General features: G+C 50.7%; 49 protein-coding genes (3 of these 49 running past the window's edge). 12 read left to right on the top strand and 37 right to left on the bottom strand.

Translation table 11 applies throughout. The features are described from left to right. Together CGC65_RS04100 and CGC65_RS04095 are read right to left on the bottom strand one after the other, a co-directional pair. Positions 1 to 468: the 5' end (the start) of a sugar ABC transporter ATP-binding protein gene (locus CGC65_RS04100; RefSeq protein ID WP_002568193.1), read on the bottom strand. Its footprint begins 1,026 nt before the window's first position; the window shows 468 of its 1,494 coding nt (coding positions 1–468); it begins with the start codon at positions 466 to 468; its stop codon lies off the left edge, out of view. A 35-nt stretch (positions 469 to 503) separates the two neighbouring features. Beyond that, the gene (locus CGC65_RS04095; RefSeq protein WP_002568194.1) at positions 504 to 1,595 is read right to left on the bottom strand and encodes a substrate-binding domain-containing protein; all 1,092 of its coding nucleotides are present in this window, start codon (positions 1,593 to 1,595) and stop codon (positions 504 to 506) included. A 181-nt stretch (positions 1,596 to 1,776) separates the two neighbouring features. On the opposite strand from CGC65_RS04095, the gene CGC65_RS04090 reads away from it, so the two are divergent. Then, on the top strand, positions 1,777 to 2,649 hold the full coding sequence (locus CGC65_RS04090) for a helix-turn-helix transcriptional regulator (RefSeq protein ID WP_002568195.1): 873 nt from the start codon (positions 1,777 to 1,779) through the stop codon (positions 2,647 to 2,649). 90 nt (positions 2,650 to 2,739) lie between these two features. On the opposite strand, the gene CGC65_RS04085 is transcribed toward CGC65_RS04090, so the two are convergent. From CGC65_RS04085 to CGC65_RS04000, 18 genes are all read right to left on the bottom strand, one after another. Beyond that, positions 2,740 to 4,152 carry an oxaloacetate decarboxylase subunit alpha gene (locus tag CGC65_RS04085; RefSeq protein WP_002568196.1) on the bottom strand — a complete coding sequence of 471 codons (1,413 nt, stop codon included), beginning with the start codon at positions 4,150 to 4,152 and terminating at the stop codon, positions 2,740 to 2,742. Between the two features lie 130 nt (positions 4,153 to 4,282). After that, positions 4,283 to 5,428 (bottom strand): sodium ion-translocating decarboxylase subunit beta, encoded by a 1,146-nt coding sequence (locus CGC65_RS04080; RefSeq protein WP_002568197.1) that lies wholly within the window; start codon positions 5,426 to 5,428, stop codon positions 4,283 to 4,285. A gap of 50 nt (positions 5,429 to 5,478) precedes the next feature. Beyond that, positions 5,479 to 5,871, bottom strand: coding sequence for a biotin/lipoyl-containing protein (locus CGC65_RS04075; RefSeq protein ID WP_002568198.1), 393 nt, complete (start codon positions 5,869 to 5,871; stop codon positions 5,479 to 5,481). Positions 5,872 to 5,921: 50 nt separating this feature from the next. Continuing rightward, positions 5,922 to 6,725 (bottom strand): OadG family protein, encoded by an 804-nt coding sequence (locus tag CGC65_RS04070; protein ID WP_002568199.1) that lies wholly within the window; start codon positions 6,723 to 6,725, stop codon positions 5,922 to 5,924. Positions 6,726 to 6,742: 17 nt separating this feature from the next. Next, a complete protein-coding gene (locus CGC65_RS04065) occupies positions 6,743 to 8,194 on the bottom strand; it encodes an acyl-CoA carboxylase subunit beta (protein WP_002568200.1) in 1,452 nt (483 codons plus the stop codon). Positions 8,195 to 8,449: 255 nt separating this feature from the next. Further along, positions 8,450 to 9,664: an aspartate kinase gene (locus CGC65_RS04060; protein ID WP_002568201.1), complete on the bottom strand. Its 1,215-nt coding sequence runs from the start codon at positions 9,662 to 9,664 to the stop codon at positions 8,450 to 8,452. 132 nt (positions 9,665 to 9,796) lie between these two features. Continuing rightward, positions 9,797 to 11,527, bottom strand: a complete 1,731-nt coding sequence (locus CGC65_RS04055) for a DUF5722 domain-containing protein (RefSeq protein ID WP_002568202.1) — start codon at positions 11,525 to 11,527, stop codon at positions 9,797 to 9,799. A 236-nt stretch (positions 11,528 to 11,763) separates the two neighbouring features. Beyond that, on the bottom strand, positions 11,764 to 13,197 hold the full coding sequence (locus CGC65_RS04050; protein ID WP_007036633.1) for an ATP-binding cassette domain-containing protein: 1,434 nt from the start codon (positions 13,195 to 13,197) through the stop codon (positions 11,764 to 11,766). Continuing rightward, positions 13,194 to 14,207 carry a sensor histidine kinase gene (locus CGC65_RS04045; RefSeq protein ID WP_002568204.1) on the bottom strand — a complete coding sequence of 338 codons (1,014 nt, stop codon included), beginning with the start codon at positions 14,205 to 14,207 and terminating at the stop codon, positions 13,194 to 13,196. The genes CGC65_RS04050 and CGC65_RS04045 overlap by 4 nt, the downstream gene beginning before the upstream one ends. Positions 14,208 to 14,219: 12 nt before the next feature. Beyond that, positions 14,220 to 15,818: a response regulator transcription factor gene (locus CGC65_RS04040; protein ID WP_002568205.1), complete on the bottom strand. Its 1,599-nt coding sequence runs from the start codon at positions 15,816 to 15,818 to the stop codon at positions 14,220 to 14,222. A 23-nt stretch (positions 15,819 to 15,841) separates the two neighbouring features. Next, positions 15,842 to 16,804: an ABC transporter permease gene (locus CGC65_RS04035; RefSeq protein WP_002568206.1), complete on the bottom strand. Its 963-nt coding sequence runs from the start codon at positions 16,802 to 16,804 to the stop codon at positions 15,842 to 15,844. 44 nt (positions 16,805 to 16,848) lie between these two features. Next, the gene (locus CGC65_RS04030) at positions 16,849 to 18,351 is read right to left on the bottom strand and encodes a sugar ABC transporter ATP-binding protein (RefSeq protein ID WP_002568207.1); all 1,503 of its coding nucleotides are present in this window, start codon (positions 18,349 to 18,351) and stop codon (positions 16,849 to 16,851) included. A gap of 18 nt (positions 18,352 to 18,369) precedes the next feature. Beyond that, positions 18,370 to 19,191, bottom strand: a complete 822-nt coding sequence (locus tag CGC65_RS04025) for an N-acyl homoserine lactonase family protein (protein WP_002568208.1) — start codon at positions 19,189 to 19,191, stop codon at positions 18,370 to 18,372. 63 nt (positions 19,192 to 19,254) lie between these two features. After that, positions 19,255 to 20,364, bottom strand: a complete 1,110-nt coding sequence (locus CGC65_RS04020; protein ID WP_002568209.1) for a sugar ABC transporter substrate-binding protein — start codon at positions 20,362 to 20,364, stop codon at positions 19,255 to 19,257. 548 nt (positions 20,365 to 20,912) lie between these two features. Next, positions 20,913 to 21,599, bottom strand: coding sequence for an MBL fold metallo-hydrolase (locus CGC65_RS04015; protein ID WP_002568210.1), 687 nt, complete (start codon positions 21,597 to 21,599; stop codon positions 20,913 to 20,915). A gap of 37 nt (positions 21,600 to 21,636) precedes the next feature. Beyond that, complete coding sequence (locus tag CGC65_RS04010) at positions 21,637 to 22,452, bottom strand: carbohydrate ABC transporter permease (protein WP_002568211.1); 816 nt, start codon at positions 22,450 to 22,452, stop codon at positions 21,637 to 21,639. A 14-nt stretch (positions 22,453 to 22,466) separates the two neighbouring features. Continuing rightward, the gene (locus CGC65_RS04005) at positions 22,467 to 23,480 is read right to left on the bottom strand and encodes a carbohydrate ABC transporter permease (RefSeq protein ID WP_002568212.1); all 1,014 of its coding nucleotides are present in this window, start codon (positions 23,478 to 23,480) and stop codon (positions 22,467 to 22,469) included. A 61-nt stretch (positions 23,481 to 23,541) separates the two neighbouring features. Then, the gene (locus tag CGC65_RS04000) at positions 23,542 to 24,939 is read right to left on the bottom strand and encodes an ABC transporter substrate-binding protein (protein ID WP_002568213.1); all 1,398 of its coding nucleotides are present in this window, start codon (positions 24,937 to 24,939) and stop codon (positions 23,542 to 23,544) included. A 331-nt stretch (positions 24,940 to 25,270) separates the two neighbouring features. Here CGC65_RS04000 and CGC65_RS03995 point away from each other — a divergent pair, with 331 nt between their 5' ends. Then, positions 25,271 to 27,556 (top strand): extracellular solute-binding protein, encoded by a 2,286-nt coding sequence (locus CGC65_RS03995; protein ID WP_002568214.1) that lies wholly within the window; start codon positions 25,271 to 25,273, stop codon positions 27,554 to 27,556. Positions 27,557 to 27,671: 115 nt separating this feature from the next. Here the strand turns inward: CGC65_RS03995 and CGC65_RS03990 are convergent, their stop codons facing one another. Next, the gene (locus CGC65_RS03990) at positions 27,672 to 28,526 is read right to left on the bottom strand and encodes a MurR/RpiR family transcriptional regulator (protein ID WP_002568215.1); all 855 of its coding nucleotides are present in this window, start codon (positions 28,524 to 28,526) and stop codon (positions 27,672 to 27,674) included. Positions 28,527 to 28,660: 134 nt separating this feature from the next. Here CGC65_RS03990 and CGC65_RS03985 point away from each other — a divergent pair, with 134 nt between their 5' ends. After that, positions 28,661 to 29,209, top strand: coding sequence for a CDP-alcohol phosphatidyltransferase family protein (locus tag CGC65_RS03985; RefSeq protein WP_002568216.1), 549 nt, complete (start codon positions 28,661 to 28,663; stop codon positions 29,207 to 29,209). A gap of 50 nt (positions 29,210 to 29,259) precedes the next feature. Here the strand turns inward: CGC65_RS03985 and CGC65_RS03980 are convergent, their stop codons facing one another. Continuing rightward, positions 29,260 to 30,141: a YitT family protein gene (locus tag CGC65_RS03980; RefSeq protein ID WP_002568217.1), complete on the bottom strand. Its 882-nt coding sequence runs from the start codon at positions 30,139 to 30,141 to the stop codon at positions 29,260 to 29,262. Between the two features lie 302 nt (positions 30,142 to 30,443). Here CGC65_RS03980 and CGC65_RS03970 point away from each other — a divergent pair, with 302 nt between their 5' ends. Further along, complete coding sequence (locus CGC65_RS03970; protein ID WP_002568218.1) at positions 30,444 to 30,674, top strand: hypothetical protein; 231 nt, start codon at positions 30,444 to 30,446, stop codon at positions 30,672 to 30,674. On the opposite strand, the gene CGC65_RS03965 is transcribed toward CGC65_RS03970, so the two are convergent. Further along, a complete protein-coding gene (locus tag CGC65_RS03965; RefSeq protein WP_002568219.1) occupies positions 30,646 to 32,025 on the bottom strand; it encodes an MATE family efflux transporter in 1,380 nt (459 codons plus the stop codon). The two genes, CGC65_RS03970 and CGC65_RS03965, sit on opposite strands and share 29 nt — an antisense overlap. Before the next feature lie 216 nt (positions 32,026 to 32,241). Here CGC65_RS03965 and CGC65_RS03960 point away from each other — a divergent pair, with 216 nt between their 5' ends. The 4 genes from CGC65_RS03960 to CGC65_RS03945 all read left to right on the top strand — a co-directional run bounded on the left by CGC65_RS03960 (position 32,242) and on the right by CGC65_RS03945 (position 36,335). Beyond that, the gene (locus CGC65_RS03960) at positions 32,242 to 32,649 is read left to right on the top strand and encodes an RrF2 family transcriptional regulator (RefSeq protein WP_002568220.1); all 408 of its coding nucleotides are present in this window, start codon (positions 32,242 to 32,244) and stop codon (positions 32,647 to 32,649) included. Positions 32,650 to 32,747: 98 nt separating this feature from the next. Next, the gene (gene cooS / locus CGC65_RS03955; RefSeq protein WP_002568221.1) at positions 32,748 to 34,631 is read left to right on the top strand and encodes an anaerobic carbon-monoxide dehydrogenase catalytic subunit; all 1,884 of its coding nucleotides are present in this window, start codon (positions 32,748 to 32,750) and stop codon (positions 34,629 to 34,631) included. A 10-nt stretch (positions 34,632 to 34,641) separates the two neighbouring features. Beyond that, the gene (locus CGC65_RS03950) at positions 34,642 to 35,094 is read left to right on the top strand and encodes a 4Fe-4S dicluster domain-containing protein (RefSeq protein WP_002568222.1); all 453 of its coding nucleotides are present in this window, start codon (positions 34,642 to 34,644) and stop codon (positions 35,092 to 35,094) included. Continuing rightward, on the top strand, positions 35,091 to 36,335 hold the full coding sequence (locus tag CGC65_RS03945; protein WP_002568223.1) for an NAD(P)/FAD-dependent oxidoreductase: 1,245 nt from the start codon (positions 35,091 to 35,093) through the stop codon (positions 36,333 to 36,335). The genes CGC65_RS03950 and CGC65_RS03945 overlap by 4 nt, the downstream gene beginning before the upstream one ends. A 121-nt stretch (positions 36,336 to 36,456) precedes the next feature. Here CGC65_RS03945 and tuf read toward each other — a convergent pair whose 3' ends face one another. The 5 genes from tuf to CGC65_RS03920 all read right to left on the bottom strand — a co-directional run bounded on the left by tuf (position 36,457) and on the right by CGC65_RS03920 (position 42,494). Next, entirely contained in the window at positions 36,457 to 37,650 is a 1,194-nt protein-coding gene (tuf, locus tag CGC65_RS03940) for an elongation factor Tu (RefSeq protein ID WP_002568224.1), read from the bottom strand. Positions 37,651 to 37,768: 118 nt separating this feature from the next. Next, entirely contained in the window at positions 37,769 to 39,886 is a 2,118-nt protein-coding gene (fusA, locus tag CGC65_RS03935; RefSeq protein WP_002568225.1) for an elongation factor G, read from the bottom strand. Between the two features lie 48 nt (positions 39,887 to 39,934). Further along, positions 39,935 to 40,405, bottom strand: coding sequence for a 30S ribosomal protein S7 (gene rpsG, locus CGC65_RS03930; RefSeq protein WP_002568226.1), 471 nt, complete (start codon positions 40,403 to 40,405; stop codon positions 39,935 to 39,937). 303 nt (positions 40,406 to 40,708) lie between these two features. Further along, positions 40,709 to 41,128, bottom strand: a complete 420-nt coding sequence (gene rpsL / locus CGC65_RS03925) for a 30S ribosomal protein S12 (protein WP_002570241.1) — start codon at positions 41,126 to 41,128, stop codon at positions 40,709 to 40,711. A gap of 157 nt (positions 41,129 to 41,285) precedes the next feature. Then, on the bottom strand, positions 41,286 to 42,494 hold the full coding sequence (locus tag CGC65_RS03920) for a DUF401 family protein (RefSeq protein WP_002568229.1): 1,209 nt from the start codon (positions 42,492 to 42,494) through the stop codon (positions 41,286 to 41,288). A gap of 188 nt (positions 42,495 to 42,682) precedes the next feature. Between CGC65_RS03920 and CGC65_RS03915 the strand changes: the two genes are divergently transcribed. Beyond that, positions 42,683 to 43,036 (top strand): helix-turn-helix domain-containing protein, encoded by a 354-nt coding sequence (locus tag CGC65_RS03915; protein WP_002568230.1) that lies wholly within the window; start codon positions 42,683 to 42,685, stop codon positions 43,034 to 43,036. Between the two features lie 303 nt (positions 43,037 to 43,339). On the opposite strand, the gene rpoC is transcribed toward CGC65_RS03915, so the two are convergent. Then, positions 43,340 to 47,053 (bottom strand): DNA-directed RNA polymerase subunit beta', encoded by a 3,714-nt coding sequence (gene rpoC / locus CGC65_RS03910; RefSeq protein WP_002568231.1) that lies wholly within the window; start codon positions 47,051 to 47,053, stop codon positions 43,340 to 43,342. A gap of 10 nt (positions 47,054 to 47,063) precedes the next feature. Continuing rightward, on the bottom strand, positions 47,064 to 50,948 hold the full coding sequence (gene rpoB, locus CGC65_RS03905) for a DNA-directed RNA polymerase subunit beta (protein WP_038282248.1): 3,885 nt from the start codon (positions 50,946 to 50,948) through the stop codon (positions 47,064 to 47,066). 325 nt (positions 50,949 to 51,273) lie between these two features. Between rpoB and CGC65_RS03900 the strand changes: the two genes are divergently transcribed. Next, complete coding sequence (locus CGC65_RS03900; protein ID WP_002568233.1) at positions 51,274 to 51,735, top strand: hypothetical protein; 462 nt, start codon at positions 51,274 to 51,276, stop codon at positions 51,733 to 51,735. 78 nt (positions 51,736 to 51,813) lie between these two features. On the opposite strand, the gene CGC65_RS03895 is transcribed toward CGC65_RS03900, so the two are convergent. Next, positions 51,814 to 52,239 carry a YwiB family protein gene (locus CGC65_RS03895; RefSeq protein WP_002568234.1) on the bottom strand — a complete coding sequence of 142 codons (426 nt, stop codon included), beginning with the start codon at positions 52,237 to 52,239 and terminating at the stop codon, positions 51,814 to 51,816. A 17-nt stretch (positions 52,240 to 52,256) separates the two neighbouring features. Beyond that, positions 52,257 to 53,318, bottom strand: a complete 1,062-nt coding sequence (locus tag CGC65_RS03890) for a D-alanine--D-alanine ligase family protein (protein ID WP_002568235.1) — start codon at positions 53,316 to 53,318, stop codon at positions 52,257 to 52,259. A gap of 120 nt (positions 53,319 to 53,438) precedes the next feature. On the opposite strand from CGC65_RS03890, the gene spoIIR reads away from it, so the two are divergent. Next, on the top strand, positions 53,439 to 54,092 hold the full coding sequence (gene spoIIR, locus CGC65_RS03885) for a stage II sporulation protein R (protein ID WP_002568236.1): 654 nt from the start codon (positions 53,439 to 53,441) through the stop codon (positions 54,090 to 54,092). A 4-nt stretch (positions 54,093 to 54,096) separates the two neighbouring features. On the opposite strand, the gene CGC65_RS03880 is transcribed toward spoIIR, so the two are convergent. The 4 genes from CGC65_RS03880 to CGC65_RS03865 all read right to left on the bottom strand — a co-directional run bounded on the left by CGC65_RS03880 (position 54,097) and on the right by CGC65_RS03865 (position 56,828). After that, positions 54,097 to 54,300: a hypothetical protein gene (locus CGC65_RS03880; RefSeq protein WP_002568237.1), complete on the bottom strand. Its 204-nt coding sequence runs from the start codon at positions 54,298 to 54,300 to the stop codon at positions 54,097 to 54,099. After that, the gene (locus CGC65_RS03875) at positions 54,300 to 55,007 is read right to left on the bottom strand and encodes a GntR family transcriptional regulator (protein ID WP_002568238.1); all 708 of its coding nucleotides are present in this window, start codon (positions 55,005 to 55,007) and stop codon (positions 54,300 to 54,302) included. The genes CGC65_RS03880 and CGC65_RS03875 overlap by 1 nt, the downstream gene beginning before the upstream one ends. Before the next feature lie 22 nt (positions 55,008 to 55,029). Beyond that, positions 55,030 to 55,938, bottom strand: a complete 909-nt coding sequence (ispE, locus tag CGC65_RS03870) for a 4-(cytidine 5'-diphospho)-2-C-methyl-D-erythritol kinase (protein WP_002568239.1) — start codon at positions 55,936 to 55,938, stop codon at positions 55,030 to 55,032. 158 nt (positions 55,939 to 56,096) lie between these two features. Next, positions 56,097 to 56,828 carry a YesL family protein gene (locus CGC65_RS03865; protein WP_002568240.1) on the bottom strand — a complete coding sequence of 244 codons (732 nt, stop codon included), beginning with the start codon at positions 56,826 to 56,828 and terminating at the stop codon, positions 56,097 to 56,099. 184 nt (positions 56,829 to 57,012) lie between these two features. On the opposite strand from CGC65_RS03865, the gene CGC65_RS03860 reads away from it, so the two are divergent. After that, on the top strand, positions 57,013 to 57,671 hold the 5' portion of the coding sequence (locus CGC65_RS03860) for a hypothetical protein (RefSeq protein WP_002568241.1). Its footprint extends 13 nt past the window's final position; only the first 659 of its 672 coding nucleotides appear in the window; its start codon is at positions 57,013 to 57,015; the stop codon falls past the right edge of the window. Then, on the bottom strand, positions 57,623 to 57,671 hold the 3' end of the coding sequence (locus CGC65_RS03855; RefSeq protein ID WP_002568242.1) for a GNAT family N-acetyltransferase. It continues 701 nt past the right edge of the window; 49 of the gene's 750 nt are visible here — the last part of the coding sequence; its start codon lies beyond the right edge, outside the window; it ends in the stop codon at positions 57,623 to 57,625. The two genes, CGC65_RS03860 and CGC65_RS03855, sit on opposite strands and share 62 nt — an antisense overlap.

Below are 57,671 nucleotides of genomic sequence, written 5' to 3'. Positions count from 1 at the left end.
AAAGCTCATGGCCTTGGTGATTTCCACCACCTGGCACTGCCACATACTGAGCCTGAACACCTTTTCATGGGGGTCAATATCTACGCCCATTGCATGCAGCAGCTCTCCTGCCATCTGATATGTCCTCTTCCAGTCTACCAGACGTCCCTTCTTTGGAAGACGTCCCAAAAAAATATTTTCCGCCACTGAGAGATGGGGAACCAGACTCAGCTCCTGATATACAGTGGCGATTCCCTTGTTCAGTGCTTCCACCGGTGTACTGAAATGCAATTCCTCTTCATCCAGATAAAAATGTCCGCTTGTGGGCTGAATGGCGCCTGCAAATACTTTAACCAGGGTTGATTTTCCCGACCCGTTCTTTCCGATAAAGGCATGGACTTTTCCGCTGTCAAAGGATACGGTGACATCATCCAATGCTCTTGTTCCCGGATAATCCTTTATAATCCCTTCCGTTCTCAAAATGCTCATGGCATACTCCTTATTCTTACCGGTAACGAACTCAGCTACATTTTGGATTTAAGGTCTGACATAAAATCATCCAGCTGCTTTGTATCGCCGCGTCTTAACGGTATACCTTCCACAATTACTGTCTTTCCCTGGTCCGCCACATCCTTTCCTTCAATGGACTGGACCAGAGTCTCAACCGTCTTATATCCAATCTGAAACGGATCCTGTCCTGTGACGGCCTGAAGAATATCATTATCTGCTTTCAGCAAATCCACAATCTGCTCAGACGCGTCAGTACCGAATACAAAGGTCTTGCCTGCCTGTCCTGCATTTTCCACTGCCATAACAGCACCGATGGTTCCGCCGTCGTTGGCAGCAAACATGATATCAATATCCGGGTTGGCGGCCAGCATGTCTCCTGCTTTTGCAATGGCTGTATCCTGGAGCCATGCATCCTGGTTGGAAACAATCTCATAGTTTACCCCGCCCTCATCCAGGGCAGCAAGGAAGCCGTTGACCCTCTCTGCTGAGGTTTCTGGAATTTGTGTCTTAAACTGAAGGATTCCCAGCTCGATTTTCTCATCCCCGTATTTTTCCTTAATAAAGTCTACTGCAATCTCGCCAGTCTGTTTACAAAAGGCATAATTATCCGAGGTATAGGCTGCTATGGAAAAAGGGTATGAGTCCATGGCCGTATTGGCCACACAGATTTTGACCCCTTTATCGCTTGAAACCTTAAGTGCCTCCGGAGAAATGGTTGCGGACAGAGGGGAGATGGCGATGCCGGCAACTCCTTGTGCTGTATATGTATTTACCAGCTCAGTTTCCTTCATCTGATCATTTGTGACATTGGAAAGCTGGATTTCATACCCCAGATCCTTTGCAGCCGCCTCATATCCAGCCGACATCAGCTTAAAAAACTGATCTTCCTGGAACACAATACCTGCAATTGACTTCCCTGCACCAGACGTATCTGTCTGCTCTTCCCCTTCTCCGGCCTTCTCTTTCTGACCTTTCTCTTCCTGGCTTGTCCCCTGGGCCACGGTTGTTCCTCCTGTTGTCTTGGATGCTCCGTCTCCATCCATGCTGCATGCACCCAATACACCGGCCATTCCTAATATCATTGCTGCTAACGCTATCTTCTTCATAAAGCTTGCCTCCTAATATCATTACATAGTTTTTGTTTTCATTTAAATGAGCTCATTCATTTATGTTCTTACTATATCTTATTTTATTCCCCAAATCTTCTTTACTTTTGATATTTATTGTTTTATATTGATATTTAGACAAAAACAACTGGATATTCAGGCAGGGAGAGGAACTATTCTTATGCAAATTTCAGCTAAAAATGTAAATACTCCATCTGTATTCCCCATTGATTGCGAGGTCTATTACTCAATCCGTACACTGATTGATGCAAATGAATACCCGCAGGTCCATGATTTTTATGAAATCATACTAGTGACTGAGAATTCACTGGATATTTTGTTAAATAATGACCGAATCAAACTTGGGCATGGAAATCTGCTTCTTATCCGTCCCGGTGATATCCACACCAAAATACAGACCGGGGACTCTGTACATATTAATCTGGCCTTTCCGGCTTATACGGTAAATTCTCTTTTTGGTTATCTTTATAACTCTCAGGCCCCGCGCAAAGAACTGTTTGCTGGTTCCCACTCCCCGATTGTCCGGTTAAGCACCATTGACACGCTGATGATCCAAAATCGTTTGTCCTTTCTTAACCAGCTGTCATCTTCTGATATGGAGGAAAAAAACACCCATCTCAGAGCAATCCTTATTGACATTATGTATTCCTATATCATTCCTGAATTGGAAAAACAAAAAAGGTCCTCGGATGCCTCCAATCTGCCGGCCTGGCTTGTTCCTGCCCTGGAGGGATTATCCAATCCCAAAAACCTGACCATGGGGATGGATTATCTTGTCCGCCAGACACAGCGTTCCCCGGAACACATCTGCAGAATGTTCCGTAAGCATCTGGGAATCACCCCCTCTGCCTACATCAACGGAAAACGGCTTAACTATGCTGCTAATCTTCTGATACACACAGATATGGAGATTGTAGACGTAATATATGAAAGCGGCTTTCAGAGCATCAATTATTTTTATCATCTGTTTAAAAAAGAGTACGGCATCTCCCCTGTAAAGTACAAAAAGATCCATCTGGTCCAGAAACTTTAGAACCTGTTCCCGCCGGGCACGCAAAAAGGCAGCCTCCACATCTGCAACTGATATGGAGACTGCCTTCTTTTATTTCATCTATAACTGCAATTAGACCGGATAAGCCTTGCTGTCCTTGTCGGCAGCACTGCTGTCCACCTTGGTCTGCTGGGCAGCCCTGTACTCGAAGAAATCCTTGGCCACTGCCGGGAACAGCGCATAGCTGAGAACATCCTCATCCTGCTGCTTCCACTGCGCGCATTCCTTCTCAAACTGAGGAAGCTGTGGAGCAATCAGGTCGGCAGGACGGCAGGTAATGGGTGTCTCGTCGCCGATAATCTTTTTCTGCACTTCCGGATTAAAGGGCTTAACTGTCTGGCCGAATTCACCAAGCATGATTTTCTTGGATTCCTTCGGAACCATCTTATAGCGCTCGCCCATGATAACGTTCATAACAGCCTGTGTACCCACAATCTGGGATGACGGTGTAACTAACGGAGGCTCGCCGAAGTCCTTACGCACTCTCGGAATCTCCTCCAGAACCTGGCGGTACTTGTCTTCCTGTCCGGCCTCTTTTAACTGGCTTACCAGGTTGGACAGCATTCCGCCCGGCACCTGATACTGAAGGGTCTTGATATTAACTCCCAGAACCTTCGGGTTCAGAAGGCCGCTCTTAAGGGCCTGCTCACGTATGGGCTGGAAATGGTCTGCAATCTCAGCCAGCAGTGTCTGGTCATAGCCGGTGTCATATGGGGTGCCGCGGAAGGTCTCCACCATAACCTCAGTGGCCGGCTGGCTGGTTCCCAGAGCCAGAGGCGACATGGCGCAGTCGATGATTTCACATCCTGCCTCTACTGCCTTTAAATAAGTCATGGAAGCAACGCCTGATGTGTAGTGGGTATGCAGGTCGATAGGAAGGCTTGTTCCTTCCTTCAGAGCCTGTACCAGCTCTGCTGCCGCGTATGGTGTCAGCAGACCTGCCATATCCTTGATACACAGGGAGTCAGCGCCCATGTCCTCAATTCTCTTTGCAATATCCTTCCAGTAATCCAGTGTATAGGCATCGCCCAGAGTATAGCACAGCGCAATCTGAGCATGTCCTTTTTCTCTGTTGGTGGCTTTTACAGCTGTCTCCAGGTTGCGGATATCGTTCAGACAGTCAAAGATACGGATGATGTCAATACCGTTGGAAATGGACTTCTGTACAAAGTACTCCACTACATCATCTGCATAGTGGTTATATCCCAGGATATTCTGTCCGCGGAACAGCATCTGCAGCTTGGTGTTCTTAAATCCGTCTCTCAGTTTCCTCAGTCTCTCCCATGGATCTTCCTTCAGGAAACGGAGGCAGGAATCAAAGGTAGCGCCGCCCCAGCACTCAACCGCATGGTAGCCTACCTTGTCCATCTTATCAATAATGGGCAGCATCTGCTCTGTGGACATTCTGGTTGCGAGCAAAGACTGGTGGGCGTCACGAAGGACGGTTTCCACAATCTTCACTGGCCTCTTTTCTATCTCTGCCATAGTTATAATCCTCCTCGTTATGAGCATTTGGCGCCGTCTTTAAGGCGCTTGTGCGATACATGCCGCCCGCGCCCGTCCGGTGCTTTCACAGGCCAGGCGAAACGGCTGTCATTGTCAATATATTATGCCATTATACCCCAAATATTGCCATGAAGGTACCGGCCGCAACTGCGGTGCCGATAACGCCTGCAACGTTTGGTCCCATTGCGTGCATCAGCAGGAAATTGGTCGGGTCTGCTTCTGCTCCCACCTTCTGGGATACACGGGCCGCCATAGGAACTGCGGACACGCCGGCAGAACCAATAAGCGGATTGATTTTTCCTCCTGTAATCTTGCAGAGGAGCTTGCCTAAAAGCACACCGCCGATGGTGCCGAAGATAAATGCGGTCAGGCCCAGGGCAACAATCTTGATGGTGGTTACATTTAAGAATGCATCTGCGCTGGTGGTGGCGCCTACGGAAGTCCCCAGCAGGATAACCACAATATACATCAGGGCATTGCTTGCCGTATCAGCCAGCTGCTTCACAACGCCGCTCTCACGGAACAGGTTGCCTAACATCAGCATTCCTACCAGAGGTGCTGTGGATGGCAGGATCAGGCATACAACGATGGTTACGATGATGGGGAACAGAATCTTCTCCAGCTTGGATACAGGACGAAGCTGTTCCATCTTAATCTTACGCTCTTTCTCAGTTGTCAGAAGCTTCATAAATGGCGGCTGGATAATTGGAACCAGCGCCATGTAGGAGTAAGCCGCAACCGCGATAGGTCCCATGATCTGGGTCTGTCCCAGCTTACTGCACAGGAACAGGGATGTAGGGCCGTCCGCACCGCCGATGATGGAGATGGCTGCTGATTCCTTGCCGGAGAACCCTAACAGGATGGCGAAGAAATAAGCAGAGTAGATACCCAGCTGTGCGGCAGCTCCCATAAGGAAGCTGATTGGGTTTGCGATAAGGGGGCCAAAGTCTGTCATGGCTCCAACGCCCAGGAAGATAAGGGAGGGCAAAATGCTCCACTCATCCAGCTGGAAAAAGTACCACAGAAGTCCGCCTGTTCCGTTGGACGTCTGTTCCGGAGAATACATGATATCCGGATAAATATTAACCAGCAGCATACCGAATGCAATCGGAATCAGCAGCAGGGGTTCAAATCCCTTCCTGATAGCAAGGTATAAGAACACCAGGGCCACTACGATCATTACATAGTTGCCTGCTCCCAGATGGAAAAACGCCATCTGGTTCAGCAGGTTGTTAATTATATTGCCAAAATCCATAATGTTCCCTCCATAATGAATCCCACATTGCTATGGGCTCATCTCTATAATTAGTTCAGAGTAGCTAATACCGCGCCAGATTCAACGGAATCGCCGGTGGACGCATTAATGCTGGCAATGGTTCCATCCTGAGGAGCCACGATGTCATTTTCCATCTTCATGGCTTCCAGAACCAGGATTACGTCACCCTTCTTCACAGCCTGTCCTACCGCTGCCTTAACAGCCACTACCTTGCCAGGCATAGGTGCGGATACGCTGACAGAACCTGCTGCACCTGCCGGAGCTGCTGCAGGAGCAGGAGCTGCTGCGGGGGCCGGGGCTGGTGCAGCCGGAGCTGCTGGTGCTGCCGGGGCTGCCGGGGCTGCTGCAATGCCGGATACAGCGCCTTCTTCTACGGTTACTGCATATGCTTTACCATTAACTGTGATTGTATAATTCTTCATGATTTCAATTCCTCCTGAATGAAAATAGTTATGGAACGTTTCCCGTCCTCTTATCTGCCTTTAGACCTCTGTACACGGCGGATGGAACGAACCACCAGTCCGTTAGAAGAAGTTCCCTCATATGCTGCAATGGCTGCCGAAATCACTGCCACCAGCTCGGCGTCGCCCATCAGGTCTTCGCCTGCCGCAGGTACAGGTGCTGCCGCCTTAACCGGTGCTGGTGCAACTGGTGCTGCCTTTTCCTTCTGGCCTGTCTCCCACTTGTGGATAAACTTAAAGCAGGCAATCAGCAGGCTGATGAATATAAGGACCGCGAACACGGTGCCGATACCGATTACCGCATATACGGTAGCTGTTTCCATCAGCTGCCCGATGGTCTTGCCCTCTTCTTCATTTGAAGCAAGCTCAGTGAATTCCGCATCAACTATCTGCTGGGAAATCATATTCAGATTCATGACATACTGCATGGAACCTTCGGTGAATGCAACAGGCAGCATAACGGTATAGGTACCATCTGCCATCTGTACCACGCTTGCGTCTTCAATGTCAATGCTTCTGACTTCCCCCAGTTCCTTCCTTGCATTAATCTGCTCTTCACAGATGGCTGCCATAACTGCATTACCCTGGGCTTCCGACATGACCTTCTGTGCAATCAGCCCATCCGTGCTGACGCCCAGAGACTGGACCGCTGTCAGCTTGGCATACTCTGCCATCATATCATCTACAGGAGTTCCGTCCGTGGCAATCCGGGGAGCTGTCCCGGCTTCATCCTGTTTTGCTGAGCAGGCTGACAGGCTCAACAGGCAGGCGGCCATCAGAACTGCTGCTGCCACTCGTTTCATTAATCGTCTCATATACCTGTCACCTCTCTTTAAACCGTGCCATGCTTCTTAGACGGACGGTCCTCTCTCTTTGTGAACAGCATTTCAAAGGCTGCGATTACCCTCTGACGGGTCTCCCCTGCCTTAATTATGTCATCTACATATCCTCTCTTGGCTGCTGCTACAGCGCTGGACTGAAGTGCGGTGTACTCTGCTGTCTTTTCATTGATGAGTGCGGCGGCATCACCGGATGCGGCGATTTCCTTTGCATACATAATCTTCACTGCCTCAGACGGATTCATCATACCGATGACAGCACCAGGCCATGCATATACCACGTCAGCGCCGATGGACTTGCTGCCCATGGTCAGGTATGCGCTTCCGAATGCTTCCTTAACAATTACTGTTACCTTGGGAACGCTGGCATTGGCATAAGCATAGGTAAGGCGTGCGGCTGCCTTTGCAATCCTTCTCTCGCTGCACATCTTGGCCTTGTAGCCCTTTACGTTCACCAGTGTGAGTACAGGAATATTGAATGCGTCGCAGAAATGAATGAAATCAGTTGCCTTGTCGCAGCCCTTGCCGGACAGGACAGGCTCAAATGTTTCCTTCTTCTCTCCGTTCTCATAGATTTCCGTGCGGTTAGCCACGCATCCGATGGTTGTCCCGTTCAGGCGGATGAAACCGGTCACCATGGAAGGTTCATAATTCTTCTTAACCTCCATGAAGAAGCTGTTATCGGATATCAGTGTCAGGGCCAGAGCCGTGTCACCAGTGCATCCCTCGATATTATCGCAGATACGGTTTAAGTCATCCTGGCACTCTCCGTATGACATATCATCCTCGTTGTTGGCCGGAAGGATGGAAACCAGGGCGCGGATCTGAGCGATAATGGACGCCTCATCTCCTGTGAAGTCTGCCAGTCCGGATTCCCTGCTCTGGAAATCTGCGCTGGAGGTATCACACTTCTCTTTATAATTGCCGTCAATGGCGTTAGGTGAATTAACAAACAGTTTGCCGGACTTCTCTTCCATGAAGGTGAAATCTGTGATGCCGGCAGATACTGCCATGCCGCCGCCGCAGGTTCCAAAGATTGCTGTTATCTGAGGAATCACGCCGGAAGCCATGGTCTGGCTTAAGTACAGCTTGCCGAAGCCGTCCAGGGCATCGGTCGCCTCCTGAAGACGCAGACCTGCACAGTCTACCAAACCGATTACAGGTGCTCCCATCTTCATAGCCATGGAATAGATGTTGCAGATTTTCTTTGCATGCATTTCGCCCATGGAGCCGCCTAATACAGACGCATCCTGGCTGTATACATACACCAGGCATCCGCCGATGGTACCGTAGCCGGTAACCACACCGTCAGCGGGGGTCTCCTGCTCAGTCATGTTAAAGTCAGTGCTTCTGGCCGTTATATAGGCTCCGACTTCAACAAAACTGTTCTCATCAAGCAGGGCTGCTATGCGGCTGCTTGCTGAAGTTTGTGCTGAATTACTCATTTTCCAGTCCTCCATCATTCATAAGTTTAACAATATCTAAGCAACGGAAAACCCATTCTCAGGCCCGTCGCAAAAAAAAGCAGAAATATTGCCACATACAATTATAATAATAAATTTGTCAAATAGCAAGCTCTTTTCCACTAAAAAGGTGAAAATATTAACGAAATTCAAGATTCGTAAATACGAAAAGAGCTGTGGCTTTCACGAAATATGTGAACCGCCGCAACTCTTTTTTGTCACAAACCCATTATTTACTTAACCCATGGAAAAAAACTTGTCATGAATGACCTGTACGGCCTTTTCCGCATCCTTTTCATCCACCAGTACGGATATCTTAATCTCGCTGGTGGATATCATGTTGATATTAATGTTGGCGTCGTAGAGAGCCTCAAACAAGGTGGCAGCCACGCCAGGATGATTAATCATACCCGCTCCCACCACGGAAACCTTGGCAATATGGCTGTTGGTCTCCAGATGGCCAAAGCCAATGGACTCCTGATGCTCCTTCAGGAGCACGGAAGCCGCCTCCAGGTCGGACTGGGCAACGGTAAAGCATATGTCCTTGCCCTCCTCATGGCCGATTCCCTGTAATATGATGTCCACGTTAATGTGGTTCTGGGCCAGCAGGGAAAACACCTTAAAGGATGTGCCAATCTCATTGGGCACCCCTATCAGGGCAATCCTTGCGATATTAACATTCTTAGCCACACTGCTGATATATGATTTCTCCATGCGTTTTGCAACCTCCTTCACCTTTGTACCCGGATGCCCTGTAAAGCTTGAGAGCACCTCCAGCTTCACATTATATTTCTTTGCCATCTCCACGGAACGGTTGTGGAGCACCTGGGCCCCCAGGGTAGCCAGCTCCAGCATCTCATTGTAGGTGACCTCATCCAGCTTCCTTGCGTCCTTCACGATTCTGGGGTCAGCCGTATATACCCCGTCCACATCCGTGTATATCTGGCACAGGTCCGCCCGAAGGGAGGCAGCCAGCGCAACCGCGGACGTGTCAGATCCGCCTCTGCCAAGGGTGGTGATATCCTCATAGCGGTTGATTCCCTGGAATCCCGTGACAATCACGATTTTCTTCTGATTCAGCTCTGTCTCGATGCGCTCCGTATCTACCTTCTTGATTCTGGCATTCCTGGCCACGGTATTGGTAACCATTCCCGCCTGCCATCCGGTCAGGGAAATAACCGGATATCCCAGCGCCTCCACTGCCATGGCGCAGAGGGCCACGGACATCTGCTCCCCGGTGGACAAGAGCATATCCATCTCCCGGTTGGAGGCAAGGGGATTGATCTCATTTGCCTTCTCAATCAGCTCGTCGGTGGTATCCCCCTGGGCAGACAGCACTGCCACTACCTGGTTGCCGGCTTTGTATGTATCCGTGATAATTTCAGCCACATGGCGCAGCCGGGCGGCGTCAGCCACAGAGGTTCCTCCGAATTTCTGTACAATTAAGCCCATATGTTATTCCTTTCGTCCATACATTGTATCCCGCCAAAAAGCGGCGGCCCCAAAGGCCGCCGCCAGCAAGCGCTTATATTTAAATATTTTACACGCTGGATTTTGTTTGTCAACTGAATCCGGCCTTAACTGTTATTTCTCCAGGTTCTTCCACTTAAAGTTGGGAACCACATCCGACCACTTGCTGATGCCGATGATTGGCTTTGCAAATTCAGTGGCCTCCAGGGTGGCGTTCTTCTTGTCGATATCCCGGAATACCTGCCATATCTTCTTGCGCTTGGTAGCCACAATCAGATTAGGCTGGTTCATGTCGCACTCCCACAGACCGAATTTTAATCCGTCCTTTGCCTCGGAGGGCGCGTCTACCTGACGGCTGACCGTGTAGGCGTCAATATATGGGTTGCTGTCCACCAGGTAATAGGAGTAAGCATAGGCCGCCGCCTGAATCTCCGGAATGTTTCCCCTGGTAGGGCTGTAGGATGTGAAGCCCTGCTCCGTAAGGATGATGTGGCGCACATTGCCTGCGGGCGCCCTCAGGGTATCCTGTACAAAGTAATCTGTCAGCACGTTCAGATTGGCAAAATTGATGACCGGTGAGTTAAAGTCATTTGTGAACAGCCCTGTGGACTGCGGATCATCCCAGAATTCCGGCTCTGTCATGGGGCATGGATATGGATGGTAGGCCAGACCCCAGTCCATCTGTCCCTGGGTGTTGGCTATGGAGTTAAAGCTGTCCACAATCTCCTTGCCTCCGTACTTAAGCTTGCCGTCAATCTCGTTCATCCAGTTATAGTCCAGTGAAAAATATACCCGGTCGTTGGCATTGGTGCTCTTGATAGCTGTGTAGATGACCCGGAATGCCTTCTGGTATGCCTTCACATAATTCGTCAGGTCCATGGGCCCCATGTAATTCCACTGCTGGTTGTTAATCTCGTTGCCGATAATCCAGTTTGACACCTTGCCGTAATTAGGATTGTCGCCGCTGTAATGCTGGGCCAGGAAGGACGCGATTGCCTTGGTCTGGTCAAATCCGGCCTCGGTCTCCGCGTTGAACATGTAATAAAATGCATTGGAATTCTTCTGTGTGCCCGGATACACCAAATCCGGCGTATTGGGATTCCAGTCATTAAGCAGGATAACCGTAACCGTCATCCCCTTGTTGGACAGCGCGCTGATGGTCTTGTCATAAGCGTCTACCACGCCTTTGTTAAAATGGTACGTCTTTCCGTCATACTGGTAATCAATTCCGGTTCCCATAATCTGGGAAAATGCGATATTGGTGGTCACATGCTTCACGCCCAGGTCAAAGGCGTCGCTGAGCATGTCAATCTCAATCACAAGACCCTTCTTAGTCAGAGGGTCATTAAAAGGCGTCTGGTTCTTAGCAATCAGCTCCGGATTGGTTATGTAGTGGGGCTGGCTGACCTTGATGAACTTAGTTCCGTCAAATACAGCCAGGACAAACCGGCTATAAAGCTTATCCTGCGGTGTGCCCAGGTTCAAGGGCACGCTTACCGAGGCAGCACTTAAGGCAGGTGAGGAAGCAATAAAATTGCTGCGGCTTCCCAGCTCTTCCTCGTAAGGCTGCATCTCAAAGACGTAGATGTTTCCGTCTGTTCCCGTCACATCCCCGCTGCTGGAAAATCCAATCTCAACGTTCTGTTTATCTCCTGAAATCTTACAGGAGGTAATCTGGCCTGCCACTCCCGGCGTGAATACCTGGGCTTCTGCCTGGGCGCCTGCCTGACTCTCCGCCTGAGCTGCGGCCCCAAAGGCCGTAAAACTTCCCAGGAACGCCGCACCGCACAGCAGGGCCGCCGCCAGGGTCAGGGCCTTACCTCCTTTAACGAATGGTTTCTTCATTTATGAATTCCTCCCAACTTTCTCCAAAATAGGATACATGATACATCATACATAAATAAGTTTACTTTTTCAATGAACTTTTTATTACATGTCTCTTAATTATATGAACAGGAATCATACCTTCCCGCTGTGTTCCAAAACGCCTGCAGCATCACTATATCTGAGTCAGATAGATTGCCGTAAGAGTATCAGGAAACAAAAAAATGCAGAAAAACAGGGAAGGCTGCCTGTATGTGCTACTTACAGGAAACCTTCCCTTCCGCTAATTCATAGAGCCTGTCGCACACGGACGACAGTTCGCTTTCATTGGGGGAACAGTATACAACACCGATTCCCCTGCCCTTTGCAAATTCCAGAAATTCCCTGACCGAATTTCTCATCAATATGTCCGTACCCGAAAACAGATTATCTATGACAATCAGTCTTGCCTTGGCTATAATCCACTTATACAAAGCCACATTCAGCTGGCACCTGTGGCTCAGAGTCTCAATGGGCCGTTTCAGATCTTCCTCCCGGATATCCAGCAGCGCCAGATAATCACAGGCAACCGCCTGTTCCAGCTTCTCCCGTACCCCCACTCCGGGAGCAAAGTATTCCAAACCGGCAATGGTCAGGTTCTCGGCCACATCCAGCTTTGGAAAAAGACTCTTCTTGTAATCCTCAATATATCCAAAACCGTATCTGACCATGTTCTTTCTTCCACCTGCCAGCTCCACCTGACGGCCAGCCAGCCACGCGCTTCCTGATTCCACCTTGAGCTCCCCGCTGAGAAGGCGTACGATTTCCCGGCAGTATGTGTCATCCGGATGGATGAAACCCACCACCTCGCCGGGACACACATGAAAGCTCACATCCCGCAGTTCCGTGGCCCGCACCTCCCGCACAGACAGAAGCATACCGCGCCCTCCGGGTTCTGCCTGGGACCGGATGATTTCCCGCCCCACCTTCCGGTTCTCACCGATTATAATACGGTCGATCATCTGCCGGTCAAATTCCTCCCGGTACAATACGGCTGCCAGCCGTCCCTTTCTCAGGACAGCCAGACGGTCCGCTGCGTCCAGCATGATCTCCGGCCTTGTATCTATCCACAATATGGATATTCCCTTCTCTTTCAGACGTATGACCAGCCTCTTCATATACTCGGTTTCCTTCTGTGTATAATCCCTTGCAATCCCGTCCAGTATCAGTACCTTCATGCCGGCACAGAAGGCCCTGCATATTTCTATGGTATGGCGCTCCATCAGACTCAGACTGGCCACCGGGGCCTGAAGCCTGCAATCAACCTCCAATGCTTTAAGTGTCTCCCTCATGCGGATGATTCCCTGCCTGGCCGGAAAGGACATACAGCTCTGTTTCTGCAGCAGGCACAGATTTTCCTCCACAGAAATATCATTGATGACCGATGTCCTATACCGCACACAGAAAATTCCGGCAGTCTGGGCCTGGCTGATGGATGTAAATACAGCCGGTCTGCCGTCCACATACATCCTTCCCCTGCCTTTTGACGTCCTGCCGCTGATGATATCCGCCAGCACGGATTTGCCGCTTCCGCTGAGACCTGCAACGCAAAGCAGCTCCCCCTGGTACAGGGAAAGACTGATGTCCTCCAGGGCCTTTATATCTCCATAGGTCTTTTTCACCTCATCCAGCCGTATCTTTTCTATCCTCATGACTCACCGCCCTTTGAATCCGCGGCTGCTGGAAGAATGATTTCCACAATAGTGCCTATGCCCGCCGTACTGTACACCTTGATTCCATAATCATCCCCGTAGTAGAATTTAATCCTCTGGTTCACGTTGGGAAGGGCGATTCCGGTATTTCCCCGCTTTTTTAAGTCTCTGTCCTGTTCATAGATAAACCTGCCTTTGGACAGCCTTTCCCTGAGACTGTCCATCTGCTGTTCCGTCATGCCCATTCCGTTGTCGGCAATGCGGATAATAAAGCGTTCCTGTGTACTATAGGCGTACACACTGACCTGTCCCCCTCCTACCTTTGTCTCCAGTCCGTGATGGATGGCATTCTCAATCACGGGCTGTATGGTAAGCACGGGAAGCTTGTACTGCAGAAGTTCCTCATCCTCTATTCTCTGCTGATACTTGAATTTCCCCGGAAAGCGGTATCCCTGGATCACCAGATAATTCTTCACATTATCCAGTTCATCTTTAAGAGTAGCCATCTCGCCCGGCCTGCTTATGCTGTATCGGAACAGCATGGACAGCGACTCTGCCATCTGGGCTATGTCCTCCGAATCCCGTATGATGGCCATGCTGCGTATGGTATCCAGGGTATTGTAAAGGAAATGGGGATTAATCTGGCTTTGCAGGGCATGAATCTCCGCCTGGGATGCCAGCATCTGGGAGGTGTATTCATTTTCCACTGACTGCTTTACATATTGAATCAGACGGTGTATGGGCCTTCCCCCTTCTAAATCCGCCATATGGCGCTCAGGCTGCGCAATCATCTCAGAAATCTTCTCAATCTCCCTCAGCGGTCCCAGAAACCGGATACAGAACACCGCCAGCATCACTGCCTGATATAGAAAGAACAGGACCACCACAAAAATTCCTGTCCTGGTCCTTAACAGGCCAAAAAACAGGAAAAGAAACAGCAGAACCACAAATATACGGTCTGCCAGCAGCAAATAAAAATAAGAACGGTTGGTCTGCAGCTTGCTCATCATAGGCACCATCCATCAAACATAGAATCTGCGGTATTCTGTTGGTTTCACACCGGTCATCTTGGAAAAAAGCTTGCTGAAATGCCGTTCATCCTGATATCCCACCATACAGGCAATCTCTCCGATGGTCCTCTCAGGATTTCTGAGCATTTCCTTTGCCTTGTCAATACGGACATCTATCAGATACTGGGTAAGAGTCTGTCCTGTCTCCTTCTTGAACATGGCGCTGAGATAAGCGGGATTCAGGAACACGATGTCTGCTATATCGTTCAGCGTAATGTTCTCGCTGTAATGCTCTCCGATATACTCCTTAATCATCCGCACCGGACGGCTTCCCATGCCGTCCTTCTGTCTCTGGCACAGCTCGCAGCTCACACTGACGTAATCCGCCCACACCAGCTTCAGCTGATTCAAAGTAGTACAGTTTTCCAGGCGCCTGATATAAGGCTCTGCATCAGGAATCTCATAGTCCTTCATGATATCCGAAAATACAAGACCGGTCCTCTCAAGCATCTCCTCCAAAAGGCCGTAAAGCCTGTAATACCGGTACTGCCCCTCCACCGCCCTGTTCATGGCCTCCTCGCCAATAAGTACAAGCTTTCCGGCCGCCAGAAGAGGGACCTGCCGTTCCATCTTCACCTCAAACTCTTTGGGAAGGGGATAAGAATCCTTCTTATAATTCTCCGGCAGGCGGTCATAGCGGATTATATTTCCCACTCCCAGGTCAATACGCAGCATTACGGACTTAACGGCCGTTTCCAGGGAATCCGGCAGATGTTCCAGGGATGAAACCCGGCTGCCGATTCCCACCGTCATCTCAAACAGATCGTTTTTATATTCCGTACGTTCCAGCATCTCCCCCAGCTCGGAACAGATATGGTCCAGGGCAGGTTCTCCGCCATCGTAGTTCAGGCAGATATAGCCCCAGGACCGGCTGATGATGAATTCGGTTTCATGACAGCAGGCCTTAAGCTTTCTCATGATTTTAGCAGTTATGGTTTCAACCGCCTGTTCAGGCACCTGGTATTCGGAATCCGACACGCAGTCCAGCTTGACTGCCGCCACGGTAAAGAAGCTGCCTCTGTAATCAAAAATATCCTTAACCTTCCCGGTCCCAAGGGCCTGCCTGAACAGCTCCCCGTCCCCCGTCAGAAGGTTCTGCAAAAGGTTCTTCCGCAGTATCCCATTGTTGGATGCCAGCCTGTCCTCCATAAGGTTGAACTGCATCTGCTGTTCTCTCCTGCTGGCCCTCTGGCTTTCCAGCTTGGCCAGGACATCATTCAGCTCATCCTTCTTAATGGGCTTTAACAAATAATCTGATACACCATACTGAATCGCGCTTCTGGCGTACTCGAATTCACTGTATCCGCTGATAATTACGAACTCCACGGGAATCTGTTCTTCCCTCACATGCCGTATGAGATCCATTCCGTTCATTCCCGGCATCCTGATATCGGTTATCACCACGTCTGGTTTCAGCTGGCGCACCATTTCCAGGGCAGTAATTCCGTCCCCTGCTTCCCCTGCGATTTCCACATCTGTCTTTTGGCGGTCAATCAGGCTTTTTATCAGCAAAATAATATTAATCTCATCGTCAGCAATCAAAACCTTCAACAGACTCGTCCCTCCCCAGACTATTATCCATTCCTGGCCGCCCGGGTGGATGCATATCCATCCAGCGCCACTGCAAACAGGATGAAGATACCGATGACCACCTGATGCCAGAAGGTATTAACATTCAGCAGGCTCAGACCATTTTTAATGGTTGCCATGAGAATCGCCCCAAAGGCAGTGCCCACCATATTCCCCTTTCCTCCCGACATGCTGGTCCCGCCAATGACAGTAGCTGCAATGGCGTCCATTTCATACGCATTTCCGGCCTCCGGTACAGCGGCCTCGCTCCTGGATGCCAGTATCACGCCAACAATGGCGCAGAGCACCCCGCTCAGCATGAAAACAAGAATCTTTATTTTATCCACATTGATTCCCACCAGCTTGGCTGCGTCCTCATTGCTTCCAATGGAAACTGTGTATCTTCCAAACTTTGTCTTATAGAAAAGATAATAACACACCAATAGGATAATCAGGGTGAGAATAATTGGAAACGGAATGACCCCGATATATCCCTGACCCACAAACTGGATTTCCGGATACTTGAGACCGTAGAGCGGTATTCCTTTTGTATACACATAAATCAGGCCCCTCAGTATGCTCATGGTTCCAAGGGTAGCGATAAAGTACGCAATCCTGAGCTTGGTCACCAGAAGGCCGTTAACCAGGCCGATGAATGCCCCTAACAGGATTACCACGCCTATCGCCAGATAAATATTGTAACCGCCCAGTATCATGGCAGCCAGGACCATACCGCTGATTCCTACCGTGGATCCGACGGACAGGTCGATTCCTCCCAGCGAGATGACAAAGGTCATTGCAAAGGCCACGATAGCCGTGTAAACCGCCTGCCGTATTCCAATCATGATATTGGAGAATTTCAGGAAATTGGGACATGCAATGCTGAGTCCGATGAACACCACCAGATACATGCCTATGATTCCTACCCCGTTTACATTGAGTACATTTTTTAATGCTTTACTTTTCATATGCCCTCCATTATATCAGATATAAGATTTACAATCAAATACAGCTACACGGAGTAATGCTTGATTTCTTCCGTTGTGGCTGATTTTGCATCCATAACCCTGGTTACCCTTCCCTGTTTCATCACCAGGATTTTATCACAGATGCCCAGGACCTCCTCTTCCTCTGAGGACACAATGACAACGCCTTTTCCGGACTTCACACATTCACCGATGGCTTCATAGACCTCTGTCTTTGCATTCACATCAATTCCTCTGGTAGGTTCCTCCAGAAGGAATACGTCCCCTCCCATCATCATCCACCTGGCTAACATCACCTTCTGCTGGTTTCCTCCGCTCAATGCGCTTATGCCCTGCCGGATTCCCTTTGCCTTGACGCGCATCCTTTCCATATAATCCGCAGAAACCCTGTCCTCCAGCCGGCGTGCCAGGGTCCTGCCCCTGGAAATCTGCTTCAGGGAGGCAATGGTCATGTTCCACGCTATGTCCTGCTTCAGGAAAAGGCCGTCCACCTTCCGCTCCGCCGGCACAAACGCAATCCCTGCATCCATTGCTTTCCTGACTCCGCCTGACTCCAGGCTGTTCCCATGTATCTTCACTGTGCCGCTGTCATAGACCGCAGCCCCGAACACAGCTCTTATGACTTCGTTCTTACCGCATCCTTCCAGGCCGGCAAGCCCTAAAATTTCCCCCTTGTGTAGTTCAAAGGAAATGTCCTCAAAGGTACTCTTTTTAGTGAGTCCCTTCACCTCCAGCAAGGTCTCCCCTATGGGAACCTTTGTCTTAGGGTACTGGTTTTTCAGTTCCTTTCCCACCATGGCTGATATGATGCGGTCCACCGTATAATCCTTCACATACCCTTCCGAGACTTTCTGACCGTCTCTCAGCACGCTGACTCTGTCACATATTTCCATCAGCTCATCCAGGTGATGGGAAATAAATATGATGGAGTGCCCTCCTTCCTTAAGCCGCCTGATAACCTTAAACAGCTGTTCCCTGTCGTTGGCCTCCAGGGCTGCAGTGGGTTCATCCATGATAATGATCTGCGCATCAGCGTACACGGTTCTGGCTATCTCCACCATCTGCTTCTGGGCCAGGGGCAGATAGCGCAGAGGTCTGTCCAAGTCCAAGTCCACATTCAGGCTGTCCCTCAGAACCCTGCCCGCTATCTCCTTCATCTGCTTTTGCTTCAGGCGCGATACCAGAGTCCTCTGCGGCGTCAGCTCCCGGTTGAGGAATATGTTCTGCACTGCGTTCAGGTCCGGCATCACGCTTAATTCCTGATATATAGTACTAATTCCCAATTTCTGGGCATGGGATGCATTTAGGATATCCACCTTTTTTCCGCTCAGAACAATGGAACCCTTATCCATTCTGTGGATTCCGCAGAGTATCTTTATCAGAGTAGATTTTCCTGCCCCGTTTTCACCGATAAGCCCTAACACCTCACCCCTGTGAAGGGTCAAATCCACACCCTCCAGAACCCTCACACTTCCGAAAGCTTTATAGATACCTTCCATTTTTAAAACAACATCTTCTTCTGAAAACATCCATCCACCTCACTCTTACTATTCATACCACTCCAAAGGCGCTTTCCGGTATGTTTCGTACTGGTCTATATCATGGCTGAAGAGAACCTGGGCATGATATCTGTTTTCCAGCTTCCGGATGCGGTCAATGGTCCGCTCAAATCCCCTTGTATCATAGGCCAGCCCCGGATACTGCATAGGAGGACCATAATTCATTGCAGTATTGACAGCGTCTGATGCCACTATATAATTGCCGCTTCCCGGCAGAGTCACCAGTAATCCCATCATTCCGTATGCATGGCCTGGTCCGAAATTCAGTACACGGATGCCCGGATACAGTTCCGCTTCCTCCTCATCCATGGTTTCCCAGTTAAGGTCTGCTGCCAGCCAGGCTTCAATATCCTTTTTTATGTAACCGCCTGAGGTCCTTCCCAATCCGTACATGCGCATGGTCTGGGTAAATTCCTGGTCACTTACCAGAATCCGTGACTTTTTAAAAAACTCGAGGCCCCCTGCGTGGTCCTCATGGAGATGGGATACCACAACCCATGGAATATCATCCGGCCTGTATCCCAGCCCCAGAAGGGCATTTACCACAAAATGGCTCTCCTCCAGGGCCACCGGAGTCCGTTTCCTGTTTCCCATGTCCCATCGGTCTGTCATAGCCTTGGGATGGCATCCTGTGTCGAACAGGACCGGTCCCTCCTCATTTTCTATGAGCACATAATAAACAGGTGATTTTACCCAGCGGCTCACGGTTTCCCTGTTGTCTGCATCTGCCAGCGCGGGCATAGCCACCATATTAGCCAGGTCGCATTCAATCATACCGCCCGGTATAATAAACATTCTTTTATTCCCCATACAGATTCCTCCTGATATAAGACAGGCACAGCATTCATTTCCGCTGTGCCCATGAGTCCGTCATTATTCAAATATCACCCGGTCCAGCTCACCTATGTTGTTCTTGTCATATACCTTGGAAGGCCGGTTGATTACCTTTTCCACACTCTTGCCCTCGATGCAGAAATCATTCACGGCGTCGATGATATCAATGCCTGTGCCGTATTCGCCCACATCAATAGTAGCAGTCATCTCATTGTTCTCAATCGCCGCCACACCGTCCTTGGTGCATCCGTATCCAATGGTATCAATCTGATCTAACAAACCTCTTTCTTTGATAGACACCAGACCGCCAAGCACCATCTCATCGTAATCGCCGAAAATCAGATTAATGTCCGGATTAGAGGTAAGTATACTCTCGGTGACGCTCTGTCCTTTCTCCCTTGTCCAGTCAGCTGTCTGGGAAGCTACGATCTGTATATTATCCTTACCCTGTATACCCGCCTTAAAGCCGTCGATTCTCATAGTATTTACAATTCCTGCATAGCCTTCCAGTATTGCCAGCTTCACTTCTTTGTCCCCGTAGTGCTCTGCCACATATTTGCCGATTTCCAGGCCTGCATTGTACTGGTCATAACCAATGCTGGAAACATAGTAAATATTGTCCTTGTCCAGCTCTGTCATATTGAACAGGAATACCGGAATATCTGCTTCTGCCGCTGCCCTCAGATATGGAAGCATGGAATTGTCACTTTCGGTTGCCAGCGCAATGGCATCCACGCCCTGCTGTATCATGCTCTCCATGATATTGCCCTGTTCCGTAATAGTGCTTGTATTGCTGGCCGGAGCCTGTACCAGCAGTTCTATATCCAGCCCCTTGTCCTCAATCTGTTTCTTGGCCCCATTAATGGTCATGGTGTAGGCCGTGTTCATGGTTACGGGAATCAGACCCACCTTAAGCGTCCTGTCTTTGATGGAGCGCGGCTGGACAGCATACCCTCCTGTTTCCGGCTCAGCTTTTTCACTCTCTGCCGTCTTAGCCTCCTCTGTTGTCTCCGCCTTCTCCGTCTCCGCTTTGGCCTCCTGTGTCTGAGCGGCCGTAGTTGTCTCTGCCGCCTTCTGGTTGGAAGTGGCGCACCCCATCAGAGAAATTGTTGTTGCAGCTGCAAGTAGTAATGCTAATCTTCGTTTCATCCCTTCTCCTCCTTGTTATGAGCACTTAGCACCTGTCTTTCAGGCGCTTAGGTGCGATACATGTCGCTGGCACTTAGTAAAGTTCGTTCGAGCTTAGTGCAGCGGCTTGTTATGAGCACTTAGCACCTGTCTTTCAGGTGCTTACGTGCGATACATGTCGCTGGCACTTAGCGAGGTCTTTTCGAGCTTAGTGCAGCGGCTCAATCACGGATTATACATTTTATACAATCAGTGATTATTTTCTACACATCAATCATACATTATGCACAGTTGTGTTTCAATGAGGTGATTTTTATATTTTGTGGGGTGTTTTTAGATGTTTGTGTAATACGAAGATATTTACCTTATTTTACCATAAACTACCGTCCGACTCGTCTGTTCTGCCGGATTCCCTTTCCCTGCCGCCCCCCAGGGATTCTTTAAACAAAAAATCCCCGGCAAAGGAATCATCCATCCTCTGCCGGGGCATTCTCACACTCAGCAACATCTCATTTATTCAACATCAGTCATACATCATCCGGCTATCCCGTTGCGCCGGCCATATCCCATCAGCCAACCTCGGCCACCCGGAATCCCCTGGACTCCAGCATGTCCCTGCACTCCCCGTCCAGGTGCATACAGTATACTTTGTGCCTCAGCTGCTCCGGCACCGTCTCCTCCAGTACACCTACGTAGCAGTGGCTGGGGCTTGGCGGATTGTGGAGGGACGTATCGTGGTAAACGGCGTCCAGCTTCCCGTCCTTAAGCATGCCGGCAATCCGCTCCGGCATCCGTGCGGAATCACCGCTGTAATAAATCCTCATCCCCTCTGCCTCCAGAATGTACCCGAAGCAGTCCATATTGTCCGCATGCTCCACCGGCACCGGTTCAGCCCTAAGACAGCCCACGTCCTCCGGAAGTTCCTGGTAATAATTGTAAAATTCATCCTTGATGCCCATAAGCCGCAGAAGCTCCACCACGGTGGCCCTGGGGTGGATAACGCAGATTTTTCTTCCCAGGATACAGTAATTGTAAGAAATCAGGGACCCAAGGCTTCCCACATGGTCCGCGTGAAGATGGGTCAGCAGCACATATATCTGCCTGTATTCCCTGAGATCGCTGCGCTTCATCAGAAGCTCATATACTGTCTCGCCGCAGTCCACCAGGAACAGGCATCCGTCCATCTCAAACCAGGCAGATGTATTTCCCATTGCAGGATTAAAGGCGCTGCCGCATCCGAAAAAATGCAGTTTCATAACACTTCTCCTCTCATAACTGGTTTCATATCCCTAATCACTCTTTGATTCCGGCGCTGACAAAGCTGTTCATAAACTGCTTCTGCAGGAAGAAGAACGCGATGAGCAGCGGCAGGATAATGATAAAGGTGGCCGCGCAGACATTGGCCCACTGCATGTTGGCCTCTTTGGACTTTGCAAAGATAGCCAGGCCTACGGTCAGTGTGCGGTTGGATGGCGAGTTGGTCACAATCAGAGGCCACAGGTAGTTATTCCAGTGGTAGCTGACGGAAATAACTGCAAAGGACATATAGGCAGGCTTTGCGCAGGGCATGTACACCCTCCAGATGGTCTGCCAGGTGTTGGCGCCGTCAATTCTGGCCGCCTCAGCCAGGGCCTTTGGAATGGATTTAAAATGCTGCCTCAGCAGGAAAATAGCCAGGGCGCTTCCAAAGAACGGCAGCATGATGCCCACCTTTGTATCGGTCAGTCCCAGGTCAGCCAGTGTCATAAAGTTAGGTGTGATGAGAACGTCATTTGGAATGATGATCTGCATGAAAATAACGGCAAACACCAGGGTCTGTCCCTTAAAATCCATGACAGCCAGCGCATAGGCAGCCAGAGTGGATGTGACAAACTGTACGCAGAAGGTCACCACCACCAGTATCAGCGTATTCAGGTAATACCGGGCAAAGGGAATGGCATTCCACACATAAGACAGATTCCCAAAGGTAAAACGGCTGTTGGGAAGAAAGGTCATATGAAAGGTAGGCTCGCTGAAGGCGGTTCCCACCAGCCAGACCAGAGGAGCCAGCCACATAAGCGCCAGGGCCAGGGCGAAAACAGAAATTGCAGTACTTTTAACTTGTTTCATACCGGCTCCCTCCTTTAATTGTAATGTATCTTCTTATCCTGGCTGATGAATCTGGGCAGGGACACCACAAGCAGAAGTCCCAGCATGATTACGGTCAGGGCCGATGATACGCCGTAGTTGAAGTTTGTAAAGCCCTGCTGGTAAATATAGTACAGAAGCAGGGTACTTGCATTGTTGGGCGCTCCCTCTGTCATGATGACCACATGGTCCACCAGCTTAAAGCAGTTGGTAAAGGCAATCGTGGATACAAACAGGAATGTGGGCGCCAGCAGGGGCATGGTGATGCGCCTGAACACGGTCCAGTTGCCTGCCCCGTCAATCCTGGCAGCCTCCATCACCTCATCGGATATACTCTGGATGCCGGACAGGAAGAACACCATCAGGTATCCCGCCTCCTTCCAGACATACATCACCGCCATGGCCGGAAGCACCGTACTCTTGCTGGACAGCACATTCATGGGCTTTAAGCCGATGGCGATTAACAGCTGGTCAAAAAGACCGTTCTTTGCCATATAAATGAACATCCACACGCTGGCAATGGCAATCATGGGCATAACCACCGGGTAGAAATAGGCCGTGCGGATGAATCCCACCCGCTTGCCCTTGCGGTTTACCAGAACCGCCAGGCCAAGGCCCACCGCCATACTGGGAATCACCGTCATAAGGGCGAATACAATGGTATTTTTCATTACCTTCCAGAACAGCTTGGAACCGGCCAGCTTCACATAATTCTCAAGGCCGATGAACTCGGCGCCGTCCATACCAAGCTTGTACTTTGAAAGGCTTAGATACAGGCTCCTGAATATAGGGAACACTGTAAATGCCAGCATAAATATAAGCGCCGGGGCCATCAGGGCCCAGGCTGTCGCATTATTCCTGATTTCACGCTGCTTCTTTGTCTTGGTTTTCATCCTCTCACCAGCCTTTTCATATTCCGCCTGCCGTGCCGCGGCCTGTGACACGCCCCGGTCTCTTAAGGCGCTGTATATGCCCGGCTGCGCAGCAAAGGTCTTGCCTTTGCCGCGCATGGTACCGGGCCACAGCGCCTTATTGTTTCCTAACAGGTATTACATTTACGTTTCATCCGTTCTATTGGTACTCTGACAAAACTTCCTCTGCCTGCTCCTGGGCAGCGTCCAGCGCTTCCTGGGCAGACATATCGCCAACCACGGCTGCCTGGATATTGTCATTTAACACTCTCCAGATTTCTGCCGCATTGTATGTAGTAAGCTCAGGCTTTGCGTACGGCAGCTGCTCGTAAGCAACAGATGCCTGGGGAACCTCTGCGTAATAATCCTTAATCAGATCCGTGTCAAAGCATGACTGTCTTGTAGCCACATAACCTGTATCCAGGCTCCACTGTGCCGCTCTGTCCGTAGAGGTGGCAAACTTGATGAACTTCCATGCAGCTTGCACCCTGTCCTCGGAAATATTGCTGGAGATATAGAAGTTGCCGCCTCCTGTTGGCGCGCCCACTCTCTTATGGGCAGGAAGGAAGGCTGTTCCGAAATCAAAGTCCGCGTTGTCGTGGATATTGGCCATGTTGCCGGTGGTGTGGTAAATCATGGCCACTTCACCTGCAAGGAACTGTGTGGGCAGGTCGGTCCACTGTACGATTCCCTCTGCCATGCATTTATACTCATTCTGGAGATCCAGCCAGAACTGAAGCGCCTCCACATTCTCCGGTGTATTGAAATATACACTCTTGCCGTCTTCGCTCATCAGGTTCTGTCCGTCGGTGCTGTTCTGTAAGCAGAAGCCCGTAAATGCCCACTGTGCGGAACCGGAATTCAGCGCGATTCCCACTCCATAGCGGCCGTCATTTGTCAGCTTCTGGCCGTATTCAGCCAGTTCCTCCCAGGTGGTAGGAGGCGCTTCCGGATCCAGGCCCACTTCCTTGAAGGCATCCTTGTTATAATACAGCACCATGGTGCTTCTCTGGAATGGTATGGAGTAAATTTTTCCGTCCACATAGGAATCTTCCATGAAGCCCGGAAGGAAATCATCAATATAAGCTTTTCCCTCATCCCCGTCAGCCTCAATCAGTTCGTCAAGAGGCATGGCCATGCCTGTGGATGCCATGGTGAAACGCTGGGTTGCAAGACTTACAAACACATCCGGAGGCGTTCCGCCCTGCATGGCTGTCTGAATCTTTGTCACGGTATCGTCATAATTGCCTGTATAGACAGGCTCCACGAAAATATCAGGGTTCTCTGCATTAAAATCCGCACATATTTTTTCAATCAGCTGCGCTGCGGAACCGCCTACATTAACCGGGTAATAAAATGTAAGGTGAAGTGCGCCGTCGTCAGCCTTAGCTGCGTCATCCTTGGACTCGCCGGCGCTTCCAGCTGTTTCCTTAGACTGCTCTGCGGCCGCCGGGTCTGTGTCCGTACTTCCTCCCTTTCCGGAACATCCGGTGACGGCAAGGCCTGCTGCCATAGTCATGGCCAGGACAGCTGCTGCAATCTTTTTTGTTTTTTTCACAATACATACCTCCTCTTAAACTATTGGGAATTTGTCATCTGTTCTGTAATTTCATCATAGCATTGTATTTGAAACGTGTCAATATTATTTTAAGGCATTTTGCACATTTATCCTATATTTTAACCGGGTTTTACATGAATTTTTTCTACTTTTTGCATATTTTTTACATTTTAACGTATTTTTATCAAGCTGTCTCATCTACAGATTCCCGTTTTTATTGAATCGTAACCGCAACAGTTTTACAAAATGCCCGCCATATGGTAGAATTGAACCAAATATATAACCTGGAATGCATCATTTAAGGTGCACCATTTGAAAGGAGAACCGGCAGATGACTACTATCAAAGACATTGCTAAAGCGGCCGGAGTGGCCCAGGGCACCGTTTCCAACGTTCTCAACGGCAAGGGAAATGTGAGCAGTGAAAAAATACGGCAGGTCATGGACGCCGCCTCTGCCCTTGGCTACGTGCCCAATGAGCGGGCCAAGCTGCTGAGGAAGGGCAGGTCCAATACCCTTGCGGTCATTCTCCCCAACATCCGTTCCAAACAATATATAGACTTCTATCTGAGCTTTAAGGCATATGCGGAAAATCACGGCTACAGCGTGTCCCAGTATCTGACCAGCGATGACAACCGGGAGGCGGAATATGCAGCCATCCAGGATGTCCGTTCTTCCATGGCCCAGGGCATGGCAGCAGTCTCCTGCTGTTCCTTTGCCGACGCCAATCCCTATCTGGACGAGCAGGGTATGCTGGCGGACCATGTGGTATTTGCGGAACGCCGCCCTCCCTTTGCAGCCCCCTATGCAGGCTTTGACTATCACCGGGCAGGAAGCGAGCTGGCTTTAAGGGCGCTGGAGCGCGGCTTCTCCAGCCTGTGCCTTCTCACCGGAAGTCTCCAGCTGCCCAATGAATCCGACTTTTTCAACGGATTTATGAGCATCGCTGGTTCATCGGGCTGCCGGATAAACCACATCCAGACAGACCCCTACCGCAAGCTGCAGAATATCATGCAGATGTTCGGCGCTGCCGCCCCCCAGGCCATCTTCATTTCCAATTACGGCTTTGCGGAGAGCGTCAAGGATATATGGAACACCTTCTATTCCGGGGACAGCCCAGAAATTTATACGGTATCCCCCATGTTCACCATGCCAGAAAATGATTTCCAGAAATATGAACTTAACTACCGGCAGCTGGGAAAGGTTGCGGCGGAGTGCCTGATTCAGGATATATCAAAAGAAAAAAAGGGGGAAAAGAGCGGTCCGGAAGAATCAGAGGAACCAAACCTGCGCACCGGACAGGACAGCGGACAGGACAGCGGACAGGGCAGCGGACATCCCTACCTGCTGCTGGAGAATTCCGGCTTCAGGGACTGGTTTGCGGATATCCTCATCCCATCCTCCAAAAAGCCCTTAAATGTGCTGACCCTGGACAGCCCCAGCGCCTACACCATGCGCAACCTGTCCCGCATCTACACGAAAAAAACCGGTGTCCCTGTGAACATCACCATCTATTCCTACGAGGAAATATATGAGGCCTTCAACCATATGCATCATGATTCTGTCTTTGATGTGCTGCGCCTGGACGTGACATGGCTGTCCTGGTTCGCGGACAAGATTCTGCAGCCCCTGGACCAGATTGACCCCGGCATCTCCAGCTGTCTGGACACCTTCCTGGACGGGACCATCAACCAGTATTCCATAGTGAGGGGCAGGGTATATGCCCTGCCCTCCACCCCCAGCGTACAGCTGCTGTACTACCGCAAGGACCTGTTTGAAAGCCCCATCTACCGCAGGATGTATCACGAAACATACCGCCAGGAGCTCCGGCCGCCTCAGGATTTTAAAGAGTTCAACCAGATTGCCAGATTCTTCACCAAGGCATGCACCCCATCCTCTCCCGTGGAATACGGGGCTACCATGACACTTGGATCCACCGGCGTGGCCGGTTCCGAATACCTGGCCCGACTGTTCAGCCACCAGGAGAATCTTTATAACGAGGACTGCCGGGTCACCCTGAATTCCCCGGCGGCCATTGGTTCCCTCAGGGAGCTCATCGCCCTGAAGGAATACTCTGACCCCAAGTACTGTTCCTGGTGGACCAACACAGCCACTACCTTTGCAGGGGGCAATGTGGCCATGGCCATCCTCTACAGCAACTATGCCTCAGACCTTCTGAGCCATTCCTCCCGGGTAGCGGGAAATATCGGATATGCCCTGACGCCCGGCCGCAATCCAGTTATCGGAGGCGGTTCCCTGGGAGTGGCCAAGTATACCAAACGGCCGGAGGACGCCCTTTCCTTCATCAAATGGATGTGCAGCGAACCCGTGGCCTCCGCGGCCACGCTGCTGGGCAGCGTATCCCCCTGCCGTAAGTCCTATGACAATTACGAGATACTCAACACCTTCCCCTGGCTGAACCTGGCCAAGGACGGATTCGGCCTGGCCCATGGGCGCCGTACCCCCGAATTCTCCACCCAGCCCTTTGACGAGCGCAGCTTCCTCAGCATCATAGGCATGGCAGTGAAAAATGCCTACAGCCAGGTGATGACGCCGGAGGATGCCCTGAACTATGCACAAAAGCGCTATGACGAGCAATTCCTCCATACCGGTCCATAACAAAAGCGGGCATTAAGACAAAAGTTCCAGGCAGGTCCCCTGATTACAGGAGGCAGCCTGGAACTTCTATGTTAAAGTTAAAACACGTTTTAGCCGGCTTCGTCCGCTCCCCCTCTCAGCACAGCTTTGCCATGACAGACGCGGAAGTTTTTTCATTATTTACACTGCACTTGTCATAATATGTCCTGTAATATTCCGTGTACAGCATGTCAATCAGGAAAAGCTGGCTGATTTCCGCTGAGGAAGAGCCTGCCTGCAGCGGGCTTTCATTGGCCCCGCACAAGAGGGTCAGGTCCGCGTAAGCCGTAAGAGGCGACTTGATGAACCGGGTCACACAGACAATGGCCGCGCCTGCCTGCCTGGCCAGCTGGGCCACATGGATGGTGTCCTTGGTTGCCCCGGAATAGGAAAAGATAACAGCCACTTCGCCCCTGGACATGGTGGAGGCCATCATGGCCTGCATATGGGAATCAGGAGAACAGTAGACCTTTGGCTCAATCTTAAGAAATTTATCAGCTGCCTTCATGGCTGTTGTCATGCTGGTACCCACTCCGTAAAAGCAGATGCGTCCGGCCTTATGGAAGCACTCAACGACCCGCCGGAACACGTCCTCCTTTAACAGGGAATGAGTCTCCTTAAGGGCCTTTACATTGGAATTGAGAACCTTCTCCGCCACCTGGGAAAAAGAGTCCTCCAGGCTGATATCGCTCTCCATCTGTCCGAATCCCTGCTTTCCCTCATGAAGGCTCAGGGATAAAAGCATCTTGAATTCCTGGTAGCCTTTACAGTTCATGGTCTTGCAGAAGCGGAACACGCTGGTATCCCCCACCCCGCAGGCCTCGGCCAGCTCAGTGATGGACATGAACAGAACCTTCTTGGGGCTGCTCAGGATATAATCAGCCACCTTTTTCTCCGCCTTTGTAAACTGGTTATACCCGCCTCTTATTTTCAACAAAAAATCCTCTGCCATTTTCCTTCCTCCTTCTGCTGCCCGCCCTGTGAAAATTTAATTTACTCTTATTATAAAAAAAAATATTTCTTTTAGCAAGAAATGTAGTAGAATTAAATTAAATAATTGCCATTTTCAAAGAGGGGGGCTGTATTATGAGGCATATCTCAAAAAAGGAGCTTTTGTCCATCCCCAACCTGATGGGGTATTTCCGTTTAATTATGATTCCTGTGTTTGTGTGGCTGTACCTGAAGGCATCCACAGATGCAGACTATTACAGGGCTGCCATTGTCATGGGCATATCCTCCATCACAGACATGTTCGACGGAATGATCGCCAGAAAATTCAATATGATTACGGAGTTCGGCAAATTCCTGGACCCCCTAGCAGATAAGCTGACCCACGGCGCCATCCTGCTCTGTCTGTGGAGCCGTTATCCCCTGATTCTGCTCCTTCTGGTCCTGTTTGTGCTGAAAGAAGGCTTCATGCTAATCATGGGCGCCATCAAGCTCCGGGAAGGCAAGAAGTTAAACGGCGCCAAGTGGTTCGGCAAATGCTGTACCGCGCTTCTGTTCGTGGTGCTTTTCCTACTGCTGCTCTTCCCCCACATGTCACTTGTCACGGTCAATGTACTGATTTTGCTGTGCGCGGCAGCCATGTTCATCACCCTGCTTCTCTACATACCGGTATTTCGCAGCATGTAAGCGGTATAACATAGGGCTGGGGCCCGCCTGCAGCGGGGCCTGTCTGCACTTTACTGCCGCGCTTCCTTATATACTCTCTTAAGGGTAAAGCCCCTGCCTCTCACCTCATTAATCTGGTTGATAATCATAAAGGCCTCCGGGTCTTCATCCATGACCAGGTTGTTCAGCCTGGGCAGATCCCGCCTGGAAATCACCGCCAGAATCATTTCCTGCTCCCTGTGGAGATAACCGGTCTCCATATGCAGCAGGGAGGTACCGCAGTCAATGCGCTCCGCTATGAGGCGGTTGATCTCCTCATACCTTCTGCTGACAATCTTCACCTGTATTCTGGCATTTCCCGACATAAGGACCTGGTTAAGCACCATGGTATACACGATAATCAGTATGATACCGTAGAGAATGGCATGGGAATCAGCCTCAATCAGCTGAAGCCCCAGAACCACACAGTCCATGATATACAGAGTCATGGACACATTCACATCCAGCTTTTTCTTAAGCACCAGGGCAGGAATGTCCATGCCCCCTGTGGAGGCTCCTGCCCGCATCACTATACCGATCCCCCCGCCTATGAGCAGCCCCGCATAGAGCACTGCCACCAGCTTCTCTTCCAGCACAAATCCGCCAAATCCGCTTCCCTCCATCACCCCCAGCAAAACCGGGTAGATAATGGTGCTGAGTACGGTTGTCAGGGCAAACTGTTTACCCAGCACCCATGCCCCCAGCAGAAACATGGCCACGTTAAACACGCTGACAAAAAGGCTGATGGGGATGCCAAGGCTATGGTTCACAAACAGGGCCAGTCCCGTGGTTCCTCCTGTAATGAGACCGTTCGGCACAATGAACAGCACCACTGCTGCCGCGTACATCATATTTCCCACCAAAATTTCTCCCAGACTGAATACAATCTTAGCCGTCGTTTTTTTCTTTTCCATGATTTTAGTCCTTTCTCACTGCACCGGAATGAATTCCCAAATTAAAAGACGGCAGATTTCTCTGCCGTCCTGATGTCTCAAATCTTCTATATATAAACACCCGGTTCCGCCGGGGCCTTCTTCTGTATGCTTTCAGTACCATCATGTTCTGCGCGCTCTCTGTTTCGTATAATGAATCCTGCATTTTATGGTAGCATGTTTCCCCAAACCTGTCAAGAGCCCCTTCCATCCGTCCATCCCATGTGCTAAACTGTAAGTATAAGAAACCATGTAAGAAGCGCTCAATAGAAGGAGGTATACCTATGAAAAAACTGATTCGCTGCGCCAACCAGTACATCTGGGAGTCCGACTGGAAGACCATCGGACTGTTAAAATTCTGTCTCCTGTCCCTGGGCATCTGCGTCGGCATGGCAGTGCCGGAGGAAAAGAAAAAGACGGTCCTCAGAGCCGCCTTTCTGTCCTTTGTCATAAGCTATATCCCTCTTATGGCCAAATTCATCCGGATTATATGGTCTGATGAGGGCGACTGGTAGGCTCCCCCGTTCCATGCAGCAGAGGGTCCCGGTTCAGCACCTTCAGATAAATGCCGCAGAGCAGGATTTGCAGCAATGTGGAGGCCGGCGTGGCCAGACCGATTTTAAATAAGGACACCGGAACCAGACGGCTCATGAGATAGGACACCGGTATGCGGACACCGAAGGCTCCCGCGATTCCCTGAAACATGACAAAGGCGGTCCTTCCGCATCCGTTAAAGAAACCTGTCATGCAGAACATGAAGGATACCAGCAGACAGTCAATGGCATAGGCCCGCAGATAATCTGCCGCCGCCAGCACCACCTCCCGGTCCCTGGAGAACACACCAGCCAGCAGATCTCCGTGGAAAAATGAAAAATACGCCAGGAACACGCCCACTCCCAGAGAAGTGAGTATACCATATGCAAGGGCCCGTTTGGCCCGTTCCGGTCTCCTGGCGCCGATATTCTGGGCCACAAAAGCCGACATGGCCTGCCCGTAGGCAGATGGCACCAGCAGCACAAAACCGCAGAGTTTTTCAGCCACGCCTACACCGGCCGAAGGAATGACTCCCAGGGTATTGACAATGGCTGATATAACCAGGAAGGATATGGACACCAGCACATCCTGAAAAGCAATGGGGAAACCCAGCTTCACCACCCGGCCGGCCAGCTGCCTGTCATAACGAACGCTCTCCTTGCGAAAAGCAAAGGGGAGCTTCTGTTTTCTGATAATCAGGATTGACAGCACCACGCTGACCGCCTGGGCAAACACCGTGGCTATGGCTGCTCCCGCAGAAGCCATGTGGAATACCCCAACCAACAACAGGTCCCCTGCGATATTCACCAGGCAGGCAATGGACACGGATATGAGGGGAAGCCTGGAATTTCCCAGTCCCCTGAATATGCTTCCCAGCAGATTGTAGGCCACGATAAACAGCGAGCCCGCGGAACAGATTTTCACATACACCGCGGTACTGTCAAATGCCTCTTTCGGCGCCCGCATCCATGCGGTGCAGGGAACTGCCAGAAACTGCATGACCGCAGTCACCGCCAGACCGATGACAGCAAATATCCATATGCTGGCGCCCATAACCCGGCCAGCCTCCTCAGGCTGCCCCTCCCCAATCTTCCTGCCCAAAAGAATGGTGGTTCCCATAGCCAGTCCTACGATGGCCGTAGTTATGGTCTGCATGATCCAGCTGCCCGTGGACACCGCGGACACCTCCGCCGCATGGCTGAACTGCCCCACAATCATCATGTCAACAGCCCCATACATGGTCTGCAAAAACAAAGCAGCCAGCACAGGCAGCGCAAAACCCATAAGAGATGTGAGAATGTTTCCCTCTGTCAAACTGTGCGGTCTGCTCATAATACCCCCTGTCTATCCCCAATTTTACTCTGTCAAATCAGCTTTATCCCCAAAAACATACTGTTTTCGCACAAAAAGCCGGAATCAGCATACCACATAGCCCCCTGGCTGTCAACATTCTGTATAAATACCACATTTATACTTGATAATTTTTATCTACTTTGCTATAATAGTATATAAGAATTGTTACAATTTTAACAATAAGGTGATAACACTATGATGATAACACGCGAATCCGATTATGCAATCCGCATTATCCGCGCCCTGAAGGACGGGGAACTGCTTCCCCTGGAACAGATATGCCAGCGGGAACTGGTGCCGAAACAGTTTGCATACAAGATACTGAAAAAGCTGGAGCGTTCCGGCCTGGTATCCATACGCAGGGGCGCCGGAGGCGGATGTATTCTGAACCGAAGCCTGGCGGATCTGACCCTCCTGGATATCATTAAGGCGGCGGACGAGGAATTTTTTCTTAATCCCTGCCTGGACAGTCAATACCAGTGCGGCTATGCCGCCAGTTTTGACGGCTGCAAAGTTCACTGTGAACTGGCAAGAGTCCAGCGTGTGCTGGAGGAGGAATTGAAACGCACCTCTTTGGACAGGCTCTTTAACAAATCCGGCTGATACATCTATTTTTATTTGCCCCTAAAGTGGATAATTTTTATCCACTTTATGATATTCAAACCTACGCAAACCATATATTTCAACAGGAGGTATCCATCATGAATCATTGTTACAGCTGCACAACCTGTAAAAGCGCAGACAAACCACTGGAATGTTACATAGCAGGTCTCCCCATGGAAACATCCCACCACCGTGTGGAAGGACAGTCCGTCAAATGCGGCTTCGGTCTCCAGGGCGTATGCTGCCGCCTCTGTTCCAACGGCCCCTGCCGTATCACGCCTGAGGCCCCTCACGGAATCTGCGGTGCTTCCGCCGACGTAATCGTGGCCAGGAATTTTCTCCGCGCAGTGGCAGCAGGATCAGGCTGCTATATCCACGTAGTGGAGACCACTGCCCTTAATTTAAAGGAGACCGCACTTTCCGGCGGAGCCTTAAAAGGGATGAATGCCCTGGAACATCTCTGCCAGCTATTCAGAATCCCCCAGGGCGACCCACACACCCGCGCCGCAGCCGTGGCCCAGGCAGTCCTGGACGATTTGTACCTTCCCGACTACACTCCCATGAAGCTCCAGCAGAAGCTGTCATACGCTCCCCGTCTGGCCAAGTGGAACGAATTAGGAATCCTGCCCGGAGGCGCCAAATCCGAGGTCTGCGCCGGCGTGGTGAAATGTTCCACCAACCTGAACTCGGACCCCACAGACATGCTGCTTCACTGTCTCAAGCTGGGCATTTCCACCGGCGTATACGGTCTGATGCTGACCAACCTGCTGAATGACGTCATGCTGGGCGAGCCCGAAATCACCCCTGCCCCGGTTGGCCTTGGGGTGATTGACCCGGACTACATCAATATCATGATTACCGGACATCAGCACTCCATCTTCGTCCATCTCCAGGAACAGCTTAAGAAGCCGGAGGTCCAGGAGCTGGCAAAGGCAGCAGGGGCCAGGGGATTCCGGCTGGTGGGATGCACCTGTGTGGGCCAGGACCTGCAGCTTCGGGGCGTTCATTACCAGGACATCTTCAGCGGCCACGCAGGCAACAACTACACCAGCGAGGCTGTCCTGGCCACCGGTGCCATCGACGCCGTGCTCAGTGAATTCAACTGTACCCTTCCCGGCATTGAACCCATCTGCGACCGTCTGAACATCCGGCAGATCTGCCTGGATGACGTGGCAAAGAAGCAGAATGCAGCGCTGAAACCCTTTGTGTTTGAGGACAGGGAGCGCATCAGCCGGGAAATCCTGGACGAGATACTGGAATCCTACAAAAACCGCAGGGCCCGGGTGCCCTTAAACCTCCTTCCGGAACACGGCAATACCAACACCATCACAGGCGTCAGCGAGGTATCCCTGAAAAAGTTCCTGGGCGGCAGCTGGAAGCCTCTCATCGACCTCATTGCTTCCGGGGATATCAAGGGAATCGCCGGTGTGGTGGGATGCTCCAACCTGACGGCAGGCGGCCATGACATCCTGACCGTGGAGCTGACCAAAGAACTCATTGCCAGGGATATCCTGGTCCTGACCGCGGGATGTTCCTCAGGCGGCCTGGAAAACTGCGGCCTCATGACCCCGGAGGCAGCCAGCCTGGCAGGTCCAAAGCTTCGGGCAGTCTGTGAGTCCCTAGGCATCCCTCCCGTGCTTAATTTCGGCCCCTGTCTGGCCATCGGGAGACTGGAGATGGTGGCCACGGAACTGGCCCTGGCCCTTAACGTGGACATTCCCCAGCTTCCCCTGGTGCTCTCGGCCGCCCAGTGGCTGGAGGAACAGGCGCTGGCAGACGGCGCCTTCGGACTGGCCCTGGGTCTTCCCCTTCACCTGGGACTTCCCCCCTTTATCACAGGCAGCAGCCTGGTGACAAAGATCCTCACAGAGGACATGAAGGCCCTTACCGGCGGACAGATCATTGTAAACAGCCATGCAGGTGAATCCGCGGACATTCTAGAACAAATCATCATGGACAAACGACAGGCACTGAATATATAGGAGGGCGGCTATGAAACGGATATGGATTGACGCCGGCAGGTGCGATGGCTGCCTGAACTGCACACTTGCCTGCATGAATGCCCACAGGGCAGATAAAGGCAGCATATATGATTTGGATCTGACAGATCCTGCCAACGAAAGCCGCAACTTCATCCGCCGGCAGCCGGACGGTTCCTACCGCCCCATCTTCTGCCGCCACTGTGATGAACCGGAATGTGTGAATTCCTGCATGAGCGGCGCCCTTTCAAAGAACCGGGAAACAGGAATCGTGGAATACGATGAAAAACAGTGCGCCGGATGTTTCATGTGCGTAATGAACTGCCCCTTTGGCGTCCTTAAACCCGACAATACAGCCCGCAGCCGCATCATCAAATGTGATTTCTGCAAGGACAGCGGCAGCGAACCCAGCTGTGTAAAGGCATGTCCCAAAAAGGCAATCTGGATTGAGGAGGTGGAGTCATGAGATATGTTATCGCAGGAGCCGGCCCGGCCGGCATCAGCGCAGCCAAGACCCTGCGCCAGCTGGACAGGGACGGTGAAATCGTCCTGGTATCGAAGGATGACCAGGTCCATTCCCGCTGTATGCTTCACAAATACCTGGGCGGTGAGCGGGACGCAGAAGGAATCAGCTTTATTCCGCCCGGCTTCTTTAAACAGAACAACATAACCTGGTATCCAGGAAGGGCAATGGTCCGGCTGGACTGCGCTGAGAGGCGCATCCTCTTAGATGACGGCACCTTCCTCCCCTATGACCGGCTTCTCCTGGCAACCGGCGCCTATTACCTTCTGCCCCCTGTACCCGGACTTAAGGAGGCTGAAAATGTGTACGGCTTCCGCGATCTGTCCGATGCCCTGGCCATTGACAAGGCCGTGAGACCAGGGGCCAGGGCAGTGATAATCGGCTCCGGCCTGGTGGGTATGGACGCAGCCTATGCCCTTATGGAGCGGGGAATCTCCCCGGTAATCGTGGAGATGGCCGGCCGGATCCTTCCCCTCCAGCTGGATGCCGAAGCTGCGTCTGAGTACCAGAGACTCTTTGAACACCACGGATGCAGCTTCCGGCTGGCAGCCAGGGCAAGCCGGACCCGTCTGGATTCCCGGGGCAATGTAAGCGCCCTGGTTCTGGAGGACGGCGAAGAACTGGCCTGTGACTTCATCATTGCGGCGGCAGGTGTACGCCCGGAAATCCGTTTCCTGGAGCATTGCAGCGTGGAGACGGGCAGGGCCGTCACAGTGGACCAGTATCTCTCTACCTCTGTTCCCGGAGTCTACGGGGCCGGGGATGTGTGCGGCCTGTCCGGCATATGGCCCAACGCCATGAAGCAGGGCGCCGTGGCTGCCAAAAACATGTACGGCATACCCACTCCCTACGAGGACACATATGCCATGAAGAACACCATGAACTTCTTCGGCCTGCCGGCCCTTTGCATTGGCGACATCAACCGCCTGGACAGCCACACTCTGGTCATAACAGAGGAGGACAGCCAAAACTACAGAAAAGCCCTGGTGGAGGACGGCGTACTGAAAAGCATACTGATGGTGGGAAATATATCAGGCAGCGGTATTTACCAGTATCTGATAAAAAACCAGATAAAACTACCGTCCGCCGACCGGAGCATCTTCAGGCTGTCATTTGCCGACTTCTATGGATTTGACACGTCAAAGGGATCCTATACATGGGACACGGACCTGTGCTGCGGTTAAGTTTCATTCCAGATATCACAAAACCCCCGGAAGATACATCTTCCGGGGGAATTTTACTGTTTGGGCACAATATCAATTCAGATATATTATTTTATGATTTTAGCGTATAAGCTTGCCGAAATTATTCAACGATGCTTACAACTCTACCAGAACCAACGGTTCTTCCGCCTTCACGGATAGCGAAACGAAGACCCTGCTCCATAGCTACTGGATGAATCAGCTCTACGGTCATCTCTACGTTATCGCCAGGCATACACATCTCAACACCCGCTGGCAGATCGCAAACGCCAGTAACGTCAGTTGTTCTGAAGTAGAACTGTGGACGATAGTTGTTGAAGAAAGGAGTATGACGGCCGCCCTCGTCCTTTGTCAGAACGTAAACCTGAGCGGTAAACTTGTTGTGGCACTTAACAGAACCTGGCTTGCACAGACACTGTCCTCTTTCGATTTCAGTTCTCTGAACGCCACGCAGCAGAGCGCCGATGTTGTCGCCAGCCTGAGCCTCGTCAAGCAGCTTACGGAACATCTCGATACCAGTAACAACGCTCTTACGAACATCCTCATGGATACCGATGATTTCAACTTCGTCATTCAGGTGCAGAGTACCACGCTCTACTCTACCGGTAGCAACAGTACCACGGCCGGTAATGGTAAATACGTCCTCTACAGGCATCAGGAATGGCTTGTCTGTTTCACGAACTGGGTCTGGTACCCACTCGTCAACAGCCTTCATGAGCTCAAGAATCTTGTCGCCCCACTCGCTCTTAGGATCTTCCAGAGCCTTCAGAGCAGAACCCTGAACTACAGGAGTGTCATCGCCTGGGAACTCATATTCATTCAGCAGGTCTCTGATTTCCATTTCTACTAATTCAAGCAGCTCTGGATCATCAACCATGTCGCACTTATTCATAAATACAACGATATAAGGAACGCCTACCTGACGGGACAGCAGGATGTGCTCTCTTGTCTGAGCCATAACACCATCAGTAGCAGCTACAACCAGGATAGCGCCGTCCATCTGAGCAGCACCAGTGATCATGTTCTTTACGTAGTCAGCATGTCCTGGGCAGTCAACGTGTGCGTAGTGTCTGTTCTCTGTCTCATACTCAACGTGTGCAGTAGAGATAGTGATTCCACGCTCTCTCTCTTCTGGAGCCTTATCGATATTCTCGAAAGCAACAGCCTCGCCGGTACCTAATCTCTCATGAAGAGTCTTTGTGATTGCTGCGGTTAAAGTTGTTTTACCATGGTCAACGTGTCCGATGGTACCAATGTTACAATGAGGTTTGTTTCTTTCAAACTTAGCTTTAGCCATTTTATAACGTCCTCCTTAATTTGCGCCCTGTATAATGGGCTATTATAGTTAATGTCAGGCTATCAACCATTATATTCTATTTTCCTTTAGTTTACAAGCCTTTTATCAAGAATCTATCTTATTTCTTATGGTCGGAAAGTACTTTTTCCTGTACATTCTTCGGAACTGGTTCATACTTGTCAAAGAACATGGAATAGTTTCCGCGTCCCTGTGTTCTGGAACGAAGATCCGTAGAATAACCGAACATTTCTGACAGCGGAACGTATGCGCGGACCATCTTGCCGCCTCCGATGTCTTCCATACCCTCGATACGTCCACGGCGTGAGTTGATATCACCGATAACATCACCCATGTAGTCTTCCGGCATGGTTACTTCCACCTTCATGATAGGCTCAAGCAGGATTGGGTTGCCCTTGTGCATAGCTTCCTTGAATGCCATGGAACCGGCAATGTGGAATGCCATCTCAGAGGAGTCAACCTCATGGTAAGAACCGTCGTATACATCAGCGTGAACGCCCAGTACTGGGAATCCGCCAAGGATACCGGTCTTGCATGCCTCTTCAATACCCTCGCCTACAGCAGGGATGTATTCCTTCGGAATAGCACCGCCCACAACGGAAGAAGTGAACTTGAAGGTCTCTTCTGCGTTTGCTTCCATTGGTGTAAAGTGAACCTTACAGTGACCGTACTGTCCACGTCCACCGGACTGCTTCGCATACTTGCTGTCAACATCAACAGCCTTGGTAAATGTCTCCTTGTAAGCAACCTGAGGCGCGCCTACGTTTGCCTCAACGTTGAACTCACGGAGCAGACGGTCAACAATGATGTCCAGATGGAGCTCGCCCATACCGGAGATAATGGTCTGGCCAGTCTCTTCATCGGTACGCACACGGAAGGTCGGATCCTCCTCAGCCAGCTTAACCAGCGCATCGCCCATCTTATCCTGGCTTGCTTTGGTCTTTGGCTCGATAGCGATATCAATAACCGGCTCTGGGAATTCCATGGACTCCAGGATAACCGGATTCTTCTCGTCACAGATGGTATCGCCGGTGGAAGTCACCTTAAATCCAACTGCAGCTGCGATATCGCCGGAGTAAACCCTATCCAGCTCGTTTCTCTTGTTGGCATGCATCTGAAGAATACGTCCAACACGCTCCTTCTTGCCCTTGGTTGCGTTCAGTACGTAAGAACCGGAGTTCAGGCTTCCTGAATACACGCGGAAGAATGCCAGCTTACCCACAAATGGGTCGGTCATGATTTTGAATGCAAGAGCAGCAAACGGCTCATCATCAGAGGAATGACGCTCAACCTCGTTGCCGTCCAGGTCAGTACCCTTAATGGAAGGGATGTCTAACGGTGAAGGCATAAATTCAATAACTGCATCCAGTAACTTCTGAACGCCTTTATTTCTGTAAGCAGTACCGCAGCATACCGGAATAGCGGCACACTCGCAGGTAGCTTTCCTTAAGGCTTTCTTAAGGTCATCATTGCTGGGCTCCTCGCCCTCCAGATATGTCATCATTAAATCGTCATCCAGCTCGCAGATTTTCTCTACTAACTCGGAACGGTATAACTCGGCATCATCCTGCATATCCTCAGGGATATCAATGATGGATATATCGTCGCCCTTATCATCATTATAGATGTAGGCTTTCATTTCAAACAGGTCAATGATTCCTTTGAAATCATCTTCCTTGCCGATTGGCAGCTGAATGCAGATTGCATTCTTGCCAAGTCTGGTCTTAATCTGGTCTACTGCGCCGTAGAAATTCGCACCCAGAATGTCCATCTTGTTGATGAAGGCCATACGAGGTACGTTGTAGGTGTCTGCCTGACGCCAAACGTTCTCAGACTGTGGCTCTACACCGCCCTTTGCACAGAACACGCCTACAGCGCCGTCCAGTACACGTAGGGAACGCTCAACCTCAACAGTGAAGTCAACGTGTCCTGGAGTATCAATGATGTTGATACGATGCTCTAATGCACCTGGCTTCGGCTTGCAGTTTTCCTGCAGGGTCCAGTGACAAGTGGTTGCAGCGGAAGTAATGGTGATACCTCTCTCCTGCTCCTGAGCCATCCAGTCCATGGTAGCAGTACCTTCATGGGTATCGCCAATTTTATAGTTTACACCAGTGTAATACAGAATACGCTCAGTCGTTGTGGTTTTACCAGCATCGATATGGGCCATGATTCCGATATTCCTGGTTCTCTCCAATGGATATTCTCTTCCAGCCAAGGGATTTTCCTCCTTAAATAATCAAACAGGTTAAACACATTCCAAAGATTAGAAGCGGAAATGTGAAAATGCCTTGTTTGCCTCTGCCATCTTGTGCATGTCTTCTTTCTTCTTTACAGATGCACCTGTGTTGTTGGCAGCATCCATGATTTCATTTGCCAGTCTGTCTTTCTGGGTCTTCTCGCCTCTCTTGCGGGAGTAGAGGGTAATCCAGCGAAGAGCCAGAGTCTGTCTCCTCTCAGGCCTAACCTCGATAGGTACCTGGTAGGTAGCTCCACCGATACGTTTTGCCTTAACTTCCAGAACAGGCATGATGTTGTTCATTGCTTCTTCAAAAACTTCCATAGCGTCCTTGCCGGTTGTCTCTGCAACACGGTCAAAAGCGCCGTATACAATTTTCTGCGCAACACCCTTCTTACCATCTAACATAATGTTGTTAATCAGCTTGGTAACAACCTTGTTATTGTAGATTGGGTCTGCCAGAACGTCTCTTTTCTGAGTATGTCCTTTACGTGGCACGTTACTTCCCTCCTTAATAGAACTGTAAAGACCTGCGCTGCAGATCCCTTACAGCGTTTCATTAGATCATAGGTACTCGTGCTTTGAGTGCTTAGCGAGGTCTCTCACGAGCTTAGCAATCAAGCACACCTGCGAAGCGGGCGCGTCTTTAAACGCGGCACTGAGCATGGTGCCTGCTGCTGTTTTTCCTCTGCACCTTCCACACGTTCATGCACGGTACTACAATATATAATCCTGCAACCTACAGGTCAATATCATCATTCCGGCACAATTCCTACAAATCAAATCTGCGGTCTAACTAAATTATTTCTTCTCTTTTGGCCTCTTAGCGCCGTATTTGGAACGGGCCTGCCTTCTGTTTGCAACACCTGCTGTATCCAGTGTACCTCTTACGATATGATATCTGGTACCTGGAAGATCCCTTACTCTTCCTCCACGGATCAGTACAACACTATGCTCCTGAAGGTTGTGACCTTCTCCTGGAATGTAGCTTGTAACTTCGATGCCATTGGAAAGACGTACTCTGGCAATCTTTCTGAGTGCTGAGTTAGGCTTCTTAGGGGTAGCTGTCTTAACAGCTGTACACACACCACGCTTCTGTGGAGCAGAAACCTCTGTAGCCTTCTTCTGTAAGGAGTTGTAACCCCTCTGCAGAGCAGGTGCAGTAGACTTCTTAACGCTGGTCTGTCTTCCCTTTCTCACTAACTGGTTAAATGTTGGCATTCTTTTCACCTCCTGTGATATTGTCTGCGGTTGCTGTATATCAGCTTTTTGCGCACGAAAACATTACGTGTTTCAGCACGCCATATCATTATATACACGCAAAAAAATTCTGTCAAGGAATTTCTTTATTTTTTCGCAATTTCCGGCACCAACGGGCTTAAAACACGCCCAAAAGAGCTGTATATGCCAGCGTAACTGCAAAAAACACCAGAATCATGGGAATGTTTCTCCTTACCAGGGCGCCGATATCCACTTTAAAGCATTCTGCGGCAATGAACAGGCATACATGGGTAGGGGATACCTGCATGGCTGCATAGGCAGAACTCATGAGCAGTACCAGCAGGGGAACGCCTGCGTCCGGCATGGCCGCCATGGCCATGGGCATGCACAGCGGTATGATGGCGTTGGAACCGCTGATAATGGTGCCGAAGAAAAATATCAGGGCAAATACCATGGGAAGGGGAATGGGCAGACCTCCGAAAAATACAGGCAGTTCATGGATGACCCCCGTATAGGTAATAATGTCCTTAAACATCATAATTAATATAGTATTAAAAATGATGATTGGCTCAAACGCAGTCCTGAACATAGGCTTTATCTCCCATGGCTTCAGATGGTCCACAAAAATATTGAGGACGGCTGCCATCGGTGTCGCCACATAAACCGGTATGTCAAAGGCAATAATCAGCACTACAATCAATATGATGGACCACAGACTCTTAAACAGCATAACCGCCGCCTTTTTCCCGCCTTCCTCCGTCTTCTGTCCCGTGGACCTGGGTACCTTTCTGAGATAGAACATGTGCCCGATAAAGAACAGAGCAGCCACCAGCGGCAGCATGGCAAGTACGAATTCCCCTGCTCCCACGCCAGACACAGCCAGCGCTATCAATATGGAGGAATAGGTGGGCAGAAAGCTCTCCGGTATATGGCGGTAAAAACTGGTGACACAGGTCATGTCCTCATTGCTCAGATAATCCTGGCATGATGACCTGACAATCTCCGCGCATATGGTCATGGCACCCGCCGAGGGAAGCAGGCCGATGACCGCAGGTGCCGCGGACGCATTTACCCTGCGGTTGTTAAACAGCCAGTTTAAGGACTGTTCTGCCTGCTTTAAGCGGTTCCTGCGTTCCAGCATACGCTGGAGGAAGGTGATAAAGTAAAAGCTCAGGACCACTGTAACCGTGTCCTTGCTGACCATGGACCTTCCCATGATGGAAAGGGTGTCAGGTACACGGATACCGTACAGAACCAGGGCCGCCGCCAGTCCGCCTGAAATGGCCCAGAACAAAGGACGCTTCATCCACAGGATGGCAATGATTACAACGAACACGAAACAGAGCTTCATTATTAATATATTCATTTCTTATTCTCCCATACACATTATTACAGCTGCCATGATATAATCCTACCATGGCAGCTGCCTTGACTGCTACTTATTTTTCAGATTCATTTTTCTTCTGGCCGCCCCCTATGTAGCTTTCATTAGTTTGTCAATAAAAGATTGTCGCTTTCACGCACAAATGTTAATATCTTTCTGGAGGTATGAACATGGGATTCAACGAGTATTTAAAGCTGTTACTATTAGAAAAAAATATGAAGCTGGCAGATTTGTGCCGCATGGCAGGCATACAGACCTCTCTCATGTCCGAATATATAAACGGCAGGAAAAGTCCTACCACCGGCAATGCCATCCTGATTGCCGATGTCCTTAACATTTCCCTGGATAATCTGGCAGGCAGAAAGTGGAATACCTGCTGCGATCATAAAAAGCCTGGTACGTATACCGGTGAATATACGGGTGAATACACAGATGAATTAAGGGAGACATTGCATAAATTGACAGAAAAGGAATGTATCTTTGTCATGGATGTTATCAAGGCGCTGAAGCAGCATCTGCAATGAAAAAAAGGCCGGGGCGCGAAGCTCTGGCCTTATCAGTATATATATTTATATCATTTTTCTCTGGTATCATTTTTCTCTGGTACCATTTTTCTCCGGTACCGTTCCTCTATGATTACATACCTGAACCGGCTCGGACTAACTTGATCTTTTCACGTGCCTTTTATCTTACCGTCCCATGTACGTATCATATACGTATCATGTACGCCCCATGTCCATCCGCAAAAAAACTCCGGGAAGAAACATACACTGTTCCTTCCCGGAGCATGATTACTATATGGTCTCTATCGTTTCTATGGTCTCTGTCTATTCTTCCTCTACTGCATCGTCCTCTTCATCCACATCAGCCATATCGTCCATTCCCAGAACTTCCTCTGCAACATTGTCCTCGGTGAGTCCGCTGCTGCTCTCATCCTCGGAAGAAAGCACCAGTTCATCGTCATCAGACAGCAGGATTTCATCTGAAATCAAATCGTCTGTGTCCAGCTTCACCTTGCGGTAACGCTTCATGCCGGTACCTGCCGGAATCGGCTTACCGATGATAACATTCTCCTTCAGGCCAATCAGGTGGTCAACCTTGCCGTTGATGGCTGCCTCGGTCAAGACCTTGGTGGTCTCCTGGAAGGATGCGGCTGACAAGAAGGAATCTGTTGCCAGGGATGCCTTGGTGATACCCAGCATGACCTGTCTGCCTTCTGCCGGCTTCTTGCCGTCGGCAATCAGAGCCTCGTTCATCTCGTTGTAATCCAGAACATCCATGGATACGCCCGGCAGCACATCGCTGTCGCCGCTCTCCTCGATCTTGATTTTCTTAAGCATCTGGTGAACAATCATCTCAATATGCTTATCGTTGATTTCCACACCCTGGAGGCGGTATACACGCTGTACTTCCTGGAGCATGTAATCCTGCACCGCACGGACACCCTTGATTTTCAGGATATCGTGGGGGTTGATGCTGCCTTCTGTCAGCTCATCGCCGGCTTCCAGCACCTGGCCGTCCAGTACCTTGATTCTGGAACCGTAAGGAATCAGATAGGTCTTGGCATTGCCGGTCTCATTGTCGGTTACCGTAATCTCGCGCTTCTTCTTGGTATCCTTAATCTGCACCACGCCGCCAAACTCGGTAATGATGGCAAGACCCTTTGGCTTACGGGCCTCAAAAAGCTCCTCCACACGGGGAAGACCCTGTGTGATGTCGCCGCCGGCCACGCCGCCCGTATGGAACGTACGCATGGTAAGCTGTGTACCAGGCTCACCGATGGACTGTGCCGCGATGATACCGACAGCCTCGCCCACCTGTACAGGCTGGCCTGTTGCCATGTTGGCGCCGTAACACTTGGCACACACACCAATATGGGACTTACAGCTGAGGACGGTACGAATCTTCACAGACTTGCGTCCTGTCTTATTCAGCACCTTCATAACAGCTGCGGCGCGCTTCGGTGTACACATATGGTTAGCCTTAACCACAACCTCTCCTGTATCCGGGTCAGTGATGGTCTCAGCGATATAGCGTCCTGTGATTCTCTCTTCCAGGTCCTCGATGACTTCATTTCCATCCATAAAGGCCTTGATTTCCATAAATGGGATATCCCTGCCCTCGCAGCAGTCCACTTCACGGATAATCAAATCCTGTGATACGTCTACCAGACGTCTGGTCAGGTAACCTGAGTCAGCCGTACGCAGAGCCGTATCGGACAGACCTTTACGCGCTCCATGAGCTGAGATAAAGTACTCCAATACGTCCAGTCCCTCACGGAAGTTGGATTTGATAGGAAGCTCAATGGTATGACCGGTGGTATCCGCCATCAGTCCTCGCATACCTGCCAGCTGCTTGATCTGCTTATCAGAACCACGGGCTCCGGAGTCAGCCATCATGTAGATGTTGTTGTACTTATCCAGGCCGGTCAGCAGGTCATGTGTCAGCTGATCATCGGTGGTCTTCCATGTCTCGATAACCTCTTTGTAGCGCTCTTCCTCAGTGATGAGTCCGCGGCGGTAGTTTTTCGCAATGCGGTCCACAGTTGCCTGTGCTTCCTCAATCAGCTTGGGTTTGCTCTCAGGCACGGTCATATCGGAAATAGAAACGGTCATGGCCGCCCTGGTGGAATATTTATAACCAATGGCCTTGATATCATCCAGGGTAACGGCTGTCTGGGTTGCGCCGTGTACGTTAATGACCTTCTCAAGAATCTGCTTTAACTGCTTTTTGGCAACGTGGAAATCCACTTCCAGCTTCAGCTCGTTCTCCGGAATACTTCTGTCCACAAATCCCAGATCCTGAGGAATGATTTCATTGAAAATGAAACGTCCGATAGTGGAGTCAATGGTCCCTGTCTTCACCGTGCCGTCGGACATGGTCTTGCTGACCCTTACCTTAACCCGTGAATGAAGGGTTGCCTCCTGGTTCTCATATGCCAGGATCGCCTCGTTGACGCTCTTAAATACCATGCCCTCGCCCTTTGCTCCCGGACGCTCCTGGGTCAGGTAATAGATACCAAGCACCATATCCTGGGAAGGAACAGCCACAGGACCGCCGTCAGAAGGCTTTAACAGGTTGTTAGGGCTTAAAAGCAGGAAACGGCACTCTGCCTGGGCCTCTACGGACAGCGGCAGATGGACAGCCATCTGGTCGCCGTCGAAGTCAGCGTTGAAGGCCGTACACACCAGAGGATGCAGCTTGATGGCCTTGCCCTCTACCAGGATAGGCTCAAAGGCCTGGATACCCAGTCTGTGCAGGGTAGGGGCACGGTTCAGCATAACAGGATGCTCTTTGATAACATCCTCCAGCACATCCCATACCTCCGGCTGCAGTCTCTCTACCATCTTCTTGGCATTCTTTATATTGTGGGCGGTTCCGTTGGAAACCAGCTCCTTCATAACAAAGGGCTTAAACAGCTCAATGGCCATTTCCTTAGGAAGACCGCACTGATATATCTTAAGTTCAGGTCCAACCACGATAACGGAACGTCCGGAATAGTCCACACGCTTTCCAAGCAGGTTCTGACGGAAACGTCCCTGCTTACCCTTTAACATATCGGAAAGGGACTTAAGGGCTCTATTGCCCGGGCCGGTCACAGGCCTGCCGCGGCGTCCGTTGTCAATCAGGGCATCCACTGCCTCCTGAAGCATACGCTTTTCGTTGCGGACAATGATGTCAGGAGCGCCCAGCTCCAGCAGTCTTGCCAGACGGTTGTTCCTGTTGATGATTCTTCTGTATAAGTCATTTAAATCAGAGGTGGCGAAACGTCCGCCGTCCAGCTGTACCATGGGACGGATATCCGGGGGGATAACAGGAATCACATCCATAATCATCCACTCAGGACGGTTGCCTGAGGTAAGGAATGCCTCCACTACCTCCAGCCTCTTGATAATTCTGGCGCGCTTCTGTCCGGTGGAATCCGCCAGCGCCCTTCTGAGGTCTGCGGAATCCTTTTCCAGATTAATGGCCCTCAGCAGCTCCTGGATGGCCTCAGCGCCCATTCCCACGCGGAAACCGCCGGTGCCGCCGTACTTCTCCACTTCCTCCCTGTACTCCTTCTCAGACAGGACCTGCTTATACTGCAGGCTGGTGGAACCCGGATCCAGAACAATATAGGATGCAAAGTACAGCACCTTCTCCAGCGTCCTGGGGGAGATGTCCAGAATCAGACCCATACGGCTGGGAATTCCCTTAAAATACCATATATGGGATACGGGAGCAGCCAGCTTGATGTGGCCCATACGCTCTCTACGGACACTTGCCTTTGTCACTTCTACGCCGCAGCGGTCGCAGATAACACCTTTATAACGAATCTTTTTATATTTACCGCAATGACACTCCCAGTCCTTACTAGGCCCGAAGATTCTCTCACAGAACAGACCGTCCTTCTCGGGCTTAAGTGTCCTGTAGTTGATGGTCTCCGGCTTCTTCACCTCGCCATGGGACCACTCCAGAATCTTATCAGGGGAGGCCAGACCAATCTTAATGGCATCAAATGTCATTGGATGATAAGTTTCATTAGTTTCTGGCATGAGCATTTACTCCCTTCTATTCTTCGTCTTCACCGTCAGCAGCTTCATCCAGGAACAAATCATCCTCGTCATCAGCCTCTTCGGTGTAATCATCGGCGCTTACTTCTTCTTCCTCCTCCACAGCTACCAGCTCGCTATCCTTGAATTCCTGTTCCTGATAGCCAAACTGTGCATAGGATTCCTTCTCCTCGAAGCGGCGCTCGCCCTCTAACATGGCGCGCAGCTCTGTATCGCCGTAATCAATATTCTCATTCATCTCGACCTCGGTGCCGTCATCCCTCAGTACCTGTACATCCAGGCCCAGGGACTGCATCTCCTTAAGGAGCACCTTAAAGGACTCCGGTACGCCCGGCTCAGGGATATTCTCTCCCTTGATGATGGCTTCGTAGGTCTTCACACGGCCCACAACGTCGTCCGACTTAACGGTCATGATTTCCTGCAGGGTATAGGAAGCGCCATATGCCTCCAGTGCCCAAACCTCCATCTCTCCGAAACGCTGTCCGCCGAACTGGGCCTTACCGCCCAGAGGCTGCTGTGTAACCAGGGAGTAAGGGCCGGTTGAACGCGCATGGATCTTATCGTCAACCAGATGGTGCAGCTTCAGGTAGTGCATGTGTCCGATGGTAACAGCGCCGTCAAAGTACTCGCCGGTACGTCCGTCTCTCAGGCGGACCTTACCGTCACGGCTGATGGGCACACCCTTCCAAAGCTCCCTGTGCTCCAAATGGGCGCCCAGGTAGTCGATAACAGAAGGCTTCAGCAGGTCTTCGTATTTAGCTTTAAATTCATCCCAGGACAGGTTCACATAATCGTTGGCCACTTCCAGGGTATCCATAATGTCGTTCTCGTTTGCGCCGTCGAAAATCGGGGTGGATACGTTGAAGCCCAGGGCCTTGGCTGCAAGGCTTAAGTGGATCTCCAGCACCTGTCCGATGTTCATACGGGAAGGCACGCCCAGAGGGTTAAGCACGATGTCAAGAGGGCGTCCGTTGGGCAGGAAAGGCATATCCTCAACAGGAAGCACGCGGGAAACAACACCCTTGTTACCGTGACGTCCGGCCATCTTATCGCCCACAGAAATCTTACGCTTCTGGGCAATGTAGATGCGGACTGTCTGGTTTACGCCCGGTGACAGCTCGTCTCCGTTCTCCCTGGTAAATACCTTGGCATCCACGATGATGCCGTATGCGCCGTGAGGCACCTTAAGGGAGGTGTCGCGGACTTCCCTGGCCTTCTCGCCGAAGATGGCGCGCAGCAGGCGCTCCTCCGCGGTCAGCTCGGTCTCGCCCTTAGGAGTTACCTTTCCTACCAGGATATCTCCCGCGCGGACCTCCGCACCGATACGGATGATGCCGCGCTCATCCAGGTCTTTCAGGGCATCCTCGCCCACGCCCGGCACATCGCGGGTAATCTCTTCCGGTCCCAGCTTGGTATCGCGGGCTTCTGCCTCATACTCCTCAATGTGGACAGAGGTATATACATCTTCCTGAACCAGGCGCTCGGATAACAGGACCGCATCCTCGTAGTTGTAGCCTTCCCATGTCATGAATCCGATAAGGGGGTTCTTTCCAAGGGCAATCTCACCGTTGGAGGTGGATGGGCCGTCTGCGATTACCTCGCCGGCTTCCACATGGTCATTCTTATATACGATTGGCTTCTGGTTGTAACAGTTGCTCTGGTTGCTTCTCTTAAATTTGGTCAGATGGTACACATCGCGGTTGCCGTCGCTGTCCCTGCGGATAATGATTTCATTGGAAGCAGAGCGCTCTACCACGCCCGCGTTCTTAGCCACCACACATACGCCGGAGTCAACAGCTGCCTTGGCCTCAATACCCGTACCCACGGCAGGGGCTTCTGTGGTCAGAAGGGGCACTGCCTGACGCTGCATGTTGGAACCCATCAGGGCGCGGTTGGCATCATCGTTCTCCAGGAATGGAATCATGGCCGTCGCAACGGAGAATACCATCTTAGGAGAAACGTCCATCAGGTCAATGGTCTTTTTCTGGAACTCGGATGTCTCTGTACGGAAACGTCCGGATACGTTATTGTGTATGAAGTGGCCCTCCTCATCCAGGGCCTCATTTGCCTGTGCCACAACGAAGTTATCTTCCTCGTCAGCGGTCAGGTACACCACCTCATCCGTTACCCTTGGGCTGGACGGATCCGTGGTCTTATCCACCACGCGGTAGGGAGCCTCGATGAATCCGTACTGGTTTACCCTTGCATAGGTTGCCAGGGAGTTGATCAGACCGATGTTGGGACCTTCAGGCGTCTCGATAGGGCACATACGTCCGTAGTGGGTGTAGTGTACATCTCGCACCTCGAATCCGGCACGGTCCCTGGACAGACCGCCAGGGCCCAGGGCGGAGAGACGGCGCTTATGGGTCAGCTCTGCCAGCGGGTTATTCTGGTCCATGAACTGGGACAGCTGGGAACTTCCGAAGAACTCCTTCACAGCCGCAGTCACGGGCTTGATATTAATTAAGGACTGGGGAGTAATGCCATCCATATCCTGGGTGGTCATACGCTCCCTTACCACACGCTCCATACGTGACAGACCGATGCGGTACTGGTTCTGAAGGAGTTCGCCTACGGCACGGATACGGCGGTTGCCCAGATGGTCGATGTCATCTGCGTTGCCCACCTGCTCCTCCAGATGCATATTATAGTTAATGGAAGCAAGAATATCTTCCTTTGTAATGTGTTTTGGAATCAGGTCGTGGATATTCCTGCGCACAGCCTCCTTAAGAGACTCCTCATCGGTGCCAGCTTCTTCCAGGATAGAAGCCAGGGCCGGGTAATATACTAACTCCGTAACGCCCACTTCCTCCGGGTCAAAGGGCACATAAGCGGAAAGCTCCACCATCATGTTGGAGAGAACCTTCTGCTTCCTGTCAGGACCGTCCACCCATACATAGGGAACTGCCGCGTTCTGAATCCTCATGGCAGATTCCTTGTCAAGCTTGGTGCCTGCCTCTGCCAGAATCTCGCCTGTGGCGGTATCCACCACATCCTCTGCCAGTACCTGTCCGTTCAGACGGTACTTAAAGGACAGTTTCTTATTAAATTTATATCTGCCGACTTTTGCAAGGTCATATCTTCTGGGGTCAAAGAACATGCTGTTAAGGAGACTTTCTGCACTGTCAACAGATAACGGCTCGCCGGGACGAATCTTCTTATATAATTCCAGAAGGCCATCCTGGTAATTATCGGAGGTGTCCTTTCCGAAGCTGGCTAAGAGCTTTGGCTCCTCGCCGAAGAGTTCCAGGATTTCCGCATTGGTTCCGAAGCCCAGGGCACGAATCAATACAGTCACAGGCACCTTGCGGGTCCTGTCTACACGTACATAAAATACGTCATTGGAGTCTGTCTCGTACTCCAGCCATGCACCACGGTTGGGGATAACAGTACAGGTATACAGTTCCTTACCCACTTTATCATGGCCAATACCGTAGTAGATACCAGGGGAACGTACCAGCTGGCTGACAATAACACGCTCAGCACCGTTAATCACAAAGGAACCGGTATCTGTCATCAGGGGCAGATCGCCCATGAAAATCTCGTGTTCATTCATTTCATCTTTATCTTTATTGTACAGTCTTACCTTTACCTTAAGTGGTGCAGCGTAAGTTGCGTCCCGTTCTTTACACTCTTCGATGGTATACTTTATATCATCCTTACACAATGTAAAGTCAACGAATTCCAGACTCAAATGGCCTGCAAAGTCCGCTATGGGAGAGATATCATCAAATGCCTCCTTCAGTCCTTCTTTTAAGAACCACTGGTAGGAGTCTTTTTGAATCTCAATCAAGTTAGGCATTTCAAGAACTTCTTTCTGTCTTGAATAGCTCATTCTTACGCTTTTCCCGGCCGGTACCGGACGTATTCTGCTTTTCTCCATTGACGTTTCACCCCTGTTTTCTAATTTGGTTCGCAATATTTCCATCTCAATCTGCCGCCGAACCGGACGCCAGATGCAGCAAAATATCACTGTCGTTCTCTGTAATTGGGCGTCATACCACGTAAAACCGTACGTGAGGGCGCAAAAAGCCCACGCCGCCACAATAGTGCACACTCCATAATAACACAGACCTGTCAAGGTGTCAAGGATTTTTGCTTGCAATTTATCCTCTAAAATGATATACTATTATAGAATGTCCCCTGGGGTTGTGGATTATTTAACGGGGGGAATGGTACTATAATTACATAGGTTGGAGGTAAACCCCATGGCTCAGATTATTTTAAATGTACTGATTGTCATTCTAATCATTGCTCTGGTTGCCCTGGTTGTTCTCTACTTTCTGGGAAACAAGCTCCAGAAGCGCCAGGTGGAACAGCAGCAGCTGTTAGATGCAGCTGCACAGACCGCATCCATCCTTGTCATTGACAAGAAGAAGATGAAGATTACCCAGGCCGGGCTTCCCAAGGCAGTGACTGACCAGACGCCAAAGTACATGCGCTGGGCAAAGGTCCCTGTGGTTAAAGCCAAGATTGGTCCCAAGGTCATGACCCTTATTGCAGACGGGCGCGTATTTGACTCTCTGCCGGTGAAGACCGAGGCCAAGGTTGTCATCAGCGGTATCTACATCACTGAGATCAAAAGTGTGAGAGGCGGCGCGATTCCGACTCCGCCAAAGAAGAAGGGATTCTTCGCAAGATTTAAAAGGAATAAGAAAGATAAGAAATAAAAAGAAGCGGCAGCTGCGCCGCTTCTTTTTTATATTTTTCTTTTACTGCTCTCTGTGTACTGCGTACCCTGTACCCTGTCACTGCGGACAGGACTGGACATCCAGGCGGATGCTGCAATCGGACAGATGCTCATAATTGATATCCAGGGAATAATCCACATTCACCAGCAGGCTGTCCGGTTCTTCATTTATTTTAATCCGGTTGGCCTGTATGCCTACCACCATATCGCCCAGGGGAGTGGTGTAGCATGAAAGATTCTTCTTGTTCTTCTCAAACTGCATGTGGGTGTTGGCGATTCCCTTTTTAATTATGTCCATTCCGGAAGGGGATATCTTGATTACGTTCTTGACCTTACCTGTAAAGCCTTCCATCATCTCTTCGTAGAGGATGTAATGCTTTCCATTCTTCTGATAATAATCTCCCCTTACTATCATCTCCACATCGGAGTCCTCTTCGTCTATCATCTGGATGCCACTGATTGTAATCAGCACGTCTTTTGTCATATTCCTTCCTCTTTCCCTTAAGTGTATCGTTCCATCCCATGGGCCATCAGCATATCCACCAGCTGGTCCTTTGTGATCCCTCTGGCTTCCCACAGCATGGGATACATACTGATGGCGGTAAAACCTGGCATGGTATTAATCTCATTGAATACCACTTCTCCGTCATCCTTTACAAAGAAATCCACTCTGGCCAGCCCATAGCCGTCCACTGCACGGAATATGTCCATGGCGGCCTGCCGGACTCTCTCTGCCGCCCCTGCCGGCAGCTCCGGATCCGTCACTGTCCTGGATTCTTCGTTATAATACTTGGCTTCAAAGTCATAAAACTCTGCAGCGGCCAGTATCTCTCCTACCCCGGATGCCACCACCTCCTTAAGTCCGCCTCCGAATACAGCGCACTCAATCTCTCTGCCTATGATGGTTTCCTCTACCAATATCTTGCGGTCATGACGGGCTGCCTCTGACAGTCCTGCTTCCAGGGCCTGGCGGTCATCCGCCTTTGTCACGCCCCTGGAGGAGCCTGCATTGGACGGCTTAATAAATACGGGATAGGAAAAATGCTTCTCCACCCGTTCCACCACCGATTCCATATGCACAAGCTGTTCCCTGTACACTGCCTCGTATGCTGCCTGGCGGACTCCCAGGTCATCCACGATAATCTTGGTGTACAGTTTATCCATGGACACTGCGGAAGAAAGAACCCCGCATCCCACATAGGGAATCTTAGCCAGTTCCAAAAGCCCCTGGATGGTACCGTCCTCCCCGTACAAACCGTGAAGCACAGGGAATACCACATCCACCCTGACCTCGCGGACCGAATCTCCGTCCATAAGGAGGATGCACTTCTTCGTGGCGTCCGGCAGCAGAAGGGCTGATACAGTTTTGTCCCTCCATGTACCGTTTTTTACATCTTCCAGTGAATCTGCCTTAATCCAGTGTCCATCTTCTGTAATTCCTACAAGTAATACATCGTATCGCGTCCTGTCTATATGCTCAATGACATTGACAGCCGACATGCAGGACACAATATGTTCTGATGACTGGCCGCCAAATATGACTGCAGCCTGAAGTTTACCCATGCTAGTCTCCTTAAACTCACTTATTTTAGTGATTGTTCTACGTTTATAGTATAACATATGTGGCAATAATTACAAACAGAAATTAAAACAGCATTAACGGCCAAGGAGGTCTTGAATCATATGAAATATAAAATAAGCCTGTGCATATCCGCACTTTGTTTTTTTACTGCGTTCCTCATTCTCATGGCATCCCGTACCACCGGCGAGGAGGCCCTGGCATCCCGCATTGCCCCTGAAATCCTCCGTTTTCACGTTCTGGCGGAAAGCGACAGCACCAGGGACCAGAATCTGAAGCTAGGGGTAAAAGGGCTGGTCCTGGACTACATCCACGGCCAGGTTCCTGAGGATACGGACAAGGAGCAGCTTAAACAGTGGATAGAGAGTAACAAGACCAGCATCGAGACCATGGCACAGGACTGGCTGGCGGACCAGGGAGCCTCCTATCCAGTAAAGTTGGAATTAACAAGAGATTACTTTCCCACCAAGGCTTACGGGGACATGGTATTTCCCTGCGGCACCTATGACGCGGTCCGCATCACCATTGGCAGCGGAAAAGGCCACAACTGGTGGTGCGTGCTCTATCCCTCCCTATGCTACACCGACGCCATCCACGCAGTGGTGCCTGATTCCTCCAAGAAAACCCTGTCATCCCTGCTGGGGGAAGATGATTACGATGCCCTGTTATCCCCCCTTGACAGGACAAAACAGCCGCAGCAAAAGCCGGAGGTCCGCGTACGGTTCCGGCTCATGGATTTATTTCATAAAAAAAGCTGAGATTCTATCTTTTCTGGCTGTCCAGCATATCCTGAAGCGCCTCGTCGCTCACATCGATCCACACGTCCTCTTCCTCCGCATTCAGCCCCAGATACTGGGCCAGAGTGCGGGGGTCGTCGCTGTTATTCCAGCGGCTTACATACCGGTCTATCTCCTCAAAGGGAATTTCCCCTGACAGATACCGCTCCTTGAAGGTTTCGTCCCCCATCATTTCCTCCCCCGTGCCGGTACGGCCGGCTCCTGTTCCTGCTCCTTTATGTTGCGCGAAACCGTAATTTCCTGGTTGTCGATATGTTCCCTGGCAGCCTTCTTTGCCTCGGCTATGTTGCGGTTCTTAAGGGCATTCAGTATGTGCTCATGCTCCACCAGAAGCACCTGCCTTTTGTCCTCGTCCTTTATATATTCCAGGCGGTAGCGGTACATCTGCTCACGCAGGTTGCCCAGCATCTGCACCAGCTTATCATTGCGGGTTCCCTGATAGATGACATCGTGATACTGCTCATCTGACTGGGCAATGCTCATGGCTTCCCCCCTGTCAATGGCGCTTTTAAAGTTACCCTGCATCCGTTCCAGTTCAGCCATGTCATCCTCCGACATCCTCTGGCAGGCCAGCTCAATGGCCAGCTCCTCCAGGGAGCGGCGCACCTCCAGCACATCCCGCAGGCTCTTCTCAGATATCTTGGCCACCTCGGCGCCCTTCCTGGGTATCATAAGCACCAGGCCCTCCAGCTCCAGCTTACGGATAGCTTCCCTGATCGGAGTCCTGCTGACGCCTAATTTTTCGGCCAACTGAATTTCCATCAGCCTTTCCCCCGGAGCCAGCTCCCCCTTCAGTATGGCCTGCCGCAGGGTGTTGAACACCACGTCCCGAAGCGGAAGATACTCGTTCATATTAACCTTGAAATTATTTTCCATTTAAAATGCCCCCTTTCCAGCATTATGCCATGTCCTGTCCATTCCTTTTCACATTAAAGAAATTGGTCAGATACACTTGTTTTGCCAGCTCCGATGCCTTGCCGAACCGCAGATCCTCATAGGCTGCCTGGGCCGCCCTTGGATTGGCAAAAAGGCCGAATACCGTCGGACCGCTTCCGCTCATCATTGCCCCCAAAGCCCCATAGTCACGCATGACCTGTTCAATCCTTGAAATGGCCGGATACCGTTCTCCGGTGACCAGCTCCAGCACATTCCCGAACCTGCCTGCCACCTCCCGCAGATTCTGGCTGCGGATAGCGTCTATCATGCCGTCTATGTCAGGATGGTCCGAAGGCGCAAGCTTCATGGCGTCCAGACTCTCATATACCACCTTGGTGGACACGCTGATTCCCGGCTTGGCTATGAGCACCTGGCACTGGGGCATGGGAGGCAGGGGCGACAGCCTCTCGCCGATTCCCTCGGACAGGGCAGTCCCCCGCATAAGGCAGTAGGGGATGTCCGCTCCCAGGGTCACGCCCCGTTCCATCAGTTCCCCGGTGGACAGGCCCAGGCCAAACATTTTATTGACTCCAAAGAGAACAGAGGCAGCGTCCGTACTTCCTCCGGCCATGCCGGCTGACACGGGAATGAACTTGCGCAGATGGATGGACAGGCCCTGGCGTATACCGAATTCCTCCATCAGCAGTCTGGCCGCTTTATGGGCAAGATTCTGCTCATTATCCGGCAGATAAAACAGGTTGGTTTCTATCTTGATGCCCGGCTCCTGGGTAACGTACAAATCAATCCGGTCATGAAGCCCCACGGTCTGCATGATCATCCGCACCTCGTGATAGCCGTCAGCCCGCCGTCCCAGTACATCCAGAGCCAGATTAATCTTTCCATATGCTTTTAAGCGTAAATGTTTTATCATCCGCGGACTCCCCTCTATGTACATTGTTTACATTTCTGTTTTTATAATACATTATATTGTATACAATACTTTCACTCTATTTGCAAGTGGAAATTGCAGAAAAATGCGGAAAACCGGCAGAAATTTTCCGGCCGGTTTTAATAATGGTAAGAATCAGATTATTTCCCCTTCAGATTCCGAATTGCTTCCTTCATCTCCTCATCCTCTTCTCCCAGCAAGGGGGTTGCATCTGTATGCTCCTGCTCTTCCTCCTTAGGCATGTACTTCCTGAAAATAGCAGTGAAGAAATACGAGTTTACAAAGGCAATGAGGGGCATCCCAAACAGGAATAATAACATGGCAAACTGCGGGAAATAAAACAGCCCGAAATATGTGGCTGCCGCGATTCCCAGATCAGTGGCCAGTATCCCGATAGTCTGGAACAAATGGCGCACGGACATAAAAAACGCATTGAACAGGGTCCGCTTAACCGGATTATAGAACCTGGCCTGCAGCGGAAACACATAGGTAATGATAAACAGATAAATCAAAAGCAATCCGCCGGACACCGCGGTCATAGCTGTCTTGACTGCTCCGTTTAAAGACATCTGACCTGACACAAAGAACCAGAAATCAAAGCCCAGCACGATTCCGGCCGCCAGCAGGATAAGCCATATGGCTGTTGCCTGCTTGAAGTTGCTCTTAAAAGACCGGAAAAAGGACCGTATGGTGGAATCATCCTCATCCCGCACCAGTTTTAAGGTCACATAATAGACGGCAGTGGTGGAGGCCCCTGCTGTAAACACAGGAATGGAACAGACAATCCATAAAATGTTCAGTATGATTAAGTCTCCCAGCTTTCCTATAAACCGCCACACCGGATTATCATAATTAAATATACCTTGCAACATAAGCATTCCTCTTCTTTCTGTAAATACACCTGGTGATATTCTATCATATTAAGGGGAAAATGCAAAGGGCTGCCCTGATTTCATGAAATTTTTATATTCTCCTTAAGGCCGGATGTGGTATACTTACATGAAACGGCCTGTCCGTGCAAATACAGCAGAGAGAAACGGAAGGAATGCATAAGCTATGTCCATCAGAGAAGAAGCAGAAAACGAACGGCAGAAACTGAAAAACATGTCCTGGAAAGACAGGGCCTGGTATGTGTGGGAGTATTATAAATTCCACCTCCTGGCTGTGATTCTTGTCATCGGCGTCTTAAGCACCATAGGCACCATGATATACCGCCAGACCTTTACCACCCGCCTGTCCGTGGCGATTATCAACGACCGCTCCGCAGGCGCCTCCTCCAGCGCCCTGCTGGAATCCGATCTGCGGGAATACCTGGGATGCGGCAAAAAGGACCTGATTGAAATAAACGAGGGACTGATGGTGGATTTTAATGAGGAATCCACCTCCCAGTACGGATATGCCACCCTGGCCAAAATTTCCGCCCTGGTTGCCAGCAAAAGCCTGGACGTGGTCATCGGGGACCAGTCCGCCATAGACCACTACGAGACCGTATCCGCATACCAGAACCTGGAGGAATTGCTTTCTCCTGAGCTTTATGCACGGGTGAAGGACCATATCTACCGGGCAAAGGACGGCGAGGGAAACCTTACGCCTGTTGCCCTGTCCCTGGAGGATACGGCTTTGGAAGAAAAGACAGGCATCATCATGGATCCTCCTTATCTGGCCGTCATACAAGGCTCTCCCCATAAAGAAGCTGCCATTCAGATGATTGAGTA

Source organism: Enterocloster bolteae, from assembly GCF_002234575.2.
GTDB lineage: Bacteria > Bacillota > Clostridia > Lachnospirales > Lachnospiraceae > Enterocloster > Enterocloster bolteae.
This window is presented reverse-complemented; position numbering and strand designations above follow the sequence as displayed.

What these genes read in the sequence shown, in the direction of transcription:
- CGC65_RS04095 (WP_002568194.1), bottom strand. Translation starts at nt 1,595, where the DNA reads ATGAAGAAGATAGCGTTAGCAGCAATGATATTAGGAATGGCCGGTGTA.
- CGC65_RS04090 (WP_002568195.1), top strand. Translation starts at nt 1,777, where the DNA reads ATGCAAATTTCAGCTAAAAATGTAAATACTCCATCTGTATTCCCCATT.
- CGC65_RS04085 (WP_002568196.1), bottom strand. Translation starts at nt 4,152, where the DNA reads ATGGCAGAGATAGAAAAGAGGCCAGTGAAGATTGTGGAAACCGTCCTT.
- CGC65_RS04080 (WP_002568197.1), bottom strand. Translation starts at nt 5,428, where the DNA reads ATGGATTTTGGCAATATAATTAACAACCTGCTGAACCAGATGGCGTTT.
- CGC65_RS04075 (WP_002568198.1), bottom strand. Translation starts at nt 5,871, where the DNA reads ATGAAGAATTATACAATCACAGTTAATGGTAAAGCATATGCAGTAACC.
- CGC65_RS04070 (WP_002568199.1), bottom strand. Translation starts at nt 6,725, where the DNA reads ATGAGACGATTAATGAAACGAGTGGCAGCAGCAGTTCTGATGGCCGCC.
- CGC65_RS04065 (WP_002568200.1), bottom strand. Translation starts at nt 8,194, where the DNA reads ATGAGTAATTCAGCACAAACTTCAGCAAGCAGCCGCATAGCAGCCCTG.
- CGC65_RS04060 (WP_002568201.1), bottom strand. Translation starts at nt 9,664, where the DNA reads ATGGGCTTAATTGTACAGAAATTCGGAGGAACCTCTGTGGCTGACGCC.
- CGC65_RS04055 (WP_002568202.1), bottom strand. Translation starts at nt 11,527, where the DNA reads ATGAAGAAACCATTCGTTAAAGGAGGTAAGGCCCTGACCCTGGCGGCG.
- CGC65_RS04050 (WP_007036633.1), bottom strand. Translation starts at nt 13,197, where the DNA reads ATGAGGATAGAAAAGATACGGCTGGATGAGGTGAAAAAGACCTATGGA.
- CGC65_RS04045 (WP_002568204.1), bottom strand. Translation starts at nt 14,207, where the DNA reads ATGATGAGCAAGCTGCAGACCAACCGTTCTTATTTTTATTTGCTGCTG.
- CGC65_RS04035 (WP_002568206.1), bottom strand. Translation starts at nt 16,804, where the DNA reads ATGAAAAGTAAAGCATTAAAAAATGTACTCAATGTAAACGGGGTAGGA.
- CGC65_RS04030 (WP_002568207.1), bottom strand. Translation starts at nt 18,351, where the DNA reads ATGTTTTCAGAAGAAGATGTTGTTTTAAAAATGGAAGGTATCTATAAA.
- CGC65_RS04025 (WP_002568208.1), bottom strand. Translation starts at nt 19,191, where the DNA reads ATGGGGAATAAAAGAATGTTTATTATACCGGGCGGTATGATTGAATGC.
- CGC65_RS04020 (WP_002568209.1), bottom strand. Translation starts at nt 20,364, where the DNA reads ATGAAACGAAGATTAGCATTACTACTTGCAGCTGCAACAACAATTTCT.
- CGC65_RS04015 (WP_002568210.1), bottom strand. Translation starts at nt 21,599, where the DNA reads ATGAAACTGCATTTTTTCGGATGCGGCAGCGCCTTTAATCCTGCAATG.
- CGC65_RS04010 (WP_002568211.1), bottom strand. Translation starts at nt 22,452, where the DNA reads ATGAAACAAGTTAAAAGTACTGCAATTTCTGTTTTCGCCCTGGCCCTG.
- CGC65_RS04005 (WP_002568212.1), bottom strand. Translation starts at nt 23,480, where the DNA reads ATGCGCGGCAAAGGCAAGACCTTTGCTGCGCAGCCGGGCATATACAGC.
- CGC65_RS03995 (WP_002568214.1), top strand. Translation starts at nt 25,271, where the DNA reads ATGACTACTATCAAAGACATTGCTAAAGCGGCCGGAGTGGCCCAGGGC.
- CGC65_RS03990 (WP_002568215.1), bottom strand. Translation starts at nt 28,526, where the DNA reads ATGGCAGAGGATTTTTTGTTGAAAATAAGAGGCGGGTATAACCAGTTT.
- CGC65_RS03985 (WP_002568216.1), top strand. Translation starts at nt 28,661, where the DNA reads ATGAGGCATATCTCAAAAAAGGAGCTTTTGTCCATCCCCAACCTGATG.
- CGC65_RS03980 (WP_002568217.1), bottom strand. Translation starts at nt 30,141, where the DNA reads ATGGAAAAGAAAAAAACGACGGCTAAGATTGTATTCAGTCTGGGAGAA.
- CGC65_RS03970 (WP_002568218.1), top strand. Translation starts at nt 30,444, where the DNA reads ATGAAAAAACTGATTCGCTGCGCCAACCAGTACATCTGGGAGTCCGAC.
- CGC65_RS03965 (WP_002568219.1), bottom strand. Translation starts at nt 32,025, where the DNA reads ATGAGCAGACCGCACAGTTTGACAGAGGGAAACATTCTCACATCTCTT.
- CGC65_RS03960 (WP_002568220.1), top strand. Translation starts at nt 32,242, where the DNA reads ATGATGATAACACGCGAATCCGATTATGCAATCCGCATTATCCGCGCC.
- cooS (WP_002568221.1), top strand. Translation starts at nt 32,748, where the DNA reads ATGAATCATTGTTACAGCTGCACAACCTGTAAAAGCGCAGACAAACCA.
- CGC65_RS03950 (WP_002568222.1), top strand. Translation starts at nt 34,642, where the DNA reads ATGAAACGGATATGGATTGACGCCGGCAGGTGCGATGGCTGCCTGAAC.
- CGC65_RS03945 (WP_002568223.1), top strand. Translation starts at nt 35,091, where the DNA reads ATGAGATATGTTATCGCAGGAGCCGGCCCGGCCGGCATCAGCGCAGCC.
- tuf (WP_002568224.1), bottom strand. Translation starts at nt 37,650, where the DNA reads ATGGCTAAAGCTAAGTTTGAAAGAAACAAACCTCATTGTAACATTGGT.
- rpsL (WP_002570241.1), bottom strand. Translation starts at nt 41,128, where the DNA reads ATGCCAACATTTAACCAGTTAGTGAGAAAGGGAAGACAGACCAGCGTT.
- CGC65_RS03920 (WP_002568229.1), bottom strand. Translation starts at nt 42,494, where the DNA reads ATGAATATATTAATAATGAAGCTCTGTTTCGTGTTCGTTGTAATCATT.
- CGC65_RS03915 (WP_002568230.1), top strand. Translation starts at nt 42,683, where the DNA reads ATGGGATTCAACGAGTATTTAAAGCTGTTACTATTAGAAAAAAATATG.
- rpoC (WP_002568231.1), bottom strand. Translation starts at nt 47,053, where the DNA reads ATGCTCATGCCAGAAACTAATGAAACTTATCATCCAATGACATTTGAT.
- rpoB (WP_038282248.1), bottom strand. Translation starts at nt 50,948, where the DNA reads ATGGAGAAAAGCAGAATACGTCCGGTACCGGCCGGGAAAAGCGTAAGA.
- CGC65_RS03900 (WP_002568233.1), top strand. Translation starts at nt 51,274, where the DNA reads ATGGCTCAGATTATTTTAAATGTACTGATTGTCATTCTAATCATTGCT.
- CGC65_RS03895 (WP_002568234.1), bottom strand. Translation starts at nt 52,239, where the DNA reads ATGACAAAAGACGTGCTGATTACAATCAGTGGCATCCAGATGATAGAC.
- CGC65_RS03890 (WP_002568235.1), bottom strand. Translation starts at nt 53,318, where the DNA reads ATGGGTAAACTTCAGGCTGCAGTCATATTTGGCGGCCAGTCATCAGAA.
- spoIIR (WP_002568236.1), top strand. Translation starts at nt 53,439, where the DNA reads ATGAAATATAAAATAAGCCTGTGCATATCCGCACTTTGTTTTTTTACT.
- CGC65_RS03880 (WP_002568237.1), bottom strand. Translation starts at nt 54,300, where the DNA reads ATGGGGGACGAAACCTTCAAGGAGCGGTATCTGTCAGGGGAAATTCCC.
- CGC65_RS03875 (WP_002568238.1), bottom strand. Translation starts at nt 55,007, where the DNA reads ATGGAAAATAATTTCAAGGTTAATATGAACGAGTATCTTCCGCTTCGG.
- ispE (WP_002568239.1), bottom strand. Translation starts at nt 55,938, where the DNA reads ATGATAAAACATTTACGCTTAAAAGCATATGGAAAGATTAATCTGGCT.
- CGC65_RS03865 (WP_002568240.1), bottom strand. Translation starts at nt 56,828, where the DNA reads ATGTTGCAAGGTATATTTAATTATGATAATCCGGTGTGGCGGTTTATA.